The sequence below is a fragment of the Croceivirga sp. JEA036 genome, assembly GCF_011882165.1.
Taxonomy (GTDB): Bacteria; Bacteroidota; Bacteroidia; order Flavobacteriales; family Flavobacteriaceae; genus Croceivirga.
Map to the genome: position 1 here is coordinate 246,148 of NZ_JAATON010000002.1, position 57,671 is coordinate 303,818.

The window sequence follows — 57,671 nt, forward strand, 5'->3', positions numbered from 1 at the left end:
TAGAAGCCGTTTGGAACTTTTTATCGTGAAAATAAATTTCCTTGATTTTAGAACGCGTTTGCGATGGCAAAGCGACCACCTCATCCCCTACACTTAATTCACCACCGTACACTTTACCGGCAAAACCGCGAAAATCATGATAATCGTCTGTTTTAGGACGAATTACATATTGCACTGGAAAACGAGGCGTACCCGTATTGTAGATATCTTTTAAATCTAATTCTTCTAAATGCTGTAGCAATGTTTGCCCTTGGTACCAAGGCATTGCATCAGATTTGTTAACCACGTTATCTCCTTTTAATGCACTTACCGGAATAAAAGTGATGTTCTGGTCTTGGTAATCGCGCTTCGCCATTAATTCCTCAAAATCCGCTTTGATTGCATTAAAGGTATCCTCTGAATAATCTACCAAGTCCATTTTATTGATAGCTACGATGACATCCTTAATACGAAGCATGTTATTGATGAAAAAGTGTCTGTAGGTTTGCTCAATAACCCCTTTACGTGCATCAATTAAAATAATTGCCGCCTGCGAAGTAGAAGCACCGGTAACCATGTTCCGAGTATATTCTACGTGCCCTGGAGTATCTGCTATAATGTAACTCTTGGTTGGTGTAGAAAAATATATGTGAGCAACATCTATAGTGATACCTTGCTCACGCTCTGCCACCAGACCGTCTGTTGCCAAAGAAAAATCTAAATAGTCATAACCACGTTGCTTACTGGTTTTTTCTATGGCTTCTAATTTATCTGTAGTCAAAGATTTTGTATCGTATAGCAAACGTCCTATCAAGGTACTTTTGCCATCGTCTACACTCCCTGCTGTTGCTAATTTTAAAACTTTCAATTTCGTTTCTCGTTGTTAGTTCATAGTTGTTGGTGGTATTCGTAAAAATGTAGCAACGAACAACCAACGGCCATCAACTAGATTAAAAATATCCTTGTTGTTTACGTTTCTCCATGGCTGCCTCAGAACGCTTATCATCTATACGGGCACCACGCTCAGAAATAGAGGATTCTCGAATTTCTGCCACTACTTTTGCTATAGTATCCGCGTTAGATTCTACCGCAGCGGTACAAGACATATCTCCTACCGTTCTAAAGCGTACGGTACGTTCTTCTACCATCTCATCTTCTGCTCTAAACACAACATCATCTTCTGCGGACCAGATGAGCCCATCTCTCAAGAAAATTTTGCGTTGGTGCGCAAAATAGATGGAGGGTATTTCTATTTGCTCTCTTTCTATATAGCTCCACACGTCTAGCTCTGTCCAGTTACTTATAGGAAAAACACGTACGTTTTGACCCAATTCTATTTGGCCATTCAACATATCGAACAATTCTGGACGTTGGTTCTTTTCATCCCATTGCCCAAAATCATCTCGCACAGAAAAAATACGCTCTTTAGCTCGTGCTTTTTCTTCGTCTCTACGAGCACCACCAATACACGCATCAAACTTAAACTCTTCAATAGCATCTAATAAAGTAGTGGTCTGCAGCATGTTTCTACTAGCATATTTACCCGTTTCTTCCTTTACTTTTCCTTGGTCTATGGAATCTTGTACGTTACGCACAATTAATTCCAAGCCCAATTCTTCTACCAACCTATCTCTAAATTCAATCGTTTCGGGAAAGTTATGCCCCGTATCTATGTGCATTAATGGGAACGGAATTTTTGCTGGCCAAAACGCCTTTTGCGCCAAGCGTACTAGCGTTATAGAGTCTTTACCTCCGGAGAATAACAGCACTGGTTTCTCAAACTGTGCTGCCACTTCCCTTATAATATAGATAGCTTCGTTTTCCAATGCATTCGCCACATCTCCTGTTGCGCCCAATACTTGCGAATCCGTTGCCGAAAATTCTTTTGTTACTGTGTCCAAGGTCATATATTTATTTAACCAACCTAGTTGGTGTTCTTTCTGTTCATTTATTAGGTATGCAACCCACACTCACGGTTTTCTAACACCTTTGTAGGATCAAAATACTTATGTTCGTTCGGTAAATTGTGTTGTTTTAAATAAGCATCTAATTGAGCATCGCTATAGTTATAAAAAGGACTCACTTTTAGAACCCCATCTTTGCTCAAACTTAAAATATCTAAAGAATCCCTAAGTGCGGTTTGCCCCTTTCTTAAGTTGGTAAACCACACGTCTGGTTTATGCTCTGCCATTGCCCTTTGAAAAGGTTCTAGTTTTACTTGCTCCGTAAATAATTTATGTTTTGGGTCATCTATTTGCGGAATACCCATAACGGCATCTCTATGTGCCACGGTTTGTTTAGGCACATATAATTTTACGTTCAACTTTAAACGCTCAATTAATTCTTCTGCGTGCTTGTATGTGTTAGGTGTGTTATAACCTGTGTCGCACCAAATTACAGGAATATTAGGAGCCACGTCTGTTACAGCGTGTAATATGGCTACCTCATATGGTCTAAAATTGGTGGTTAATACAGGTTTGTCTCCGTGCTGCAATGCCCACGCTATGATTTCTTGTGGCGGAATACCTTTTAATTGCGCATTCCATTTTGGTAATTGATCTTCTGACATAGCTTACTATTTTTTACCCCAACTTATGCTGTTCCAAATACGTTCGTGAAAAAAGTATAGTACCATTTTGGTTACCAACTCTATTAAACCAATAGAAAAGGCTAAAGTTAACGTACCGGTAACTATCCAAGAAATAATTACCGTATCTATGGTACCTACAATACGCCAGCTTATACTTTTAGCGATACTGCGCTTTGGACTCTCCGCATTTTTGTCCTTAGCATAGGTGCTTTTCTCTTTTTTGGAATCCACAACAAGTTGATCTGCAATCATAATCTTATTATCCTATCTATTTACTAGAGAATACAAACATAGGGTAATTTTTTAAACCAAAATGCAGAATAGAGTTAAATTTCACGTTTACTCTACTATTTTAGTAGATTATTAAAATTTTGGTGCTATTTTTAAGAAAATTTAAGGCGAAATCTACCTTATAGCAAGTCTGCCAAGGTGTTATTTCTGTAAACGTCCAAAGCACTATCCCTAACTTGAAGCATTAATTTATGTACGGAACAAGTAGCTTCATCTGGGCAATCATCACAAGATTCATAAAAATTTAAGCTTACACAGGGCACCATGGCAATAGGTCCTTCCAAGACCCGCATAACGGTAGTCATAGGTATGTCTTTGGGCTCTTTTATGAGATAATAGCCCCCGCCTTTTCCTTTTTTAGAACCCAAAAATCCATTACGCCTTAAAGACAATAGAATACTTTCTAAAAACTTTTGGGAAATATTCTCTTCTTTAGCAATTTCTGCAATTTGCACCGGGGTTTTACCCTCTTGTTGTGCCAGATAGGCCAACGCCTTTAATCCGTATTTGGTTTTCTTGGACAGCATAACACGAATATAGTGAAAATGCTTATCCCAATGCTTGGCTTATATCAGCAATAATATCATCTATATGTTCCAAACCTACAGACACCCTTACCGTACCTTCTGTTATACCTGCTTCTAACCGCTGCTCTGGCGTTAATTTACTATGCGTGGTAGAAGCCGGATGTGTTACAATACTACGGGCATCGCCTAAATTGGCAGATAACGACAATAATTTAATGGAATCAAAGAATTTTCTGCCTGCTTCCAATCCGCCCTTAACTTCAAAAGCTACCACACAACCACCAGCTTTCATTTGCTTAAGTGCCACTTCATACTTTGGGTGCGATTTTAAAAAAGGATATTTAACCCAATTAATCTTGGGGTGTGCTTCTAAATATTCTGCAAGCTTTAGGGCATTCTCGCAATGCCTATCTACACGTACCGCCAAGGTTTCTAAACTTTTGGAAAGCACCCAAGCATTAAAGGGCGAAAGTGCCGGCCCCGTAATCCTAGAAAAACGATACACCTTATCCACTAAATCTGCCTTACCTACGGTAATTCCGCCCAAAACCCTTCCTTGACCATCTATTAATTTAGTAGCCGAATGAATGACCAAATCGGCCCCAAATTTCATGGGCTGCTGTAAATAGGGTGAAGCAAAACAGTTGTCTATAATCAATATTAGATTATGTTTTTTAGCTATTGTTCCAAGCACTTCCAAATCCACAATATCCACCCCAGGGTTGGTAGGTGATTCGGCATACAATATTTTAGTTTTTTCTGTGATAAGGCTTTCAATTTGGTCTACCTCATGAACACCAAAATAACTGGTTTCTATGTTCCATTTGGGTAAGAACGAATTGAATAAATTAAGTGTAGAACCAAAAATACTTTTGGAGGCAACAATGTGGTCGCCGCTTTCTAACAAAGCCGCAAACGTGGAAAAAACCGCAGCCATACCAGAGGCAAATGCAAAACCAGCCTCAGCACCTTCCATCTCACAAATCTTTGCCACAAATTCATTGTTATTAGGATTACTGTAGCGCGAATAAATGTTTCTATCCTTTTCTTCGGCAAAAGAAGCACGCATATCTTCAGCATCACCAAAAACAAAACTAGAGGTAACATACATGGGCACGGAATGCTCTAGGTATTGCGACCGTTCCAGTTGATTTCTTATTGCATTGGTTTCAAACTTATTCTCCATTCTCCTTTTCTTTTAAAAAAAACTAGCCTTTCTCTGCTATGCGCAAAATATCTCCAAATACGCCACGTGCGGTTACCGCAGCACCCGCGCCGGCACCTTGTATGGTAATTGGGTTCTCACCATATGATTCCGTATAAATTTCAATAATGGAATCCGAACCACTTATTTGTCCTAAAGCACTTGACTTTGGCACAGAAATTAATTTTACTTCTAACACTCCTTTATCTTGTTGCAAATCGCCATGCAAATCGCCCACATAACGTAAAACATGGTCTGCATCTTGGTTTTCTTTTACCGCTTTAAATTCGGCATCCAGTTCCGTAACACGTTCCAAAAAGGTATCCTGGTCTACATTCCTCAATTGCTCTGGAATTAAATTCTTGATTTTTATATCAGAAAACTCATTCTCTAACTCTAGTTCGCGAGCCAATATCAACAACTTTCTACCTACATCGTTCCCAGATAAATCTTCTCTAGGGTCTGGCTCCGTGTATCCTTTTTCTTTTGCTTCTAATACTACTTTAGAAAAAGGCACATCTTCTACAGAAAACGTATTAAATATATAACTTAAAGAACCTGAGAACACCCCTTTTATGCGGGTAATATTCTCTCCTGATAAATGCAACAATTTAATGGTGTCTATCAAAGGTAAGCCTGCCCCCACGTTTGTCTCGTACAAATACTGTTTGCGGTTGGCATTCAACTCCTTTCTAACATCCTTATAAAACTGATAATCAAGCGTATTGGCTATTTTATTGGACGATACCAAGTCGAACCCGCCCTTAATAAGTTTAGTGTAGTGTTTCACAAATTCTGCATTCGCTGTGTTATCCACTGCGATTAAGTTTTCTAAATGATTTTCTTGTGCAAACTTTATAAGCGTGTCTAAATTATAGGTTTCTCCTTGCCCTAAGAGGTTCTGCTTCCATTGGGCACCAACACCTTTTCTATTTAACAGCACTTTTTTAGAATTGGCAATAGCAAAAATATTTACCTCTATCCCCTTTCTATCTACAATGCTTTCTTTAGAAGCCAAAATTTGGTCTATAAGTGTGCCACCTACCGTACCTACTCCAAAAATGGCAAGGTTAATTCGCTTTGCGATACCAAAAATTTGCCCATGCATAACGTTGGCGGCTTTGTGTAAATCTTGTTTATGGAACACCAAACTGATGTTTTTACCAGACACAGTATTGTTGAATAAAATAGGCACCACCTTATTCTTTATCAGCGCATTAAACGGTTCGTGAAAAGAGCTCAAATCTTGCCCCACCACAGAAATTACCACTACCTCTTTATTTACCGAAATACTGTTAACGTCTTTAGAACCAAAATCATTTGCAAATTCATCTTCTAGCGCTTTTTTGGCGTCCAAAGCGCGCTTGGCATTTACCACCAAACCAATACCTCTTTCTGATGAACCTTGAGATATAATACCTACACTTATATTTCTGCGGCCCAAGGCATTAAAAATACGCGCATCTACACCCGCTTTACCTAACAAACCACGACCTTCTAGGTTAATCAATGCCATATTTTCCATCACACTCAAAGAGGTAATACCTTGTTTGCCACCATCGGCACTAATCAATGTACCGTTAGATTTTGGATTGAACGTATTTAAAATACGTAAGGGAATATTCTTTTCTAAAAGCGGAATTATGGTCTTTGCATGTAGAATATTAGCCCCAAAATTGGCTAGCTCATTTGCCTCTGCAAATGAAAGTGAATCTATGATTTTGGCATCTGTAACCACATCTGGGTTTGCGGTAAAAATTCCGTCTACATGTGTATAATTCAGTAATTCCTTTGCATCTAAAAAATTGGCGAATAGAGATGCGGTGTAGTTACTACCATTTCTACCTAAAGTAGTAGTTTCCCCTTTTTCATTAGAGGCAATAAAGCCCGTAATAATTGGCACTGCATCTGGTTCTAATTGGGCAAATTTTTCAACCACTTTGATCTTGGACAAACCTTCGTCTACCTTTGCTTCTCCAAAAGCATTATCTGTTTTTATGAGCTGGCGCGAATCTATAAATACCGCGTTAATACCCTTTTCCTTTAACAATCGGCTCACCAATTGCCCTGAAATAAGCTCGCCAAAAGACAATACCTCATCTTTGGTTTTGGCACTATAATCGCCCAAAAGGGCAACACCATTTAATTTGCTTTCCAATACCGAAAGTTCTTGACTCATATCTACTTGGGCCAAACCTGCCTGTTGGTAAAGGGCAAAACTTTGTAGATCTACGCTATAATCCCCTCCGGAAGCGGCTTTTTCTAACATACGCTCCAAGGTGTCCGTAGCTTTTTCTCTAGCAGAAAGTACAACCGCCAAACGTTCGCCAGCCGCAACCCTTTGGGTTAGTATGTCCAGAACCGCATTTAAACCTTTACCGTTGGCCAAAGAACGACCACCAAATTTTAAAACCTTTAATCCAGATTGAACGCGTTGCTGCTCAAATACTGGGCGTATTAAATTTTCTAATTGTTTAAATTCTATTAAAAATGCATCATGCCCGTGCAACGATTGTACCTCTCCATAGGTAACATTGCTACTACTTTGAGCCAATCTTTTGTACGTTTCCTTGTTTTCTTCAGCGGTAAAAAACAAATCAGAATTTACCCCAATGATGTGTATGCGTATGTTGCTTTCTTCAATCTTGGTAAAAACGGCTTCACCATTGCGAGTTATATCAATAGTCTTGAGTAGTTGGTTCATCAACTTATATGCTGATAGTTGAAAGCGTTCTTGCAACTTTTTACCGTGGTGCATTAACCAACTTTCTACATTGAACACATTGAGCTCCTCATTGGTACTTCTTTTAAAGCGTTCTTTAAAAGACTCTGGTGTACGGTAACACAGCATGGCATGCATACGAGCGTCATGCACTGGATTCTTTGAATTGACCAAAAACTGTTCTTGAATCTGGCAATTGGCAATTAACCAATCCGTAGATTTCCAATCGGATGCCACCGGTATTAAATTATCGGCAATATCAGGTTTTAACGCAATCATTTCCCATGCAATGCCACCACCCAAAGAACCACCTACCAGAGCATGTAAGTGGTTTACCTTAAGTAATTCTAATCCTTTTAGAAAAATACGTGCCATGTCGCCAGCCACAAAATCTTTATAGTTTTCTATGACAAAGCCATCAAACCCGTTACCCGGAATGTTAAATGCCAGCACGGTATAAATTTGGGTATCTATACATTTTCCTTCTCCAATAATTTCTGACCACCAGCCGTCTTCTCCTGTAACATTTGAGTTACCCGTCAACGCATGATTCACCATCACAATTGGGGCCGTGTGCAATTCTTTACCAAAAAGCTGATAAGACAATTGAATGTCTTGCGTAGCACCACTCAGGGTCTTGAAATTTTCTATCTTAAATTGATGTAACATGTATGCGATTAAATTACTTAGGGCAAACCCTCTTAAACTGTATTATTTTACGGCCGCGAATGCCTGTTCTAAATCGGACTTTAAATCTGCTATATCTTCTAAACCAACAGACAAGCGAATCAAATCTTGTGTAACCCCGGCACTTTCTTGCTGCTCCACACTCAATTGCTGGTGTGTGGTACTCGCTGGGTGTATAATTAAAGATTTGGTATCACCAATATTGGCCAATAAAGAGAAGACCTTGGTTGCGTCTGTTAATTGTTTTGCTGCTTCAAAACCACCTTTGACCCCAAAAGTAACAATACCACTTTGCCCTTTAGGCAAATATTCTTGTGCAAGGCTATTGTACTTACTACTCTTTAAACCTGGATAATTTACCCAAGCTACTTCTTCTCTACCTTCTAACCATTCTGCCAATGCCAAGGCGTTTTCACTATGCTGTTTTATACGTACCGGCAAGGTTTCTAATCCTTGGATAATCTGGAAAGCGTTAAAAGGACTCAATGCCCCACCAAAATCACGAAGGCCTTCTAAAATTAATTTAAACGTAAATGCTGCCGCGCCCAAGGCCTCATGGTACACCAAACCATGGTAACCTGCAGAAGGCTCTGTAAATTCTGGGAATTTACCATTGCTCCAATCAAACGTTCCTGCATCTATTATAGCACCACCTAGAGAATTACCTTGACCACCAATATATTTGGTCAACGAGTGTATTACCAAATTGGCACCATGTTCAATAGGATTCAGTAAGCCCGGTGTTGCTACCGTATTATCTACAATAAAAGGAACCTGCGCTGCTTTTGCCTGTTTAGAAATCCCTTTTAAATCTAACACATCTAATTTTGGATTTCCTAAGGATTCTACAAAAAACGCACGGGTATTTTCTTGTACTGCTTTGCCAAAATTCTCCGGGTCTGCGGCATCTACAAACGTAGTGGTAATACCTAATCTTGGCAAGGTTACATTTAGCAAATTATAGGTGCCGCCATACAAACTACTAGAAGCCACAATATGGTCTCCTGCTTTTAATAAAGTTAGTAAACCGGTAGAAATGGCAGCGGTACCCGATGCAAAAACCACAGCACCTACGCCACCTTCAATAGCAGCTAAACGCTCTTGTAAAATTTGATTGGTAGGGTTATTTAAGCGGGTATAGATAAATCCAAGTTCTGCCAAAGAAAATAGATTGGCCGCGTGGTCTGTATTATTAAATACATAAGAGGTAGATTGGTAAATGGGAACAGCTCTGGTACCGCCTGTTTGTGTGGTATCATGGCCTGCATGTAATACGTTGGTTGCAAATTGTGAATTACTCATGTTTCTGTTTTTATCGACTATTAAAAATTGAATACTAAAAGCCAACGACATGTTTGTCGTAAACAGGTATAAAAAAGTTATAAGAAGATAGATGAGAAATTCTCTGTGTGTTATCCTTCCCATAAGGGTAGAATGTAGCACCTTCTTGATGCACCAACAGTTGTTGGTAACGCTCAAGGGTTGCTAAGGCTTCAAAGGGTCTATTCCCTCCACCTTTCTTGATAACTATTCAATACGTGTGTGAACTTTACAGGACAAATATAAAGGCAGAAAATTTAGAATTCCTAATGTTTTACCTTTTTTTAAAGGATTACTACTTTTCTATTGAATTTGTAACAGTTGTTTTAATGTACGCTAACCACCCGTCTTTATATGAATTATTGATACAGCACATACCGTGGCGGTGTAATTCCGTTTAATCTTAAATAGACTATCATTTGAGCTCGGTGATGCGTAATATGGTCTGCCAAAAGCAAACAGATTTGCCTTTTGGTCCTATCCAAACCAAAATAATCCTGTCGATTTTCCAATTCATCAACATCTATCTGTTTTAACAATGCAATTGCCTCTTTAAATGTAGCATTTACTATTGCAATCATTTCTTTCTTTGACTTACCCGCTTCTTTATATACTGTATCTTCTTGCCAAGTTGGGGTTTTTATGCCTCCAATCAAAGTTTTGGAATGCCAGTTTAAGGCGAAGCCGATATGCAATAGATTTTGTGCAAAACTCAAGGATTCTTCTGAAGCCCTATACTGGTACTTTTCCGCTGGCATAAGCTCTGCCACTTGCTCCACGTATTTTTGTGAATTCTCTAACCGTTCTATAAAGTCAGATACAAACACAGATTCCTGTGCGTTAATTGGAGTTAAAATTAATAACACAAAAAATACAAACACGCAGTACGGAGTTTTCATATCCTCATATTTCCCTTAAACATAAACAATTATAGCCATAAACAGAATTCTTGGAAGCATGTAAATCTCAATTTGGTTATTTTAATTACATTGATATAAGGTAGTGATTATAACGCCCCCATTTGTAGCATCTTGGATGGCTAGCAACTGCTTTTTTGCTATTGGCTTAAAGTTAAACGGTGCTGCTTCTAGAATTACACCGCTATTTTTTCTAAAGCGAATGTTTCTACCCGAAATGATATCTAAATTAGGCTTAAATTCACCTTCTGGGAGGTGTTCTGTTAGTATTAGATATTTGTACCGATACAACTTCGGCACTATACTTTCAATCTCTGTATTGGATAAATGTTGCAGTACTTGCCTAACAATAGCACAATCTGCATTTGGCAGTTCCTCTTCTGCCAAATTTAAACACTTAAAATACACGCTATCCGTGCTATGCTTTTCTTGGTTGAATTGAATGAGTGCCGGAACAATATCTACACCAATATATTCTGAAACAAAGGGAATCAGCTGCTTGCCTATATTGAAATCTCCACAACCTAAATCGCATACCCTGATAGAGTTTGTAAAACTGCTTAAAAACTGAGATACCGCAGAAATATAGGGTGTAACAAATTCAGTACGATGAGAACCATGACCCGAATAATATGGACTGCTACCTGTACCCCAAAAACCTAATTCATAAATTTGTGCCATAGCGTCCTTGGTAGGCCAAGGCTGCTTTTTTTTCTTCTGATGTTGCAACGAATTCTTTTTGTATTCCAAAATACAAACTAAGAAATTACGTATAAAAAAACCGCTAAATACTTAGCGGTTTTTCAATTAAAAGTTAAATCTATACGATTCTTTTAGATATCAAAAGCGGCTTTTACCGCATCTACCTGATCTAATTTTTCCCAAGTAAACAACTCTACCTCTTTTTCTATTCTACCGTTGTAAGGAGACTCATAAACCTTGGTTACGGTTTGTGGGGTTTTCCCCATATGCCCGTAAGCGGCGGTCTCTAAATAGATAGGGTTACGTAGTTTTAGCCGTTCTTCAATAGCAAACGGACGCATATCAAACAATTCTGCTACCTTCTTAGCTATGGCGCCATCAGATAAATCAACTTTTGCGGTACTATAAGTATCTACAAAAATGGAGGTAGGCTCTACTACACCAATAGCGTAACTCACCTGTACCAAAATCTCATCTGCGACCCCTGCAGCCACTAAATTTTTGGCAGCATGTCTTGCCGCGTATGCGGCACTACGGTCTACCTTACTCGGGTCTTTACCACTAAAGGCACCACCTCCATGCGCTCCTTTGCCACCATAGGTATCTACTATAATCTTACGACCTGTAAGACCAGCGTCTCCGTGCGGACCTCCTATTACAAACTTGCCGGTAGGGTTTATATGATACGTTATACCATTAGTAAACAATGCTTGCACATAGGCTGGTAATTGTTCCTTTACACGCGGAATCAAGATTTCAATAATGTCCTTTTTGATTTTAGCCAACATAGCATCGTCCTCGTCAAAAGCATCGTGCTGGGTAGAAACCACAATTGTATCTATACGCTGCGGTACGTTTTCATCAGAATACTCTATGGTAACCTGTGCCTTTGCATCTGGGCGCAGATAGGATATTTCTTTGCCTTCTCTCCTTAAATCTGCCAATACCTGCAAAATTTTATGAGAAATATCCAAAGCCAAAGGCATGTAATTTTCGGTCTCCTTAGTAGCGTAACCAAACATCATCCCTTGGTCTCCTGCACCCTGTTCTTCTTTAGTAGCACGGTCTACACCTTGGTTAATATCTTGGCTTTGCTCATGTATTAAAGAAATTACGCCACAAGAATCGCCACTAAACTGGTATTCCCCTTTGGTGTAACCTATTTTGTTAATTACCTCTCTAGCTATGGTTTGCACATCTAAATAGGTATCGCTCTTTACTTCACCGGCCAATACCACTTGGCCCGTAGTTACCAAGGTCTCACATGCAACCTTACTTTCTGGGTCAAACGCCAAAAAGTTGTCTAACAAGGCATCGCTAATCTGGTCTGCTATTTTATCTGGATGTCCTTCGCTAACGGACTCCGAAGTAAATAAATAGGGCATTCATTTCAATTTTATGGATAGATTTGACGAAACACCCCAAAGAAGTTAACACCACTTTTTAGCATTTTTTTATTTCCGCTGAAAACCAGTTTCAACTTCTGAGGTTGCAATCAGTCAAATCCTTCCTCATTAATGGAGGACAAAAGTAGGAAGCCAAATGCTTTTGACAAAATTGAAAATTATAAATCGTACTTAATTTTAAATATCAGATACCTTGGCTGCACAAAATAGGCAGAAGTACTAATAAAATTGTCGTTATACGTATCCCTATTCAGCACCTCATTATTGGTTAAATTGGTAGCCTCAATGCTATATTCCCACTTACTTTTAGGTTTTTGATAGGATAAACTGGCATTTAAGAAACCGTATTTATTCTCTACCGTTTCTGCCTTATCCCTATAAAAATAGTAATCGTAATCTGCCAAGAACACAAAGCCGTTTAAGAAAGCGGCATCAAACTTAGCAAATGGCCTATCGGTATAAAACGTAGCGTTGGTGGCACCGGTATTGTAATCGTTTACCGTGTAGCGGTAACCCAGCTCTAAATTAGGAGCCTTTACAAAACTACTACCCACAGAAGCCTTATAATTTTGGGTAAACGATTGCGAATTTTGAGCTTCACCGTTAACAATATTATTAGTATTACCATAAGAAAGTCCGGTTTGGGCACTAACTTTTACCTTTCCAAAAGTTCTTTGGTAATTGCCATTGGCAGAAAGGGTCTCATCTTCCAAATTTGAATTTATAGGTGAGTTTACCTGATTTATGCCCGTAATACTGGTATTGGTCTTAAATGCGTCTATGCGCTTGCTGTAAGAGGCATTCGCAAAAATATTTTGCTGATTAAACATTTTAAAACTGAAAAAGTTTAAGTTGACATTATGATACAATGCACTTTCTAAATCCCGATTACCCTGATAGAGCGAGTTGTAATTGTTAAAGATATAACCCGAAGCAAAGCTGTTAATATCTGAAAAACTCCGCGTAACGTTATAATTAAAGCGTAAGCTCTCCGAATCTTTAAATTGATATTGAATAAACATATCTGGCACTATATTCACTAAATCATCACTTACAGAAGTTCCTAATTGAGTGTTCGTGGCTTTATACGCATGCACATGAAAACCAGGATTTAACGTAAACTTACCTGCAACTAGTTTGTAGTGCATACCCAAATAAGCATCAGAAAAAGAAAAGTCAACATCATTGTTTAACGCACTTTCATTAAAATCTTCCGATGCGCCGTTATCTAAAATTTGAAATATTTTAGAATTAAAACGTTGCTCACTTACCGTAGTGCCCAGGGTAAAGTTTACATGACTTTTAGGAGAGGTTACCCAAAAATAATCTAGTTTAGCATCTAACCGGTGGGTTTGTGTGTATTGATCCTGATTTACATTATATACCGATTGCTCTTCATTAAAAGGAATAGTGCCTAAAAACGGTTGCTGCTCCCTAATAGCATTATAAAACGGGTTTTCATCTGCATACTCATAACTTGCTTCTAAAGCAAAAATGTTGCTTTCATTAGCCGTGTAATATATATTGCTATTTTGTGTAATGGTTGTTGGCCTTTGGCTATTTTGCTCGGTAATGTTATCCGCAGTTGTTGTCAAGGATAAGGTATTTGTTACTTCTTCCTCGTCTGATAGCCTTACCAAAACATCATAATTCCATTGAAAAGTATCGTTAGGCTTGTAATTAGACCCCAACTTTATAAGCCCCAGTTTAGAAACTTGGTCTGTACTAGCCGTGGTTTGTTCCGTTTGGTTACTTGCAATAAAAACCCTGCTTGCTTCTGTTTCCATAAGCGTATTGGTATAGGAATAAATGCCAAAACCATTTAACGTCCAAACATCTGTTGGCTTTAAGGTAAAGTTTATAGCACCAAATTTGGTATCTATTTCTTTTGCTCTATCGTTTTGTGCCGTACTAATCCCTAAGCCACTAGAGCCCGTATTAAAACTAGTTCCTGTATTGCTACGAGTAGCCCCTCTAAAACCTCCCGTAAAATTCCAATAATCTCTTCTAGAAAAAGCTACTTCGCCCACATTGTTAAGGTTCGTTAGCAGGTTTAAGCTAAAATCTGGGCTATAGTAAAACAACTTGGGGTTGGCAGTATACCTGCCATCTGGACCTGCACCACCGGTAATCTCTCCAAACCAAAATTTCTTTTTCCCTTCTTTTAATCTTAAATTAATGGCTACATTATCTTGGTTATTGGTAACCCCTTTTAATTGTGAAACTTCACTATAATTACGTAGCACTTCTATCTTATCCAAAGCATTTGCAGGAATATTTTTCGTCGCCAATTTAGAATCGCCATCAAAAAAATCTTCGCCTTCTACCATTACCTTAGTTACTTTTTTACCCTCTACTTCTATTTCGCCGTCATCATTCACTTCTACCCCAGGTAAGCGGCTTAAAACATCTTCTAGTTTTTTTTCTGTACCCGTTACAAAAGAATCCGTATTGTAAATTATGGTGTCACCTTTTATTGAAACTGGAATCTCATAGACTACCTCTACCTCATCTAAACTTTCTGCCGATTCATATAGAACTACATCTAGATCAACATCTTGTGTTGTTGTGGTCAAGGGAATTTCTTTGGTGGTAAATCCTAAAAAACTAACCCTAATTACGTATGTTGCGTTTGCCTTTACATTAAATTGAAATTTACCTTCAGGGCTAGTAATGCCAAAACCATCTAAGGCCTGCCCATCTTGGTTTACAGCCATAACATTAGCCATATCTAAAGGGTTTTGCAGACTATCTTTGACCATACCCTTTAAGGTAATGTTTTGTGCCAACGCCGCTACGGTAAAAAGCAAACTCCCTACCCATACCGCAATTTTATATGTACCCATCATTACCCTCTTGGTCTAAATCCGCCTTGCCTACCTCTGTTACCCCCTCTAAATCGTTCAGACATTTCTTTCATCTTATCTGCAACAATTTCATCATACTCAGCCTGGGTAACTTCTTTGCCTTTTTTAGGTGCCTCAATTTTAGATTTCTCCGTTGGGTTTAGCACTAATTTAGAACAAAGGATTACGGTTTTATCGTCATGTACTTCTAGGATTAGTCCCGGTAAACCCCAATAGTTCCCTGGTCCTGTACTTACAGGAATTTCTGGAGTATACCACGCTACAATTTCTTTCTCTGTAGGTTGTTCCATTCGGTTAAAAAGAGTGTTTTCCGTTTTTGCACCAGTACTATCCTTTTCTTGCGCCTTTTTCTCCTCATCTCCCGGTGGAGGTGGAGGTCCAAATCGTCTAAACTGATTTGTTTTGCTCGTATCTATTTTTTTAATGGCTGTTGCCTTGTAGGCCGTGTAGTTTCCGATTTTCTTGGTTTCAGAACCCAATTTCCATTGCCATGGCTCCAAACTATCTACTACTAAGAAAACCTTTCCAAAAAGTTCTTGTTGATTTTTAAATGTTTTGGCTTGTATGTCTTTGTAATAAATACCTGTAGAGCCGCCCATCATTATTCTAAAACGGCCACCCCTACTATCCGTATTGGGTGTTTCCAAAGCTTGCTGTTCTGTGTATAAACTTGCAGTTTTATCAAAATTTAAGTCGTACGTACGCTCCATGCCCTTTTTCATACGCTCCATTATCTGGGCCTTTCTGTCTTCCGGTATGCGCCTACCTTCTAAATTAATATCCAAAGTAGTCTTGCTTTGATACGTTGCTATGCCTTGAAATTCTTGAGCGCAAGCAAACCTTAAACATAGTAAGGCGCAAACAATTAAAATGTGGTTCAATCTCATTTTTGGTCTGTTTTTGATTAGAGGTAAGACCCCTAAAATTGAAAAAGGTTTAATCTTTATTTTTAAAAAAATAAATCCAAAAAATATGCCTAATTAGCGAGCAAAAAGATTTTTTAGGACTGTGGAATACTTGTATATTGCACCTCCCGATTAATTTGTACAACACCCGTTAAAACCAAGAAACATGCACGTTGCCATCGCAGGAAATATTGGAGCAGGAAAAACTACCCTAACTACTTTATTGGCTAAACATTACCATTGGGAGGCCCATTTTGAAGATGTTGTAGACAATCCTTATTTAGATGATTTTTACACCCAAATGGAGCGTTGGAGTTTTAACCTACAAATCTATTTTTTAAACAGCAGGTACCGACAGATTCTAAAAATTAGAGAACACGGTAAAAAGGTAATTCAAGACCGTACTATTTATGAGGATGCTCATATTTTTGCACCCAACCTACATGCCATGGGCCTAATGACCAATAGAGATTTTGACAATTACAAAGGGTTGTTTGAGCTAATGGAAAGTTTGGTACAGCCACCAGACCTGCTTATTTACTTACGTAGTACTATTCCTAATTTAGTAAAACAAATACACAAAAGAGGTAGAGATTACGAAAGCAGTATCAGTATAGATTACCTAAGCCGATTGAATGAACGTTATGAGGCTTGGGCTAATACCTATGAAAAGGGAAAATTACTGATAATTGATGTAGACGATATTGATTTTGTGTCCAAACCAGAAGACCTTGGAAATATAATTAACAGAATTGATGCTGAAATACATGGTCTTTTTTAAGCACTGTAGCATTTTACCGAGATAAAACAACGCCTTAATTCACTTACACTTAGTCGTTTTACAGACTATTTTCTTCGATATAGTCCATTTCTTACATACTACACCTATTTTACGTGCACTTTATCGATGGGTTAAAATAAAAATAACTCTTGAACGTAATTTTGTTAGAGAAATAAATGTGAAGGACGTAAATGACAAGTGTAAAAGAATCCCCCTATTACAAAGATGCCATTCAGGAAATAAATTATCCTTTTGGCGATTATTATCTTTTTGAAAATTTTGTGGTCGCAGAAGTTAAAGAAGATATCGTATTTAACTGGAAAGACCACGCAAAACAAGTGGTAGAAGAACTTACCAATTTATATGACCATAATGGCAAAGAGGTGGTTTACATCTCTAACCGGGTTAACAACTATTCTGTGGTACCAAGTGATTGGATTCACTTTTTTAAATTTAGCTATTCTTTAAAAGGCTATGCGGTAGTTACTCAGAAAAAAGGTAAATCTTGGTCTAATTCTTTATTAGAAAAAATGTTTATGCGCAATCAAATGCAAACATTTTTAGATTTAGACGACGCTATAGAATGGGCCAATGAATTAGGAAACAAACCAAAGAAGTACCGATCAGTGATTTAAAAAATTTGTGATTATCCGCACAACACAACCATCAACCTTATTGTTTAAGATGCGTTAGCTCATTCAACCAAGGAGTTTACTCATCCCTAATTTTCAAACAATAATACAACACCTACTTTCATAAGCATAATCCTAAAACCAAATGTTTATGAAAGCTAAAAAACATCCTAATTTACAAGTAGAAAAGCATTCCGGCACCTTCTTTGTTGCCGGTTTAGCTTTTATTTTAGCCCTAAGCTATATCGCCATAGAATGGAAATCATTCGCTAAAGCGACACCAAAGGCACAGAACGGTATAGCATTGATTTCTATAGATGAAGAAGTCCCCATCACCCTACAACAGCTACCAGAGCCACCTAAACCAATAATAAAATCACCTGTAATTATAACTATAAAAGAAGATGATGTTGAGGTTCCTGAAAGCATTATTAATCTTCCTGAATCTACAGATGATTTAACTGAGCTAGACTATACAGCGATAGAAACGCTAGCTGTAGAAGAGGAAGAAGAAGTCTCTTTTATTGCGGTAGAAGACGCCCCTATTTTTCCAGGTTGCGAAGGTGCTACCGATAAAAAAGCTTGTTTTCAAGAAATGATGCTAAAACATATAAAGAAAACCTTTAAATACCCTGAAACTGCTATAGACATGCAATTACAAGGTAAAGTACACGTACTTTTTACCATTGATAAAGGCGGTTACATTACAAATATAAAAATGCGTGGACCTCATGAGCTATTAGAAAAAGAGGCCGCCCGGATTATGAGTAAACTGCCCACCATGCAACCTGGAAAGCAAAGAGGTAGACCCGTAAAGGTTCCTTTTTCTATCCCTATCAATTTTAAATTACAATAAAAAACTAAGGAGCTACTTTGTAAATTGTAGCTCCTTAACAATAACTCGGGGAAGTTATGCCTTATTCTTTTTTTGTGTATAAGCATCTATTGCTTTTTGCACCTCCTCTTTAGTTGCTCCAGAAAACTCTTTTGTTTCTTCTGTCACTTTACCATCGACCGTAGTAGTTTCGGTTAATATTGCCTTAAATGCACCCTTCTCCGTATTACTCATTTCTACACGGATTTGCTTCTCTACTTGTTGCGTCTCTATCCCCTTGTCCGTAGTAATCGTAATAGTTGTGCCATCTTCTTTTAACATGCTTATGTCATCAGTTGCAGACATGCTGGTTAAACTGGGTGCAATGACCAATGCTACAACGCTCATCAACTTTAATAAAATATTTAAAGAAGGACCAGAAGTATCCTTAAAAGGATCCCCAACGGTATCCCCTACTACTGCTGCCTTATGGGCATCCGAGCCTTTTCTACCATCACTCTCTATTGTTTTTTTAGCATTATCCCATGCACCACCAGCATTAGACTGAAATATCGCCATAAGGACTCCCGCTGTAGTCACTCCTGCTAAAAGTCCACCTAACATTTCTGCTCCACCTATAAAACCGATGGCAACCGGCACAGCAATAGCTAGTAATCCAGGAAGTACCATTTCTCTAATAGAAGCTTGTGTAGAAATAGCTACGCACTTATCATACTCTGCTACCCCATCCGCAGCATCAAAAGTCGCACGTTGCTCGGGCGTAGCTTTAGACATATCAGAATCTACCGCTCTCATTACTTCTAAAGCTGCTTTAAGTTGTGGTATATCTCTAAACTGCCTTCTCACCTCTTCTATCATAGCCATCGCTGCTCTACCTACTGCATTCATGGATAAGGCTGAAAATACGAATGGTAGCATACCACCAATTAATAAACCTGCCATTACTGTAGGCTTAGAAACATCTATACCCGTTACGCCTGCCGTTTGCATAAAAGCTGCAAATAAGGCCAAAGCTGTTAAGGCCGCAGAAGCAATTGCAAATCCTTTACCAATAGCCGCTGTTGTATTACCAACTGCATCTAATTTATCGGTTCGCTCGCGGACTTCACTGGGTAATTCTGCCATTTCTGCAATACCTCCAGCATTATCAGAAATAGGTCCGTACGCATCTACCGCTAACTGTATTCCAGTATTTGCTAACATCCCCACCGCGGCAATAGCAATACCATACAATCCCGCAAAATGGTGAGATACCAAAATAGCTGCAGCAATTAACAAGATAGGAAACATGGTAGACATCATCCCTACGCCCAAACCAGAAATAATATTGGTAGCCGCACCAGTTTCTGATTGACGTACGATACTATTTACAGGTTTAGTACCGGTACCGGTATAATACTCGGTTACCTTACCAACGGCCAAACCAGCAATTAAACCAGCCAAAACAGCTATAAATACTCCTAAAGAACCGTATTCTACACCGTTGAAAGACCAACTTTCTGGCAGCATCATTTGTATAATAAAATAACAAGCCACCAGCATCAATCCAGCAGAACCAAATTCACCTATATTTAGTGCTGTTTGGGGATTACCTCCGTCTTTTACTTTAACAAAAAAGGTACCTATAATAGACATAATAATACCTACTGCCGCAAGTACTAGCGGAAGATAGACTGCGCCCAACCCATCAAAAGATGATTGAAAGGCTGGAATTTGCGTAAATGCAGCACCTAATACCATAGTACCAATAATAGAACCTACGTAAGATTCAAAAAGGTCCGCTCCCATACCTGCAACATCCCCTACATTATCCCCTACATTGTCCGCTATTGTAGCAGGGTTTAGTGGATGGTCTTCTGGAATACCCGCTTCTACTTTACCTACCAAATCTGCACCAACATCGGCAGCTTTTGTGTAAATACCCCCGCCTACGCGCGCAAATAACGCTATGGAAGAAGCTCCCAAAGAAAATCCAGAAAGCACATTAAGGACTTCCCCCAAAGCCCAACCCTGACCACTATAAATCATGAATAAACCACTTAAGCCAAGTACGCCCAAACCTACTACGCCAAGCCCCATTACAGCTCCACCAGCAAAGGCCACTTCTAAGGCTTTTCCTAGCGAAGTTCTTGCTGCCTGGGTAGTACGGACATTAGCTTTGGTAGCTACCTTCATCCCTATAAAACCGGCTAACGCAGAACATATGGCCCCAACAATAAAAGATACCGCCACTAGGCCATTAGAGCCTTCTTCATTACTCCCCTTAAAGAAGAGTAAAACGGCCACAGCTAAAACAAATACGGCTAGTATTTTATATTCTGCCTTTAAAAAAGACATGGCACCGTCTGCAATGTTTTTTGCTATACGTGCCATTTTTTCTTCTCCCACGTCTTGTTTGGAAACCCAACCACTTTTAATAAAGACATACAATAAGGCCAATACCCCAAATGCAGGCAGAAAATTCACAAGTTGCTCCATAATTTCAATTCAGTTTAGTTAGTTAATTATGATTATGTTAAATTTTTCAACATCTCATAAATGTAAGAAAATGTACCTGAATAAAAAAAGCCATCTTTTTTAAGAAAAGATGGCTTTATATTGTGGCGATGACTAACCTTATATCATAAAAGTTCTGTTTGCTTTGTGTTCGCTATTCTCATAACGTTCTACACATTCATGGTAGATTTTAATCGCTTCTTGAGCATCTCCCCAACCGCCAGTATCTACCTTTTTCTCTTCTAAATCCTTGTATACTGCAAAGAAATGTTCTATCTCTTTCATTCTGTGTGGATTTATTTCACTGATATCCTTTTTTCTGTTCCAAACGGGATCGTTTACAGGAACACAGATAATCTTTTCATCTGGACCTTTTTCATCTGTCATATGAAAAACACCAATTGGTCTCACCTCCATTACTACCATAGGAAAGGTAGGCTCCGTACCTAATACGAGCACGTCTAACGGATCTTTATCTAATGCCAAGGTTTCTGGCACAAAACCATAGTCTCCTGGATACATCATAGATGAGAATAATGTTCTATCAAAACGGATTTTATTCAGGGCAAAATCGTACTCATATTTGTTTCTACTTCCTTTAGGAATTTCAATAAGAACGTCAAATGTGATTGTATTTTTTCCTTTATTTTCTCCTGCTTGCTTAGCCATATTTAAAAATTTAGGTTGCAAAAGTAACTTAAACGAAGGATTTCTATGTTAATTGTAGTTCAATTCTTATCTAAAAGTTAAATCCGAAAGAACCTGTTATACCAAAAGACCTGGCATTTGGAGCATCTAAATAGTTACCCCTAAAATTGAAATCCAATCTAAAAATCTTAAAAATATTACCAACTCCAAAAGAATATTCCCAGTATGGTGTATTATTAGGAGCAATTAGCGGAATATTTGTAGGACTACTCAATGCTATATTTTCATCAGAGATGCTTCCCCAGGCTGCGCGTACCCCTACTATCTCTCTTAAATTCCAGTTTCTAATTACTGGTATTCTAGAAAAAATTCTTCCATTAAAGTTATGTTCTAAATGAACTGTAGCATAGGTATCCGTTACAAACTCATAAAAATCTAAATTTGGAAAGGTATTGTAAATGGTAAAAAGGGTTTGGTTACCCGGTATAACACTCAATAATCCTAATGGTACCTCGCCAAACGTTTTACCCAATTCTACAGAAGTTAGCAACCTACCAAAACCACCTAATTGCCATGGTTGCGTATAGCTAAATTGCAAACGCTCGTAATCAAAATCGCTTTCTAAAAAACCTTTTGATCCTTTGGTATAATTTAAGACAATAGTGCTGATGTCATCATCTATATCTGAACGCTCCACACCGTAACCAATAGTCCTTCTACCTGGTGTAAAAATGATAGACGTATTAATGTCGAATTGTTTGATTTCTGAAGAAATACCAGTCTCTGAACTCGGGTCTACATAAGCCAAACTAAACGCTTCTGGCAAGGCAGAACTTAATGTTCTAAAAGAAGTACCTACATTAAACCGAAGGTTTTTTACAGGTTCTATTTCTAAATTCAATACAGAGAGATTAATATTCGTAAGCCTGTTGTTACTCCCCACAGAAACTAAGGAAGAGGAGGCGATGCTTCTGCCCAGAACGTCTGTAGTACTGGTAAGACTTAACCCTAATTGTTCAATATCTCTACGATTACCACCAGATAGGATAATCCTATTCTTGCGGTCTAATAACACTTTACCAGAAATACCGTATTTAAATTTTTTATCTTCAAAACCATAAGCGGTATAGGCTTCTACACGCCAAGAATCATTCTGGCCAAAATAAGTTCTTGCGCCACCACGTACTCGTATACCTTCTGCATCATTAAAACCGAAAGTACTGTATACGTCCCCTATATCTACATTCCATTTATCTATTTCTATATAGCCAGAACCCAGAATACTTACCACATCGTAATAAGTTCTGAATTTTGGTACTGTTTTAAGCGTATCTAATAACTGAAAAATGCCTTCTTCATCATCATTCAATTGTTCTAAACGAGCATTTTTCCAAAAGACGCTATCCCGATCAAACACCCTTGGGTCATAAGGGTCGTTTTCTGACTTATAAAAGGCTTCTGGACGGTCTAGATTAAAATTGTAATGATCATATACGGTAGTACGTTTACCATAAACGCCTCGGGAATCTTCTTTTTTACTGAACGCAAAATCAGTAAGCATATAATCTCGTTTCAATAAAAAAACCGAATCACTGACGACATCAAAATCTTGCTCAATGTAAATATCCTTTACCCAATTGATGTTGGCACTTTTAGTGACCTCCATATTAATTTTTTTGACAGCAAAGGAGGTGTCTGCAATCCAGAAATCGCCCTTAAAAGTAAGTTCGTTCTTTCTTCTGGGATAGTAAATAATATTGTAGCACCATTTGTTATCTATAAAGGTACTATCTGCTAGCACATAATTATAAGTATCTACACCTGTTTTAGAAATTGGACTTGTAAAGCTTTTATCGTAAAACTTAAGATAATTGTTGTAGATGTCGTAATCTGAATATAAGTCTTCTACAAATGCCGTTATTGCCTGATTTCCTGCAAAACCAGAACTTTTATTCCCTAAAACATCTTCTTTCTTCAGGTTTTGTTTGTTATCACCATAAACTTTAGAAAAGACTTCATTAAGGAACATTGGCAGGTAGGTTTTCCCTGTGATTCGGGAAGTATCTAAATCATCAAACATAAACTCTAACCCACGAAACATTTTACTCTTTATAAGTGAGCTGTCTATGGTATTTAAATCAAACTCAACCTTTTCATACTTATCGTATTCATAGCTATTGTATTTGTATACCCCGTTTTCTCTCTTCTTGGCCCAAACTTTTTTAAGAATTTCTATAGCTGGATTATTCTTTTTTGATTGTTTCCCAGTATATACCACAACTTCATTTAATTGTTGTGCTGCTTCTACCAACACAATCTCCATGTTGTAGTTTACTTTTTTAGGCAATACAATTTCTTTGGTATCATAGCCAACATAAGAAACCACTAGGATTTCAAAAGTATTATCAGACTCTAGATAAAACCTACCATTATCATTGGTAATAGTACCTTCTGAAGAATCCTTGAATAAAATATTAGCAAAGGGAATCCCTTCCCCAAACTCATCTACCACCATACCACCAACTTTGGTTTGGGCATAAGCAGTGATAAAACATATAAAGAATAAGTAACTTAAGATTTTTTGCATGTAGTCTGTTTCTACCTTGGGACTGCCATCCCATCCACAATCTGTTAGTATAAGACACCTGTTTGCAGAATTAGACACTTATACATTAAAAGAAAAACCCCGTCAAAAGATTTTTTGACGGGGCTAATATACCTTAGATATATCGCATTAGTCTTTATATAACACTTTCTTAACAGCCTTTACCACATCGTCACTGTTTGGCAACCACTCTTCTAATAAAACAGGAGAGTATGGCGCAGGTGTGTCTGCGGTGTTAATTTTTATAATAGGAGCATCTAAATAATCAAACACTTTCTCTTGTACCTGATACGTTATCTCAGTAGCAACGTTGCCAAATGGCCAAGCTTCTTCTAAAATTACCAATCTATTGGTTTTCTTAACTGAGTTTAAGATGGTCTCATGATCCATTGGGCGCACCGTTCTTAAATCGATAACCTCACAAGAAATACCTTCTTTTTCTAACTCGTCTGCAGCTTTGTATGCTTCTTTAATTATTTTACCGAAAGAAACTATGGTAACATCCTTACCTTCTCTTTTGATTTCTGCAACGCCTAATGGAATAGTGAATTCCCCTTCTGGCACCTCCCCTTTATCTCCATACATTTGCTCTGACTCCATAAAGATAACCGGGTCGTTATCTCTAATAGATGCTTTTAATAAGCCTTTTGCGTCTGCTGGGTTAGATGGAACTACCACTTTAAGACCTGGACAGTTAGCAAACCAACTTTCAAAAGCTTGTGAATGCGTTGCTGCTAATTGCCCCGCAGAAGCCGTTGGTCCACGAAATACTATAGGGCAATCAAACTGACCGCCAGACATCTGTCTAATTTTTGCTGCGTTGTTAATTATTTGGTCAATACCTACTAAAGAGAAATTAAAGGTCATAAACTCAATAATAGGACGGTTACCGTTCATGGCAGACCCCACTCCAATACCGGCAAAGCCAAGCTCAGAGATAGGAGTATCCAAAACACGGTCTGGACCAAACTCATCTAACATTCCTTTAGAAGCCTTATAAGCGCCATTATACTCTGCAACCTCTTCTCCCATAAGGTAAATGGACTCATCCCTTCTCATTTCCTCGGACATGGCCTCTGCTATAGCCTGTCTAAATTGTAATGTCTTCATATATAACTGGAGTGGTTTATTTTAAATGCTAGCAAAAATAGGAAATAATACAGGAACGGATTACCCACAAAAAACAAAAAAATGACAAAATTTATTATGCATGCATAATAAATTTAGGAAAAATCGTTATCTTTACAGTCGTAATAAATTAACCTAATACTATGAAAATATTAGTTTGCATTAGTAACGTACCTGATACCACCTCTAAGATAAATTTTACAGACGGTGACACCAAGTTCGATACAAATGGAGTACAATTTGTGATAAATCCAAATGATGAGTTTGGGCTTACTAGAGCAATGTGGTTTAAAGAAAAGCAAGGAGCTACTGTACACATTGCAACGGTTGGTGATGCTAGCGTGGAACCAACTATGAGAAAAGCCTTAGCTATTGGTGCTGATGAGGGAATTAGAATAGATGCTACGCCTACAGATGGTTTTTTTGTTGCTAGCCAGTTAGCAGAACTAGTTAAGAATGGAGGTTATGATTTAATTATAGCTGGTCGTGAATCTATTGATTACAATGGAGGTATGGTCCCTGGTATCCTATCTTCTATATTAGAAATGAATTTTGTAAATACATGTATAGGCTTAGAAGTAGACGGTACCAACGCAACCGCTGTTAGAGAAATAGATGGCGGTAAAGAAAAAGTGAGTACTAGTTTACCTCTAGTTATCGGTGGTCAAAAAGGATTAGTAGAAGAAAGCGATTTACGTATCCCAAACATGAGAGGGATCATGATGGCTCGTAAAAAAACATTAAATGTTGTGCCTCCTGCGGATGCTGCAAGTTTTACAACAGATCAAAGCTTTGAAAAGCCTGCAGCTAAAGGACCTGTTAAGTTGGTAGATGCTGGTAATGTTGGTGAGTTAGTTGCATTGTTACACAATGAGGCCAAAGTAATCTAATTTAAAGCAAGAAGAAAATGTCAGTTTTAGTATATACAGAATCAGAAAAAGGAAAATTAAAAAAGAACGCTTTTGAAGTAGCTTCTTATGCATATGATGTAGCTCAAAAAATGGGCACTAGTGTAACTGCTATTACCTTTAATGTAGAAGACGCTTCAGAATTGGGAACTTACGGTGTCGCCAAAGCACTTAATATAAGTAACGACCAATTAAGCGTTTTTAATGCGAAGGCCTATTGCAGTGCAATAGCACAAGCAGTAGAAGCCGAAGGCGCTAAAGTAGTAATCATTAGTTCTAGTGCAGACAGTAAGTTTTTAGGTGGCATCCTTGCAGGAACTTTAAAAGCGGGGTATGCTCCTAATGTTGTGGCTGCACCAGAAAGCTCAGCACCTTTTGTTGTTAAGCGTACTGCTTTTAGTAACAAAGGTTTTGCACATACAGAGATTACATCAGAAATTAAGATTGTAGGCGTTTCTAACAATGCTTACGGCACTGTAGAAAATAGTACTACAGCCAGTGTTGAAGCTTTTGCTCCAACAATTGCTGACACCGATTTAGGTGTAAAATCTGTAGAGGTGGATAAGGTTGTAGGCAAAGCTACAATTGCAGATGCTGATGTCGTTGTTTCTGGCGGTAGAGGCCTTAAAGGACCAGAAAACTGGGGATTGATAGAAGAATTAGCAGACGTCCTCGGTGCCGCAACGGCTTGCTCTAAGCCGGTTTCTGACTTAGGTTGGAGACCACATAGTGAGCACGTTGGGCAGACCGGTAAACCAGTAGCTAGCAATCTTTACATTGCTATTGGTATTTCTGGAGCCATACAGCATCTTGCAGGAGTAAGTGCCTCTAAAACCAAGGTAGTAATCAATAATGACCCAGAAGCACCATTCTTTAAGGCAGCGGACTACGGTATTGTCGGTGATGCCTTTGAAGTGGTACCTCAACTCATAGAAAAATTAAAAGAATTTAAAGCCCAAAACGCTTAAATTTTGTTAATTTGCCTTTTGGAAGCGGCTGTTCAGATTCGGTTTAGGCCATATTTTTGAACAGCCACTTTTATTTTAGGCAAAAGTTAATATGAGTTTAGTACGATTAAAGATTAAGGGAATATCTTACAGCCAAACACAAAACGGCGCGTACGCCCTTATTTTAAATGAAGTTGAAGGAGACCGTAAACTCCCAATTGTTATTGGTGCTTTTGAAGCCCAGTCTATTGCCATTGCCCTAGAGAAGGAAATTAAGCCTCCAAGACCACTAACCCACGATTTATTTAAGAATTTTTGCGATCGGTTTGGCATCCTTGTAAAGCAAGTAATCATTCATAAATTGGTTGATGGCGTATTCTATTCTAGCATTATTAGCGAAAGAGACGGCCACGAAGAAATTGTAGACGCACGCACCAGTGATGCCATTGCTTTAGCCTTGCGTTTCAACGCCCCTATTTTTACCTATAAAACCATTTTAGATAAGGCAGGCATCTTTTTAAAGTTCTCTAATCAAGATAAGGAAGAGAACGAAAGTGATGACAGTATTATGGTAGACGAAATTCTGCAAGAAGGAGAAACTGTAGAGATAGATTCTAATCCTAGCGGTGCCTACAGAGAAATGACCTTGGAAGAACTACACCAAGAATTGGACAAAGCGGTTGCCAAAGAGGACTATGAAAAAGCAGCCCAATTAAGAGACGAAATTTCTAAAAGAAAATAACCTCCATTTTAAATGAAACCAGCCAAGTTTTGGTGCTTCATCATACTAGGACTTCTAAGTTCACAGTTGGTGGCACAAGAGCCCGTTGTGGCAGATAGCCTTGCCAACACCGCCACTACCATTGGCTTAAACAGCACAGAAAACCAATTGGTGCCTAACCAAGGTTTTTCTTTATCCACTTTGTTAAGAGGAATGTTGGGCATGGCCGCGCTAGTTATAATTGCCTTTTTATTCAGTGCCAATAAAAGAGCCATAAATTGGAAAACAGTAGGTATTGGCTTAGCCATACAACTAATCATTGCCATAGGAGTTCTAAAAGTATCTTTTGTGCAGTTGGTTTTTGAAACCATCGGCGAAGTTTTTGTTTCCATTCTAGATTTTACCCGAGCTGGGAGTCAATTTTTATTTGAAGGCCTTGTGGTAGATATGGATACCTTCGGGTTCATTTTTGCCTTTCAAGTTCTACCGACCATCATTTTCTTTTCTGCTTTAACCTCTGTGTTGTTTTATTTAGGAGTAATACAAAAAGTGGTCAAAGCATTGGCTTGGTTATTAACCAAATCCTTAGGTATCTCTGGCGCAGAAAGCTTATCTATTGCAGGAAACATCTTTTTAGGTCAGACGGAAGCTCCATTACTTATCAAGGCTTATTTAGAAAAAATGAATAAGTCAGAAATTCTTTTAGTAATGGTTGGCGGCATGGCCACGGTAGCTGGTGCCGTTTTAGCTGCTTATATTGGATTCTTAGGAGGTGACGACCCCGCTTTACGTTTGGTTTTTGCCAAACACCTATTAGCTGCCTCTGTTATGGCTGCACCTGGAGCTATCGTTATATCTAAAATATTATATCCCCAAACAGAAAGCATTAATACAGACGTACAGGTATCTCAAGAACGCATTGGGGCTAACTTTTTAGATGCCATTGCCAATGGTACTACAGAAGGTTTAAAACTAGCTGTGAACGTGGGCGCAATGCTTTTAGTATTCGTTGCTTTTATTGCCATGATTAACGGCATACTAGGTAGCGTTGGCGAGTACACTACACTAAATACGTGGATAGCAGCTAACACTCCCTACGATTCTTTTTCTTTAGAGGCTATCCTAGGTACCATATTTGCCCCCTTAATGTGGCTTATTGGTGTTAGTAATGAGGACGTAATGCTAATGGGGCAATTACTAGGAATCAAACTCGCAGCAAGTGAGTTTATTGGATATATACAACTAGCAGAATTGAAAAATGTAGCGAGCAGTGCTCATTTCACCTATAACAAATCGGTAATCATGGCCACTTATATGCTTTGTGGTTTTGCTAATTTTGCTTCCATAGGCATTCAAATTGGAGGTATTGGTTCTTTAGCACCGGGACAACGAAAAACCTTATCCGAATTTGGTATGAAAGCGGTTCTAGGTGGCTCCTTAGCGTCCCTACTTTCTGCCACCATAGCCGGCATGATTTTAGGTTAATTGTAAGTACTTGGTTTATTTACGTACCAAAGCTCAATTAGAAAAACTATTAAATCCGATTTTTTTGGGGTCTTTTCACTCGGAATAATGCGGCTATTCTAGATTGTAATCGATATTTTGAGAGAAACCGCTACGCTATGCCTTTAAAATCTGTTTTTTTACAAGAAGTTTGAATAAAAATCAATGGTCAATCCATAGGAAAAAAAGGACATCAGGATTTTTAAAAACCTCCCTTTTACCTATCCTACAAAATCGTTTCCATTCCATCCTCCTTGCCTAAGCTTTGGCAGTACCATTTTTCGTTAATAAAAAGTGTATAATCCTTTAGAACAAAAATGAATTTAGGTTGAATTATCCGCTACTTTTGAATTGATTTTGTAGTCTCATAATACAGGAGACAGTAGAGCGCTTTTTATGAAACAATACCACGACTTATTAAAACATGTCCTTGCAGAGGGCAATCAAAAAGCAGATAGAACGGGCACCGGAACTTTAAGCGTTTTTGGTTACCAAATGCGATTTGATTTACAAGAGGGTTTCCCTATGGTGACCACAAAAAAATTGCACTTAAAATCAATTATACACGAGCTACTTTGGTTTTTAAAAGGTGATACAAACATTGCCTATTTACAAGAAAACGGCGTACGTATTTGGAATGAGTGGGCTGATGAAAATGGTAACCTTGGTCCTGTTTATGGGCACCAATGGCGTAACTGGAATAGTGAAGAAATTGACCAAATCAAAGAGGTAATAGATACTTTAAGGAACAACCCCAATAGCCGTAGAATGTTGGTTTCTGCCTGGAATCCAAGTGTTATGCCAGATACTTCTGTATCTTTCTCAGAAAATGTAGCCAATGGTAAAGCAGCTTTACCGCCTTGCCATGCCTTTTTTCAATTTTACGTAGCCAATGGAAAGTTAAGTTGCCAGTTATATCAACGTAGTGCAGACATCTTTCTTGGAGTACCTTTCAATATTGCATCTTATGCCTTGTTCACAATGATGATGGCTCAAGTTTGTGGTTACGAAGCTGGGGAATTTATCCACACCTTTGGAGACGCACATATTTATAACAACCACATGGAACAGGTAGAACTACAATTAAGTAGAGAACCTAGACCTTTACCCACAATGGAATTAAATCCTGAGATTAAAGACATATTTGACTTTACGTTTGAAGATTTTACCCTAAAAAATTACGACCCACACCCACATATTAAAGGTGCCGTGGCCGTATAAATACATAAGCCCAAACCGAATGGTTTGGGCTTTTTAAATAAACAAAACACTTAGAAAAGACCATTCTTTTCCATAGCAATTAGTTTCGTGTTACGGTTATACTATTAGAAAGTCCGTACAAACCTTCCAAATCGTCTACATTACTACCCATTTCCAAGCCTGTTAAACCGTCTTCATAACGCATATACCAGATTAGACAAACGCCTGTACCAGCACCATCAAAGTCTACACCTTCTACCGCTGCCAATGTTGGTGGCAAGCCTAAGATATTACCTTGGTCGTCTGTAATTACCCAAGTACTGTTACTTCCTGTGGCAGCACTACTATCCAAGCTAATACCGCTTACCATATCTGGGTTACCATCTACTTGAAAGGTAAAAGGACCACCAGAAATAACTCCAGCATTTGGATTTCTATATACACTTACGCTATTAGATAACGCAAAAAAACCATCCAAATCGGCTGCATTTGCTCCAGCTTCCAATCCCACAATACCATCTTCATAGGTTATGTGCCATATTAAACAAAGTCCTATGCCTGCGCCATCAAAATCCACCCCTTCTACGTCTTCTAATGTTGGCGGTAAACCTAGAATATTTAGGTCTGCATCTGTAATTACATAACCTTGATTGCTACCTGTTAGCTGAGTTTCGTCCAAAGTAATACCGCTAACCCTATCGGCAGTTCCATCTACAGAAAACATAAACGGTCCGCCAGAAAGGATACCTGCGTTTAATGCGTTTCTGTTTACTGTTACAAAGTTAGACACCGCAAAAGAACCAGATAAGGTTTCTAGGTTACCGCCTTGCTCCAAACCTTCTATACCAGAAGTATATGTAACATGGTAAATGTAACAAGAACCTACGCCAGCTCCATCAAAATCTACACCCATTACTGCTTCTAAAGTCGGTGGTAATCCTAGAATATTTTTAGCATCGTCTGTGATTACATAGGTTTGATTTTCACCATTTAGGTCCGTCTCGTCCAAAGCAATAGCAGACACCATGTCTGGCATACCATCTACCACAAAATTATAAGGACCTCCACTTAATGCGCCTGCATTCAGCCCAACTCTATCTACTACAACAAAGTTAGACACGGCAAATTGCCCAGTAAGATTATCTAGGTTACCACCTTGCTCCAATCCGCCTAATTCTGCGGAATACGTTAGGTGATAAATGTAACAAGAACCAACACCAGCCCCATCAAAATCTACCCCCATCACTGCTTCTAAGGTTGGTGGCAAACCCAAGATATTTTTAGCATCATCTGTAATTACATACGTTTGGTTATCGCCGGTTACATTTGCTGCATCCAATGCAATTTCTGAAACCATATCTGGTAAACCATCTACAACAAATTCGTACGGTCCGCCAGATAACATTCCGGCGTTAAGACCGCCACGATTTACAACAATAAAGTTGGATAAATCAAACGTGCCATCTAAATCGTCTAAATTTTGTTCGGTTTCCAAACCTGTTAAACCCGTTTGGTAGGTAATATGGTAAATATAGCATACACCTTCTCCTGCCCCATCAAAATCCACACCTTCTAAGGCTTCAAAAGTTGGTGGTAAGCCCAAAATGTTCTTAGCGTCGTCGGTAATCACAAAAGACTGTACATCTCCTTGTCCAGTAAAATTGTCTAAGGTTATTCCGCTCACCATATCTGGCACACCATCCACCGTAAAGTTAAAAGGACCGCCAGCTAGTGTGCCAGCTTCTAAATTTTCTGGTGTCGTAGTACTATCATCGTCATCTGAACACGAGACTACGACTAAGGCCAATATTGCTATTAGCCAAAATGATTTAAAGTGGTTCATTGTTATAATTTTTAAGTTTTGACAAAGGAACCCACCACAGATTGCAAACTCTTCACAGAAATTTAAAGATTTATTACATGTTGATTTTCAATACTTTAATGCCTATCTTAATATCAAATTGTTAGCCTTTTAAGAAAAGTGCGACTATTTTATCACAAACCATCACAATGCCTTGTGGACTTGTGAACTTTTTGTGAAACATTATGTCTTATTTAGCCAAAATGAAGCAGGTATTGATTATAGAGGACGACCCGGAAATTATCCATTTATTAGAACTCCATTTAAAAGACTTGGACTGCCAAGTGGAAACCGCCACAAAAGGGATAGAGGGCCTGGAAAAAGCTTTATCTCTTAAGCCCGACCTTATTGTTCTAGATGTAATGTTACCAGAACTAGACGGAATAGAAATTTGCAGAAGACTACGTGCCGCACAACTAAATAGCCCTATTTTAATGCTAACGGCAAAATCTGAAGAAATAGACAAGGTACTAGGTTTAGAAATGGGCGCAGACGACTACCTAACTAAACCCTTTAGCATACGAGAATTCTTGGCACGTGTAAAAGCTATTTTTAGACGCGGTAATATGAGTGCTCCCGTAGCACCTATAACTAAGGAAACCAAAAAAATGACCTTTGGAGAACTAGCAGTAGACTTAGAATACAGGAAAGTTACCCTAAAAGACAAAAAAATAGACTTAAGCCCTAAAGAGTTTGACTTACTAGTGTTACTGTCTAGCAATCCCGGTAAAAGTTATGACCGTACCAAGCTACTTAACCTTATTTGGGGTTATGATTTTCAGGGTTATGAGCATACGGTAAACTCACACATTAACAGATTGCGCTCTAAAATAGAGCCAGACATGGGCAATCCAAGATATATTTTAACCTCTTGGGGTGTTGGCTATAAATTCAATGAAGAAGTATGAAAGAAAATCTCTACTCTAACCGGCTTATTACAAAACTAATAATTTCTTTCTTAGCGGTACTTCTTTTGGCCGGTATTGGTTTTACGGTGGCCACATTTTATTTTTCTAATCACTATTTATCCGAGACCACCCAACGATTACACGCTAATTTAGCCCAAGATTTAATTGACGAAAAATTTGTTTCTCAAAGCCCCATAGATAGTTTGGGCAATGTAAACAAAGCCTTGTTTGGAGACATTATGCACGATATGATGGGAATAAATCGTGCTATAGAAGTTTATCTGTTAGATATAGAAGGAAAAGTACAGTATTCTGTTGTTCTAGACCATAATGACCCCAAAAAACAACAAGAACAAGTTGCCTTAGCTCCAATTGAAACTTTTATTGCTCAAAATGGAAATGGTTATATCTTAGGAGACAATCCTAGAAGTCCTGGAGAAGAACAAATATTTTCTGCAGCCAAATTTTCTAAGGGTGGAAAAGAGGGCTATATCTACATTATTTTAGCTGGGCAAGATTACAGTAATACCAAAGCGTTATTGTTTGGCGGATATGCACAAAAAATGGGTTTGGGCATCTCTGTCCTTACCTTGTTTTTTGCCGGACTTTTAGGCATTCTCTCTATCTGGTATTTAACCAAAAACTTACGCGAAATTAGTTATGCCGCCAAGCGTTTTCAACAAGGAGATTTGGAGTACCGAATTGCTGCCAAGCACAAAACCGATTTAACCGGACTTGCCAATACCTATAATGAGATGGCAGATACCATATTAAAAGATATGGAACACATTAAATCTTTAGAAAACATGCGTAGGGAACTTATTGCCAATATTAGCCACGACCTGCGTACGCCCTTATCTGTAATACAAGGTTATATCGAAACTTTGAAAATGAAAGAGGGACAATTATCTGAAAGCGATAAAGAACGCTACATGGATATTATAAGTTCTAGTGGCGAGCGATTATCTAAGATGATAGCCCAATTGTTTGAGTATTCCAAGTTAGAAGCCAAGCAAATAAGCCCAAAAAAAGAACCATTTTTATTAAGCGAATTGGCGCATGACATTTGCAACAACTATGAAGTATTGGCGCAGAAAAAGAACATTCAATTTTCACTGGACATTCCAGAAAACGTGCCGCTGGTATTTGCAGATATATCTTTGGTAGAACGTGCCATCCAAAACTTAATTGACAATGCCCTAAAATTTACGCCAGAAAACGGCACGGTTACGCTTCAATTAGTCAACAACAATAAAGAAGTTGCTATTTTAATAAAGGATGACGGCCCTGGTATCACAGAAGAAAATCAGGCTTTAATTTTTGAACGCTACAGACAAACCAAACAAAGTCATGAAAAAGAAGGGGCCGGCCTAGGTTTAGCCATTGTAAGAAAAATTGTAGAACTGCATAATGCCAGCATCAAGGTATTAAGCAAACCCAATGAGGGAACCATTTTTAGCTTTTCTTTACCAATTTATAACATATCTAATGCGTAGTAGCCCCCTATTTAATGCGTATATTTAGAAAAAACGCTATACATGCCCACAATGCACCCTATGCTGGAATTTTTCTTAGCAACAAGAAAACAATCCGAAAAACTATGTGCACCACTAGCTACAGAAGATTATGTGGTACAACCCATAGCAGATGTGAGTCCACCAAAATGGCATTTGGGCCATACTACTTGGTTTTTTGAAGAGTTTATCCTTAAACCCCACGTAAAGAATTACAAAACCTATCATGAGGATTTTTCTTTTGTCTTTAATAGCTACTATGAAACCGTTGGCAAACGAGTGGTACGTGCAGACCGTGGCAATTTAAGTAGACCCACCGTTGCTCAAATTTATAGCTATAGAGAACAAGTTACCCAAGCCATTGCTACTTTATTTGATGCCCCCATTACTGAAGATGTAATAGCACTTTTAGAAATTGGCATTCATCATGAAAAACAACACCAAGAATTATTGCTAACAGATATTAAGTACATTCTTGGTAACAATCCACTATTGCCAAGTTATGACGATAAGATTGTTGAATATCCTCCTGATGTAACACAAACAGAATGGATATCAATTGATGAAGGAGTTTATGAAATAGGTCATAAGGGCGATGCTTTTTGTTATGATAACGAATTGGGCAGACATAAAGTCTACCTACATGATTTTAGTATTAGAAACACATTAGTAACCAATGGTGAATTTTTAGAATTTATAACCGATGGTGGTTATGAACGTTTTGACTTATGGCATGCAGAAGGATGGGATTGGGTAACCAGCAACAATATTAAAGCTCCCAATTATTGGCACTTGGTAGCAGACAACTGGCAGTATTATACCTTACAAGGTCTACAACCAATTCAATTAAGTGCACCTTTAGCTCATATTTCCTTTTATGAAGCCTTCGCTTTTGCACAATGGAAGGGTTTACGACTGCCAACAGAATTTGAATGGGAAGTTGCGAATGACAAACTACAATGGGGTAGCCGGTGGGAATGGACAGAAAGTGCTTATCTACCCTATCCAAACTATAAAAAAGCAGACGGGGCTTTGGGCGAATACAACGGCAAATTCATGGTAAGTCAAAAAGTACTCAGAGGTGGTTCTATAGCCACCCCAATAAAACACACACGCCACACCTATAGAAATTTTTTTCACCCACAATTAAGGTGGCAATACACTGGCCTAAGACTGGTAAAATAAAACATGTAATGGAAAAAACAACAACACCTAAAACAAACACGGTTTTTGCCAGAGAGGTAAAAGAAGGACTCAGCTCCTATCCTAAACATTTATCTTCCAAATACTTTTATGATGAAATTGGAGATAAGCTTTTTCAGCAAATTATGGCTTTGCCAGAATATTACTTAACACGAGCGGAGTACGCAATTTTTGAGCAACATAAAACAGAAATAACTGCTAGTTTTTCTGCCCCACATGTTCCGTTTAATTTATATGAACTTGGTGCTGGTGATGGCACTAAGACCAAACTACTTTTAAAAGAGCTATTAGCGCAAAACTACCAATTTGAATACCGCCCAATAGATATTAGTGCCAATGCTTTAGCACAACTAAGTACCTCCTTGACCAATGAATTGCCTAACGTATCTGTACAACCTATACAAGGTACTTATTTTGATAGTTTAAAAGAAATGGGGCAAACTCAAGAAAAGAAAAAGGTAATCTTGTTTTTAGGTTCTAATATAGGCAACCTTAACCATAAACTTGCGTTAGAATTTTTGATGAACATTGCCCATATTCTTAATAAAGACGATTTATTCTTTATGGGGATGGACCAAAAGAAACACCCTAGGACAATCTTAAATGCCTATAGCGACCCGTCTGGTATTACGGCAGCATTTAACAAGAATGTCTTAACCCGAATTAACAATGAATTAGGAGGCAATTTTAATTTGGACAACTTTATTCATTGGGAGAGTTATAACCCAGAAACAGGTACTGCCAAAAGCTATTTGGTGAGCAAAATTGCACAAGAAGTAACCATAGAAGCTTTAGAACAAAGTTTTGAGTTTGATGCTTGGGAGACTATACATACCGAAATTTCACAAAAATATGATGATGCTATGGTTCACCAAATGGCAGAAGATGCCGGTTTACGTGTGGTGAATCAATTTACAGATGCAAATAGTACTTTTAAAAACTACTTATTCACTATTGCATAAAAAAAAAGGAAAGCCCCGTTGAAAAACGGGGCATTTATATTTAAAGTTCTATCACAGCGTTTTCTGCACCAGCAAAATCGTTCCATTGGTAACGATCCGCAGATTCGTCATTTACGTAATTTTCATCTACCAAATAACGGAACTCGTAACTATTCTCTTTAGGTAACTCAAAAGTTCCCTTAAAAGTTCCATTCTTTAATTTTTTAAGTGTACTCCCTTTAGGATTCCAATTATTAAAATCGCCTACAACGGCTACATTTTCTGCATCTTTTGCAGGCACCGTAAAGGTAACCTTACAAATTGGCTTGCTTTTTAAATACTGTTTTTTGATTGCCATGACAACTAATTTTCAATTAAACTAAGACACAAAACAACTCATAAAAGTCTTAATTGTCAACAGGTTAGAACCGATTTATCATTTTGATAAAATAAGCTTGACCAATTCTTGACTTTACCTAAAAAAGTAGGAAAATTTTGTCACTAATAAAAATTTTTAACTTTTGCTAATTACCCCTGCAATAGCATCTACATCCGTTTTGGTGTTATAAAAGTGAAAACTAACTCTTACATAACCTTCCCGTAAGGCAACAGCTATATCATGGCCCGCTAAGGCATTAAATAATGTTTCCCCTCCTTTTAGTCTAAAAATTGTGCTATGCGTTCTTCTTTCTGCCACTAATTCATCTAATGCTCCCAAGGCCGTAAACGTTTCTTTGGCGTAAGCGGAGAGTTTGCTATTTTGCTCATAAATTGCGCTTACTCCCAATTCTTCCATTAGTTGTATCCCTTGCCCTAGACTACCAAAGCTCAATGCATCTAGATGCCCCGGCTCAAAATGCTTGTAAAAAGGTATTTTGTTTTTCTTGGAACTATCTCCACTAACTGACCCAAAACCAACGATGGTAGGGTTTAGCTGTAGTTTAACCGCATCACTAAAAAGCATAAACCCATTACCATAGCCACCAAGCATCCATTTGTAACCACTTGCAATAACTACGTCTATTTTAGAGGCCTTAAAATCTAAAGGAAACATACCACAATACTGTGTAGCATCTACCACAATAATTAGTTCTGGATAAATCGCTTTTAAACCAGCAAAGAAACTGGGTTGTAATAACAATCCACTTAACCATTGGGTTATACTTACTGCCAAAAGTGTAATTTCTTTTTGCTTAACCGTGTTGATAATATCTTCTTCTATAGTAGCGGTAATTGGCATAGCAGTTAACCGATGCTCTGAACCTTGTAACGGCCATATTAAAGACGGATAATCGTCTTCTAAACAAAGTATATGTTGTTTGGTATTTAAAGCGCTTAGTAAACTATTTATACCCCAGCTAAAATTGGGTATTAACGCTACATCCCTGTCTTCACAATTAAAAAATCGTTTTAAGGACATTCTTGTTTCTTCTACAATTTTTACAGAACTATTGTAATAGCTGCTTGCCTTTAAAAATAAATCTAAATCTTTGTCTTGGCGCCAATCATACAAATCCTCAAACATTGGTCCTGTAGCGGCTGTGTTTGCATAAATACCTCGTTTAAAAACCGGAAATTGCTTTCTTATTTGGGAGAGTTCCATAACCAATTGCGTTACATTTAAAGTATATTTGTTTATAAAGATAACGAAACATGTTTTCTAGAAAGAAGCCAAAAAGTGATATTGAACTAGAGCAACATGAGCTCTTGGAACATGCGCAAAAAAGAATAAGACAAAAGAAAAATTTATTTACTCATTTTGTCATTTTTTTGATTGGTAGTGTTTTTCTTGTTCTAATCAATAAAATTTTAAAATATGGTGATACATACAACTGGTTTGTATGGGCTATTACAGCTTGGGCATTTTTGTTTGTAATACATATTTTTAACGTATTTGTAACCCAAAAATTTATGGGTACAGATTGGGAAAGAAAACAACGCGAAAAACTTGTAGCAAAGCAAAAAAAACGAATAGCAGAAATACAAAAGGAAATAGAAACCGATTTTCCACTATCCCAAATCAATAAAAAAAAAGAATGAATCAGTTAATTCTTATAGCTGCGGCTGCAGAAAACAATGCTTTAGGCAAAGACAACGATTTACCTTGGCATTTACCAGATGATTTTAAGCGTTTTAAAGCCTTAACCACAGGACACAAGATAATAATGGGTAGAAAAACACTAGAAAGTTTTCCTAGTCCTTTACCCAATAGAGAGCACATTGTTATTACAAGAGATAAAAATTATAAACCTAAGTTTCCGTGCACTATTGTCCATTCCATAGAAGAAGCGCTTAGTTTAATTGCGCCTACAGAAGACGCTTTTATTATTGGTGGGGGCGAAATTTACGCATTAGCCTTACCCTATGCTACAAAAATTGAATTGACTCGTGTACACGCAGAAGTAGAAGCAGATGCTTTTTTCCCTGAATTTGACAAGGACTCTTGGCAGTTAGAGCAAGAGAAGTTTCATGATAAGGATGATAGGCATCAATACGCGTTTACCTACCGAACCTATACTAGAAGCTAATTAAAAGTTTAAAAAGGAAACCTCAGCATCGCTATGCTGCACAAATTCTTTTAAAAGCTTATCATCTCCATTGCTATATAGATAATGACTTATTGTAGCAGATTCTGGAGCTAAAAGATTGTTATTTGCTAAAACCGTTCTAGTTTGTTTAGCAACAGCTAAACCAGAATCTAGAATTGTAACATCTGGTGGCATAAGTTCTTTAAGCACAGGAATTAGATACGGATAGTGCGTACAGCCCAATACCAAGCAATCCATTCCTTGTACTAACATAGGGTTTATGTAAGATGCCAATACTGTTTTCATTTTTGAGGAATGTAGTTTACCATCCTCTATCAAATCTACCAAACCCGTACCAACCTGCTCTATCACCTTAATTCCTGAAGCATGTATTTTGGTAGTACTATGAAACAAACTACTAGATAGCGTACCTTTTGTGGCCAAAACACCAACCACACCGGTTTTGGTTTTAAGCGCAGCTGGCTTAATAGCAGGTTCTATGCCTATAAAAGGAACATCAAACGTGCTACGCAACTCCGCAATAGCGTTTGTTGTTGCCGTGTTACAAGCTACTACAATAAGCTTTGCTCCATTTTTCAGCAACAATTCTGTATTCTTTATACTGAGCTCTAGAATCTGTTCTTTAGATTTTTCACCGTAGGGAGCGTTAGCACTATCTGCTAAAAAAACAGTAGATTCTAGCGGCATTAAGTCTACCAATTCTTTCCAAATAGAAGTACCTCCTATGCCTGAATCAAAAACGCCAATAGGTTTATTATCCATAGACCAAAAATAAAAAACCATCGCAATTTAGGTAGACCTAAACCCGATGGTTCTTTTAACTTTTAAAAACTGTATTAGAAACCTAATTCTTGTTTTACCGCTGGCAATAAATCTTTACCTTTTGCTACGATTAATCCACTCCCTTGGGAAGCATCTATAACGTAATCAAAACCTTGAGCTGCTGCAACTTTTTCTATAGCCACCTTAGCTTTTTCTGAGATTGGAGCAAATAACTCTGCTTGCTTTTTTTGCATTTCTTGCATAGCTGCAGCCTCTGCTTCTTGAATATTCTTTTCGTACCCTTGTAATTCTACCGCTCTTTTGTCGTTCTCTTCTTTAGTTTTAGAAGCTGCCTCATTAGAATATTGGGTGTACTTGTTTCTTAATTCTGTCATTGAGCTTTCTAAATCTGCTCTATAGGTTTCTTGCACTTGTTTAAGTTCAGCTTGCGCTTTTTTCATTTCTGGCATTTCAGAAAGCAACTTATTAACATCAATATGTGCAACCTTACTTTGAGCATTTACAAAACCTGTTGTCGCCACCATCAACACCAACGCAACAACAATCTTTTTTACATTTTTCATAATTTTAAATAGCTTTAATTTGAGTATAAATTCTAGTGTTCAGTTTAATTACTAGTTGAATCCTTTTCTGTTTTCTTTTCTTCTTCTAACTTTTTTCTTTCTTCTTCTTTAGCCTTTCTTTTGGCCTCTCTCTCCTCCAACAATTTTTTTCTACGTTCTTCGTAAGCTTTTTTACGCTCCTCTCTAAGCTTTAATTGCTCAGCTCTACGTGCCTCTGCAGCCTTAGCATTATCTTCTTTTAATTGTGCCGCTTTGTCTTGCCTATCTTTTAAAGCTTCACTTATCTCTTCATCCGCCTCAGCTTCTTCTGCTTGGAACTCTTTTAATCGGTTCTTAAGCTTCTGATCCTTTTTACTGGCACTAACTTTTCTTGTTCTTGCAATCTCTCGCAATACCAAGTCACTGATATCGTGCCTTTTTTCGGAATACAACATTACAACATCTGCAGATTTATCAAAAATAAAATCATATCTTTTATTCTGACCTATTTTTTGCACCTCTACAAACACTTGGTCCTGTATGGGCTGTATTAGCAATTGCTTTTGCAAAATTAAATCGCCTTGAGGTCCAAATCTATTTTGTTGGTAGTCTAGCGCTTCTGCTTCTAACACCTGTATTTCTTCCTCTCTTTCTGCAATGAGCTCATCCGTTAGCAATACCTTCTCGGCTGCTAAATCTTTCTTCATTTGATCAACAGTACTTAGTTTAAGCTCAATTTCTTTCTTCCATTTGTCTGCTTTGGCATTCAACTGTTCTGTTGCTTCTCGGTATTCCTCTACATTTTCCAAGATATATTCCATATCTACATAACCGATTCTAACCCCTACAGCACGTTGTGCCATAGCCACAGTTACCATGGAAAGGAATGCAATTACTAAGAGCGTTTTTGTCTTCATTGTTTGAATCCGAATTTTACATAGAAAATATCGTGCCAAAAATACCAAATAACTTATTATGAGTTAATTAGAAAAATAAAATGTTTAGATATTTCTATACTGATTAAAATTGCTGACCAATAATGAAGTGGGTTTGCCAACCACTTTTAACGCCTGGGTTGATGTTGTCATCGTCAAAACCATGTGCAAAATCAATCCCCAATAGTCCAAATGCCGGCATAAATATACGTAGCCCCACCCCAGCTGATCTCTTTAACTGAAACGGATTAAAGTCTTGAAAATTGTTGAAGGCATTACCAGCTTCTAAAAAAGATTGCACATAAATAGATGCTGATGGTTTAAGGGTTAACGGATAACGTAATTCTAAAGAATACTTATTATAGATAGTACCACCTTCTCTGTCTGATGTTCTTCGAATTGGATTGAAAGAAGTGAATGCTAAAGAACTATTCTCATAACCTCTTAATTGCACCACATCTCTACCATCTAAAGTAAAGTTACCTAAACCATCACCCCCAACAAAGAAACGCTCAAAAGGTACATCTCCTATATCACTATTATAATTACCCAAGAATCCAAACTCTGCATTGGTGCGTAATACTAATTTACCAACTAGGTTAGTGTACCAATCTCCTTTAAATTTAATTTTATAAAATTCTAACCACTTAAAGCGTTCTTCTTCTATATTTTCTAATTCACTTATCTCTTGCGTTGTTAACTCTCGCTCTAGTGCTGTATCCGTAAGCTCGTCTGCTCTATCTCTTAACGCTTTAAAATCCTTACCACCTATCAATGAATACGGTGGGGTAAATTTAGCGGTAAGTTCAAAATTAGAACCCGTCATCGGGAAAATTCTACTAGGGCCTTGAGAACTTCTAGATAGACCGAAGGTGTAACTTACAGAGTTTGAAGTACCGTTACCAAAGTTAAATAAACCCGTATTGTAATTTTTAAAATCGTAATGCTGATATCCTAACGAATGGCTTACAGTAAAGAAATCATCTGGCCATTGTACACGTTTTGCCAAACCAGCAGAAACCCCGGTAATAGAGAATGTTCTATCCTTGTCTACCTCTATACGGCCTGTATTGCTAAAGTTTGCCAAGAATTGCTGTGTTCTAGAAAAGCTAAGATTAAAACGTACTGGCTTTCTACCATTTAACCATGGTTCTGCAAAGCTCAAACTATATACTCTAAATGTTCTACTACCTTGTAAACGTAAGGCAAAAGACTGTCCGTCTCCCATAGGCACTGGCTTGTACGCTTCTTTATTAAATAAGTTTTGAATAGAGAAGTTATTAAAGGACAAACCTAATGTTCCGATGAAACCACCGCCACCAAAACCACCTTGTAATTCTATTTGGCTAGACCCTGCCTCTACTAAATTATAGTTTATATCTACCGTACCAGCATTAGGATCTGGATTTTGAATGTCTGGCGCAATCTGTTCCGCATCAAAAAAACCAAGTTGCCCTAGTTCTCTTACCGTTCTAACAATATTGTCCTTACTGTATTTTTGACCTGGTCGTGTACGTAGCTCTCTAAAGATGACATGGTCATTGGTTTTATCATTACCATTAACTGTTACCCTGTTTAAAAAAGTCTCTTTACCTTCTATAATTCTAATTTCGAAATCTATGGTATCGTTGACAGCAGAAATTTCTACAGGATTAATAGAAGAAAACAAATAGCCATTATTTTGATATAGATTAGTTAAATCTTCGCCATCTGGCTTACTATCATCAGCGATACGTTTTTTAAGTAAAACGCCATTATAGGTATCCCCCTTTTTAATTCCTAAAACCTGACCTAATATACGATCAGAATAAACGGTATTCCCTACAAAATCAATATTTCCAAAGTAATATTTGTTCCCCTCTTCTACATTAATTTTTAACGCAATATTGTTCTCGTCTAATTTTACAAAGGTATCTGACAATACACGGGCATCACGGTAGCCACGCTCTGCATAAGTATCTATTAAATTAGACAAATCTTCTTTATAATCGTCCTCTATATATTTAGATTTTTTCCAGAAACGGTAAAACTTCTTCTGTTTTGTTTTCTTCAAGGCCTTTTTTAATCGCTTATCAGACAACTGCTCATTACCTTCAAAAACAATTTCATCAATCTTTACCTTTTCACCCTTTTTAATATTTACCACCATGTTTTCTGTGTTAGTCCCCACAGTATCTTTAGCAGTAGCAATAGTAACTTTAGTGTTTAAGTAGCCTTGTTTTTTGTATTTATTCTCTAAATACCCTTTGGTATTTGCAATTAAACTTTCTGTAATTTTTTTACCTTTTTTAAGGTCTGTATCATTTACAATACCTTCTACCTTACGCTTTTTGATACCGTAAAAGGTTACGTTAGATAAGGTTGGCCTTTCTTTAATACGCAATTGCAAGAATACTTTATCATCCTCTACATAGTGATAAAAAGCAATATCACTAAACAATTCTAAGCTCCACAACTTTTTAATTACAGAACTCAATTCTTCTCCAGGCACCTTAATTGGTTGCCCTACCCTTAAGCCTGTATAGGTTTTAACGGTTTGCTCATTGTAGCTTTGCAGACCTGTAACCTCTATACCTCCAAGAATATACTCCTTACTGGTTTCTAAGGTTGGTGCTTGCGCCAAAACGGCTTGTGCAAATAATAAAATAGGAATTAATACTGTGCTTAGTGATGGTACCTTAAGCAATTTAATTAAGTTGTTCGCTAGTTTTTCCAAATCTTCGTTCTCTATTTTGGTAATTTATTATCGCATTTACCAAATGCTCTTCATTAAAATCGGGCCAAAATACGTCAATAAAATATAATTCGGCATATGCAATCTGCCAAAGTAGAAAATTACTGATCCGATGCTCTCCGCTGGTACGGATCATGAGGTCCACATCTGGCAGGTCATGCGTGTAAAGATGTGTATTTATGAGTTGTTCGTCAATATCATCCTCTGAAATTATATTATTTTTAACTTTGGATGCGATACATTTGACGGCATTATTTAGTTCTTCCCGAGCTCCATAGCTTAATGCCAAAGTCAGGGTAAGCCCAGTGTTTTTAGCGGTTAACTCAATAACATCTTGCAGCTCTTTCCTTGCTTTTTGAGGTAAAGCTTCTAAATTACCTATAGCATTGAGCTTTATATTGTTATCCTTAAAAGTTTTTAACTCTTTTCTAAGAGAACCAATTAAAATTTTCATGAGAGTTTGCACCTCTAGCTTTGGTCTTTTCCAGTTTTCTGTGGAAAAAGCATAAAGGGTAAGGCACTGTATATCTAGCTTGGCGCAGTGCTCCACTGTTTTGCGGACAGCATTCACTCCGTTCTCATGACCAAAAACACGTAATTTGCCCCGCTGTTTAGCCCAACGGCCATTGCCATCCATAATAATGGCAATATGCTTGGGTAATTTATTTTTATCTATTTGGTCTAGGTTGTTCATTTAACTACTCAAAACAATCTTGGCATGGCTTTCTACCAAAGGTATAAGTTAATGTTAACCCTGAAAACACATACCAATCATCACTTAAAAAATTACCAAACTTAAATTCATCAAAATTTGAATTGTAAGGATTACTGGCATCCAAGTTGTCTGTGAAGGTGTATCGCGCCCCTATTTCTGCTCCAAGGATTAGAAATTGATTTAATCGCAATTTGGCTCCAACAGTCATTGGAACTGCGAAACTACCATCTTTTTGATTAATATCCTGAACTTGTTGCGCATCTATGTAGTTAAAATCGTATCTAAAGTAAGTTACACCTGTATATAAATAAGGTGTAAAGGCAGGCCCTAGCTTGTGTAAGTTATATTCTACAAAGTTAAATTCTATACCTGCAGAATATTCTGTAATGGCATTTTCAACCCTATACCCGCGTTGCTCTCTGGAAGCCATATTGCTATTGGCATCATCCATTACCACTTTACCATGTATAATACTACCACGATAGGCCCATCTTTTTCTTTTGTTCCATTTAAAGATGCCACCAAAGGCTACACCAGAAGGCAATACGTAGTTAGTTCTACCTATATCTGTAATGGCATTAGCACCCCCCGCAAACAAACCAACCTCGTATGTTTGTGCATGGATACTCATAGCCATAACCATACCTATTAAGATGAAAATTCTTTTCATTTTCTTACCCTTATTACTTTTTAAATCGGGTTGCCGTTATTACCAAATTAATTTTTAATAAAACGGCTTGCAAATATAGCATTCTGTTTATGCTACATATTTCTAAACCTAATACTGTTCTTTTGTAAAACAGATTTAGCTATTTTTTATTGCCTCTAATTGCGCTTGTCTTCTCCCCAAAGCAATTTGTTGCGCAGTGTTTTAAGAAAACTTTCTGCCTTATACTCAATCATTTTAACAGTAAAATTTGCTTTACGAATAATGATTTCTGTACCGTTAGGAATAGTTGCGATTCTAGAGTCTAAAGATAGTAAGTGATTTTCTTCTCTACCACTTACCCGCAACCTGATAGAGGTATGATCTGCAATTACAAATGGCCGAGCGTTTAAATTATGGGGCGCAATAGGTGTTAGTACCAAGGATTTGGCAGAAGGTGCTATTACAGGACCGCCACAACTAAGACTATAGCCTGTAGAACCTGTTGGTGTAGACACTATTAATCCATCTGCCCAATAAGATGTAAGATACTCCCCATCTAAAAACGTTTCTACAGTAATCATAGAAGTTGTATCCTTTCTACTTACTGTTATTTCATTTAAAGCAAAGTCTAAATCCCCAAAAGCATTGATATTAGAAGCGGAATCCAAGGCCACCAAACTACGCTCTTCTATGGTGTAGTTGCCTTCTAGAAACTCAGTTACTACCTTGGTCACCTCTTCTTTTTTAAAGGTAGACAAAAATCCTAACCTGCCCGTATTAACACCAACCACAGGTATACCTAAATCTTGTACATAAGTTACAGCTCGCAGCATGGTACCATCACCCCCAAAACTTACAAACATATCAAAAGTCTTATCTAAACCAGATTTCTGGTCAAATAATCCATGCTCATACACTACCAAAGCAGTTTGTAGTTTTTTGGCAAACTTTTTTTCTATAGAAAACTGTGCACCTATTTGCTTTAACGCTTCTAATAAAGAAACCACATGAGGAATATCCTCTTCTAACAGCACTTGACCATAAATGGCTACCTTCATGCTAAACGTTTAAGTATTTGTCTAAATAATCTGACCTTTGTTTTAAATCTTCTAAAAACTGGTCATCATTATTACCAAATAAGATATTATAACTGTACCTTCTAAAGGTTTGGATTACTTCGTTAAGATTAGCATTTGCAATTTTCAATGTCACTTGTACCAAATCATTCTCACTTTCTGTTATAAAAGCTCCTAACAATTTACCGTTGTTAGTTTCCACTATTTGAGCTATTTCACTCATAGAGTAATCACGTATTCCTTTAGAAACCACCAGTATTCCTCCTGGCTCTGTAAAGAATGGTGTTCCTATAAACAAGTCAACAACATCATTTAAATCATAATACCCCACAAAGCGATGCGCATCATCCAAAACCGGCACCAAATTAGCTTCATTTCTAGAAAATACTTCTAGTACATCTAACCACAAGGTTTCTTTAGTTACTTGGAAAGTCTCTAATTGAAATCTAAAATCTTCAATGGTTTTACCCTCCTCAAAACAATCTTGGTCATTTTCCGAGAGCATTCCCAAATACACTCCATTATCCATAACTGCAATATGGGAGTACATGGTATCCTCAAAAAAAGTAATTACCTCATCCAAAGTATCTGTAATACCAAAAGTGGGTAAGGTGCTATTTAATTTATCTTGAATATGCATAACCTTGATTCTACAACAAAACTACAAATTTAAAGAGCGCAAAAGGCGTGCCCATTTTGTATTTTTGACACTAAAATTGATATGCTAATGACAAAACTAAGCGTGAACATAAACAAGTTGGCTACCCTACGTAATGCGAGAGGTGGCAATATGCCCAATTTAATAACAGCTGCACAAGACATAGAAGGCTTTGGAGCGCAAGGTATTACCATACATCCCAGACCAGATGAACGCCACATTAAATACCAAGACGCCAGAGAATTAAAAGGTATTGTAAGCACAGAATACAATATAGAAGGTAATCCTGTGCAAAAATTTATAGACCTTGTACTACAAGTACAACCCACACAGGTTACGCTGGTACCAGACGCTGAGGACGCCATCACCTCTAATGCTGGTTGGGACACTATTAAACACAAAGATTTTTTAAGTGAGGTAATACAAACTTTTAAAGCAAAAGACATAAGAACCTCCATTTTTGTAGACCCAGACCCAAAAATGGTAGAGGGCGCTGTAGCAACAGGAACCGACCGTATTGAATTGTATACTGAAAGTTATGCTGTAGCCTACGCACAAGGCAATAAGAACGGAGTTAAGCCATTTAAAGAAGCTGCCTTAAAAGCACAAGAAGTTGGTTTGGGGTTAAACGCTGGGCACGACTTATCTTTAGACAACATAAAATTCTTTAAACAAGAAGTTCCAGGCTTGCTTGAGGTATCCATAGGCCATGCTCTTATATGCGAGTCCTTGTATTTGGGATTAGAAAATGTTATAAATATGTATTTAGAACGATTGAAATAATGGAGATACTACATTCTAATATCTTAGGCGAAGGAAAACCTCTACTTATTTTACACGGTTTCTTAGGCATGTCTGACAACTGGAAAACCTTAGGTAGCCAGTTTGCAGAAGAGGGTTTTCAAGTACATTTAATAGACCAACGCAATCACGGAAAAAGTTTTCATTCAGATGAGTTTCACTACCAAGCCCTAGCAGAAGATATTGAACGCTACATGAATCACCATAACATTAGCAGTGCTAGTCTAATTGGGCATTCCATGGGCGGCAAAACAGCCATGCAATTTGCCGTAACCCATCCAGATAAAGTTGCGGAGTTAATTGTTGCAGATATTGCACCTAAATTTTACCCACCACACCACCAGTACATCATCAACGGATTAAAAACTTTAAATTTTGATGAGCTTAAAAGCAGAAAAGAAGCAGACACTGCCTTGGCAGAAAGTTTAAAAGACTGGGGCATTAGACAGTTTTTACTTAAGAATTTATACTGGGTAGAAAAAGGCAAGTTAGGTTTTAGATTCAATTTTAAAGTGTTACAAGACCGTATGGAAGAAATTGGAGAAAACATTAATTCCACGGATAGTTTTGATGGTGCCTCCCTATTTTTAAGAGGAAGTAAGTCTGAATACATTTTACCTAACGACTATGCCGTTATCAAAACACACTTCCCTAAGGCTACTATTAAAACAGTAGATAATGCAGGGCATTGGTTACATGCAGAAAACCCAAAAGACTTCTTTAATTACGCAATTGAATTTCTAAATCGTTAAATATTCATAGTTTTTATTATGCATGCATAATTTTTTTACCTAAAAAATTGCGGGTGCAATAAATTTCATATAGATTTGAGTTATTGCTTTTTTAACATAAAATTCAACTTAAACTAACTCAAATTTTGAACATATGAAGAAGTTTTTCGCCCTTTTACCAGTAATGGGGCTACTTTTTATTTCGTGTGAGGAGGACGATGTTACGACAGAAACAACAACCCCCGAACCAGAACCCGTTAATTACACTAGTGGTTCTGCAGATTTTTCTACTTACGTTGCCGTAGGCAACTCATTAACCGCAGGTTTTTCTGACGGGGCTTTATTTAGAATGGGACAAGAGGCTTCCATGCCTAACATGTTAGCTACACAATTTTCTTTAGCAGGCGGTGGCGAGTTTTCTATTCCTTTTATGAATGATGATTTAGGAGGAATGACTTTAGCTGGAAATCCTATTGCCAGCAATAGACTTATTCTATCCTTTGCCAGTTTGAGCCCAGATGACCCCAAATCAAGACCTTCACCAGTACCTGTATCTGGACAAGGAACTACCGAAATCACAAATACACTTCCTGGACCATTCAATAATATGGGCGTTCCAGGCGCTAAAAGTTTTCATTTATTAGCAGAAGGTTATGGTAACCCTCAAGGTGTTGCTCTAGGGTTGGCCAACCCTTATTTTGCACGTTTCGCATCTGAACCAAATGCTACCATTTTAGGTGATGCAGCAGCACAACAACCTACCTTTTTCTCTTTATGGATTGGCAACAATGACGTACTTAGCTACGTAGCAGCTGGTGGGGATGGACAAAACCAATTGGGTAATTTAGACCCATCTACCTATGGCTCCAACGACATTACAGACCCAAGAGTTCTAGGCAGTGTGCTACAAGGCATATTAGGTACCATGACTGCAAATGGCGCCAAGGGTGTAATTGCCAACATCCCGGATGTAACCACAATCCCTTATTTAACAACAGTACCACACAACCCGGTTCCTTTAGATGAAGCAACTGCCGCTTTGCTAAATGGTGCTTACGCACAATACAATGGCGGATTAGCCCAATTACAACAAGCTGGGTTAATTTCTGCAGAAGAATTGGCTCAAAGAACTATCTCTTTTGCTGCAGGCGAAGGTAACGCCGTTGTGATTCTTGATGAAAATTTGACTGATTTAACAAGTTTTAATCCAGCTTTGGTAAATATGAGACAAGCCACTGAAGAAGATTTGGTAGTATTACCTGCAAGCTCCTTTATTGGTTCTCTTGCAGACCCCAACAACCCTACTTCTATTAATGGCGTGGCTATTCCATTAGCAGACAAGTGGGTGCTTACCCCAGAAGAGCAAGAAGAGGCTAATACCGCAATGATGGCTTTTAATGATGTTATTAAGACAATTGCAGAGCAATTTGATATTGCCTTTGTAGATGCCAACGCTTTATTAACCACCTTAAGAACTACAGGAATTACTTTAAAAGACGGTAGTAAAGTAACTGCAGATTTTGGTACAGGTGGTGGATTTTCTTTAGACGGCGTGCACCCTTCTCCAAGAGGTTATGCCATACTAGCTAACGAATTTATTCGTGTAATAAATGAAAAATACGGATCTAATTTACCTGCTGTTAATCCTTTAGATTACACAGGTCTTTATATCAACTAATCCAACTTAATTTAGTACATTAAAGCATCGCAATAGCGATGCTTTTTTTATATAAATACTTTTATCATGAAAACAATTCTTCGTATTCTTCTTACTGCAGTAGCGGTATTCATACTAGCACACGTACTACCAGGGGTAGAAGTAGTAAGTTATTTAACTGCCGTTATAGTAGCCATAGTACTTGGCCTGCTTAACTTTTTAGTGAAGCCCATTTTGGTAATTTTAACCTTACCCATAACTATAGTAACCCTTGGGTTGTTTTTACTAATCATTAATGCACTTATTATCTTAATAGCAGATTATTTTATAGATGGCTTTAGTGTAAGTAGCATATGGATGGCACTACTTTTTAGCTTGCTTTTATCCTTGTTGCAATCCTTCCTATTTTCCATATTAAAAGAAGACCAGAAAAAATAATCTTGTTAGCTGATTTGCAATTCCTTAAAAACTTGTTGAACCAAACAAAATGTACTACTTTTGCCAGCCATCTATAAAATAGAATAGCTAAATGAATATTTCAAAAGAGCAGATAGACAATTTAAATGCTGTAGTAAAGGTTGCGATCACCAAAGAAGACTATGAAGATAAGGTGAACGAAATTTTAAAGAATTATAGAAAACAAGCTAATATACCGGGTTTTAGAAAAGGTCAAGTTCCTATGGGTTTGATCAAAAAACAATACGGAAAAGCGGTGTTGGTAGATGAAGTAAACAAGTTGTTACAAGACAATTTGAATAAATTTTTAACTGAAGAAAAATTAGATGTTTTAGGTAATCCATTACCAAAACAACAAGAGGATTTTAACTGGGATAATGAGAGTTTTGATTTTGAGTTTGAATTAGGTCTTGCGCCTGATTTTGATGTCAACTTAAAAACAAAAAAGGCCATAACGCAATACAAAATAGTTGCTGATCAAAAAATGATAGATGAGCAAGTAGAGCGTATCCAAAAACAATACGGTAAAATTGTATCTAAAGAGGAGGCATCTAAAACAGATGAAGTAACAGGTACATTTACCAACGAAGAAAAAGAAATTAGCAAGACTACCACGGTAGAAATAGATAAATTAAAGAGCAAAAAAGCCAAAGATGCCTTTGTAGGTAAAAAAGTTGGCGATGTTGTTACTTTAAACACTAAAGGTCTATTTGAGGAGGATTACATGTTAGCTTCTGCCACAGGTCTTTCTAATGAAGAGGTTAAAGATTTGAAAATTGATTTAACCTTTACCATAGAAGAAATTAACGAAAGAGAACCAGCAGAATTAAATCAAGAATTGTTCGATAAACTTTTTGGAGAAAACAATGTCACTTCAGAAGAAGAAATGAAGAACAAAATCAAAGAAGATTCTGAAAAACAATTTGCACAGCAGGCAGACCAAAAATTACTAAATGATGTAACTGAGAAGCTGATAGAAGAAACTAAGTTTGAACTACCTACAGAATTCTTAAAAAAATGGATTCAGCTAAGTGGTGAAAAAGAGATTTCTGCGGAAGAAGCTGCCGAAGAATATGAAAAATCTGAGCAAGGTTTGCGTTATCAATTGATAGAAGGTAAACTTATCAAAGATAATGACCTGCAAGTACAGTTTGATGAGCTTAAAGAATTTGCTAAAGGCTTTATCAAATCTCAAATGGCACAATACGGTCACTTAGACCCACAAGAAGAAGAATTAGAGAATATTGCAACTAGAGTGTTGGGCAACCAAGACGAAGTTAAAAGGCTTTCCGAGCAGTTAATGAGCCAAAAACTGTTAGATCTTTACAAAGAAAAAGCTAATCTTAAAGAGAAAGAGATAAGCTACGAGAAGTTTGTAAAAGAGGTTTACGGATAGCGATTTAAATAATTGTATCTTTACGGTTCTGGAATTTTATATTTCAGAACCTTTTTTTGTTTAAAAAAATAAGCGATTTACTTCCTATGGATTACGGAAAAGAATTTGAAAAATACGCTACTAAGCACCACGGGGTCAACAGCATGTATTATGATAAAATCATGAGCAGCATGTACCCAGTAAACCTTACCCCAAATATTATTGAGGAAAGACAATTAAACATTGCTGTTTTTGATGTGTTTTCTAGATTGATGATGGACCGCATCATCTTTTTAGGAACTGGTATCAACGACCAAGTTGCAAACATAGTACAGGCGCAATTGTTATTCTTAGAAAGCACGGATGCTTCTAAGGATATTTCTATCTACATTAACTCTCCAGGTGGTGGCGTTTACGCTGGTCTTGGCATCTATGATACCATGCAATTTATTAAACCAAACGTAGCTACAATATGTACGGGTATAGCCGCCTCCATGGGCGCTGTACTGCTTTGCGCAGGAGAAAATGGAAAAAGAAGTGCACTTCCACACTCAAGAATTATGATTCACCAACCGCTTTCTGGAGCACAAGGACAAGCAAGTGACATTGAAATTGCAGCAAAAGAAGTGTTAAAAATTAAAGACGAATTATATCAAATCATTGCTAACCATTCTGGCCAAACCTTTGATAAGGTGTTTGAAGATAGTGATAGAGATTACTGGATGAAAGCAGACCAAGCCAAGGAATACGGAATGATTGACGAAATCTTAGTAAGGGAAAAGGCCTAACACCGACAACCATTAATAGGGATTTCATCGAAAAGTAAAAATTTTACTACGATTTTCCCGTTAAACTATATTCAAGCATTTAATAAAAATGGCGAAGGAGAATTTAGAATGTTCATTTTGTGGTAGAAAAAAGCCAGAAACCAATCTTTTAATTGCCGGTTTAGACGCACACATCTGTGACCGTTGTATAGAGCAAGCTCATAGTATAGTAGCAGAAGAATCTAAGCAAGCAAAAAGCAATGATTTATCTGCAGAGTTAGTGCTTAAAAAACCGCTAGAAATAAAAGAGTTTTTAGATACTTTTATTATAGGCCAAGAACGCACCAAAAAGGTAATGTCGGTAGCGGTTTACAATCACTATAAAAGATTATTGCAACCTAAAAGTACAGACGACGGAGTAGAGATACAAAAGAGTAACATTGTTATGGTTGGCCAAACGGGTACAGGTAAAACTTTAATGGCTAAAACTATTGCTAAAATGCTGAATGTACCTCTAGCTATTGTAGACGCTACTGTTTTAACAGAAGCTGGTTATGTTGGGGAAGATGTAGAAAGTATTTTAACACGTTTACTACAAGCTGCTGATTATAATTTAGAAAAAGCAGAACGTGGTATAGTTTTTATTGATGAGATTGACAAAATCGCTCGTAAAAGCGACAATCCTTCTATTACTAGAGACGTATCTGGAGAAGGCGTACAACAAGGGCTATTAAAATTGCTGGAAGGCACAGTTGTAAACGTACCACCAAAAGGAGGACGTAAACATCCTGATCAGAAATTTATAGAAGTAAACACGGAGAACATCTTGTTTATAGCTGGGGGTGCTTTTGATGGTATAGAACGGATAATTACCAAGCGCTTAAACATGCAAGCAGTTGGCTATAGTGCTTCTAAAGCAGAAGATAACTTAGATAGCGAAAACATATTACAGTACATTATCCCCAAAGATTTAAAGGATTTTGGTTTAATTCCCGAAATTATTGGGCGTTTACCGGTATTAACACATATGAATCCGCTAGATAAAAAAACCCTAAGAGCTATACTTACAGAGCCTAAAAATGCTATCATTAAACAATATGAAAAATTGTTTGCCATGGATGACATAGAGTTCGAAATAACAGAACAAGCTTTAAGCTATATTGTAGATAAAGCTATAGAATATAAATTAGGTGCTAGAGGACTTCGTTCTTTGTGCGAAGCAATATTTACAGATGCCATGTTTAACTTACCAAGTAGCGAGGATAAAACCTTAAAGGTATCTAAAGCATATGCAGAAGAAAAGCTTTCTTATGAAACCATAAAAAAACTCAAAGCAGTATCCTAAGCATCTATGACAAAACTAAAAAAGCGGCTTAATAGCCGCTTTTTTTATTTCCATGTACATAAAGCCCTATACTGCTTTTTGGGTTACTTTATTTAATAAATCCATACAGATATCACCGATAAACTTTTCATCAGAATACAACTCGTGACCAAAATTCTCTATAATTTGTAATTCCATACCAATTTCTTTAGCCCATTGTGCATTTGGTTTATACGTATCATTTTCGCCATAAATTAATTGCACATCCTTACACTTTGGCTTTTCGGTTTCAAAACGTAAACGAGTTGCAGAAATTGCTGTAAGCGATTTCATAGGCATACCCTGCAAAGCCGCCTTCCATGCTATAGTACCACCTGCACTAAAAGCTAAAATATGGCAAGGCTCCGTCACTTTACTTACCAAATGCGCTGTTGCCGTATCTAATCCGCCATTTACAAAAGCTTTGTGAATATTTTCACCAGTTAATACCGGAATTTCTATGTTCCCTAATTGCTGAATATCATAAAATTCAATGTCATAATACTGTTGTAAGTAGCCAAAATAAGAGGTTATCCACAACCCTTTTTTGACTCCCCACATGTCTGATAATACAATAAGTTTTTCTGCCATAGTAACGGGTAGTTTTTTGTTTAGTCTGTTTAAAGTTGGTATCTAAACGGGAATGCCACCAATATATTGGCTATAGTTTAGATTTTATTCGATAAACCGAGCACAAACAACGAAAACGTTGTAGTAATTGTTATTCTTTTACCTCCGCAGTAATAACGTTTAATTGTAAAAGTTCTTCCAGATACTCCCTACTATTAGATAAACGCGGAATTTTATGTTGCCCACCTAATTTATTTTTGCTTTTTAGCCAATCGTAAAACAAATTAGCTCTAGCCATATGTACCTTGGGCGGATTTAAGGTCATGTTATTGTAACGTTTTGCTTCGTAATCAGAATTCAAAGCTTTTAACGCATTATCTAACAGTTCTACAAAGTAATCTAGTTGTTCTGGAGGTTTTCTGAATTCTATAACCCACTCATGAGCACCTTTTTCTTTATCCTTCATAAACACAGGAGCGGCAGTATAGTCTTTAATTTGCGCCCCTGTTTTTTCGCATACACTTTTTAGCGCTTCTTCTGTATTCTCAATAATGAGTTCTTCCCCAAAGACATTAATATGATGCTTAGTACGCCCTGTAATTTTAATACGATACGGCGCAGTACTGGTAAACCTAACCGTGTCTCCTATTTTATAACGCCAAAGGCCAGCATTGGTAGTGATTACAACAGCATAATTGACTCCTATTTTCACTTCCCACAACGGTATGGCTAATGGTTCTAATTGGCCATTTTGATGTATAGGAATAAACTCATAGAAAATACCATAATCTAACATTAATAACAGCTCATGAGAGTTGTTCCTATCTTGTATTCCAAAAAAACCTTCTGATGCGTTATAGGTTTCGTAATAATTAAAACGGGATCTGGGCAGCAGCTTTTTATACTGTTCCCGGTAAGGTGCAAAACTAACCCCTCCATGAAAATACACCTCTAGATTCTCCCAAATTTCGAATAAGTGCGTTTTACCAGTTCGTTCCAATACATTATTCAATAACACCAACATCCAAGAGGGGACACCAGCCAAACTGGTTACATTCTCTTTTATACTCTCCTCAATAATAGCGGTCATCTTATGCTCCCACTCACTCATTAAAGAAACTTTATTACTTGGCGTGCTACTATATTCTGCCCATAAAGGCATATTATCTATTAAAATTGCAGATAAATCTCCAAAAAAGCTTCCGTTATCCTCATACAACTCTTTACTACCACCTAACCGTAAGCTTTTACCTGTAAATAATTGAGAATTTTCATTGTTATTTAAGTACAAGCACAGCAAATCTTTACTAGACTTGTAGTGGCAATTCTCTAAGGCCTCTGTACTTACAGGAATAAATTTACTTTTTGCATTCGTAGTTCCACTGCTTTTTGCAAACCATTTTATGCTGGTAGGCCAAAATACATTCTGCTCTCCTCGCCTTGTACGTTCTATCATACCAGCTACTTCCTCATAATCCACAATTGGTACTCGTGCTACAAAGTCTTCATAGGTTTTAATACTATCAAATCCATGCATTTTGCCAAATTCTGTACCTTTAGCAAAGGTGATTAAATACCTCAACACTTCTTGTTGAACATCAATAGGATATTTTAAAAACAATTCTATCTGATGGTATCTTTTTTTGAGCAGCCAAGAGGCTATGGAATTGAATAATGGTATTGGCATTTTCGGTATCTTTAACCCTTCTTTTATGGGTTATCAGCTAAAATAACCTTTATTTCAAATTTGTTCAAATAAATACCGATACATGATTTACGAAGGCGTATTACGCAAGATGAAGACCGAATATAAATCGCCCATCCAATATTTTTTAGTGATGGAAAACGATTTTATCCACATGAATCAAGTACTCGATAAACATTTAAAGATAAGCTTTATAAAATACCAGTGTCTTAATTGCGGTTTAGACAAACCTATTTACCGCCAAGGATTTTGCCGCAGTTGTTTTTTTGAAGTACCCCAAGCGGCAGATTGGATTATGAAACCCGAATTAAGTAAAGCCCATTTAAACCAAGAGGAGCGCGATTTGGACTATGAAAAACGAATGCAATTACAACCACATATTGTGTATTTAGCAAACAGCAGTAATGTAAAGGTTGGTGTTACACGTAAAAGTCAGGTTCCCACCCGTTGGATTGATCAAGGTGCTCATGAGGCTATTGCAATTGTAGAAACTCCCAATCGTTATTTGGCGGGGATTACAGAAGTAGCACTTAAAGCATATGTGAGCGATAAGACCAGCTGGCAAAAGATGCTTAAAAACGACATTGAGGATGTAGATTTAGTGGCTTGGCGCGAAAAACTAAAAAATTACATACCAGAAGAAGCACAAGCCTATTA

The 57,671-nt window shown here is 37.5% G+C and carries 52 protein-coding genes and 1 riboswitch (2 of these 53 only partly in view); of the genes, 22 read left to right on the top strand and 30 right to left on the bottom strand.

Translation table 11 applies throughout. The features are described from left to right. The 13 genes from HCO57_RS05955 to HCO57_RS06015 form a co-directional block, all read right to left on the bottom strand. Positions 1 to 847, bottom strand: the 5' portion of a protein-coding gene (locus HCO57_RS05955; protein WP_167988276.1) for a sulfate adenylyltransferase subunit 1. 401 nt of this gene lie to the left of the window's left edge; only the first 847 of its 1,248 coding nucleotides appear in the window; the start codon lies at positions 845 to 847; its stop codon lies beyond the left edge, outside the window. Positions 848 to 929: 82 nt separating this feature from the next. Further along, positions 930 to 1,886, bottom strand: coding sequence for a sulfate adenylyltransferase subunit CysD (cysD, locus tag HCO57_RS05960; RefSeq protein WP_245167546.1), 957 nt, complete (start codon positions 1,884 to 1,886; stop codon positions 930 to 932). Between the two features lie 44 nt (positions 1,887 to 1,930). Further along, complete coding sequence (locus HCO57_RS05965) at positions 1,931 to 2,548, bottom strand: phosphoadenosine phosphosulfate reductase family protein (protein WP_136949570.1); 618 nt, start codon at positions 2,546 to 2,548, stop codon at positions 1,931 to 1,933. A 6-nt stretch (positions 2,549 to 2,554) separates the two neighbouring features. After that, a complete protein-coding gene (locus HCO57_RS05970) occupies positions 2,555 to 2,821 on the bottom strand; it encodes a DUF2061 domain-containing protein (RefSeq protein WP_010519084.1) in 267 nt (88 codons plus the stop codon). Positions 2,822 to 2,979: 158 nt separating this feature from the next. Beyond that, the gene (locus HCO57_RS05975) at positions 2,980 to 3,387 is read right to left on the bottom strand and encodes an RrF2 family transcriptional regulator (protein WP_010519083.1); all 408 of its coding nucleotides are present in this window, start codon (positions 3,385 to 3,387) and stop codon (positions 2,980 to 2,982) included. A 22-nt stretch (positions 3,388 to 3,409) separates the two neighbouring features. Continuing rightward, positions 3,410 to 4,573, bottom strand: a complete 1,164-nt coding sequence (locus HCO57_RS05980) for a trans-sulfuration enzyme family protein (protein ID WP_167988277.1) — start codon at positions 4,571 to 4,573, stop codon at positions 3,410 to 3,412. A gap of 22 nt (positions 4,574 to 4,595) precedes the next feature. Further along, positions 4,596 to 7,982, bottom strand: a complete 3,387-nt coding sequence (gene thrA / locus HCO57_RS05985; protein ID WP_167988278.1) for a bifunctional aspartate kinase/homoserine dehydrogenase I — start codon at positions 7,980 to 7,982, stop codon at positions 4,596 to 4,598. Positions 7,983 to 8,024: 42 nt separating this feature from the next. Continuing rightward, positions 8,025 to 9,302: an O-acetylhomoserine aminocarboxypropyltransferase/cysteine synthase family protein gene (locus HCO57_RS05990; protein WP_010519080.1), complete on the bottom strand. Its 1,278-nt coding sequence runs from the start codon at positions 9,300 to 9,302 to the stop codon at positions 8,025 to 8,027. A 107-nt stretch (positions 9,303 to 9,409) separates the two neighbouring features. Then, a riboswitch (SAM riboswitch) is annotated at positions 9,410 to 9,530 on the bottom strand. A gap of 149 nt (positions 9,531 to 9,679) precedes the next feature. Then, the gene (locus HCO57_RS05995; RefSeq protein ID WP_209066049.1) at positions 9,680 to 10,219 is read right to left on the bottom strand and encodes a DinB family protein; all 540 of its coding nucleotides are present in this window, start codon (positions 10,217 to 10,219) and stop codon (positions 9,680 to 9,682) included. A gap of 81 nt (positions 10,220 to 10,300) precedes the next feature. After that, on the bottom strand, positions 10,301 to 10,918 hold the full coding sequence (locus tag HCO57_RS06000) for a class I SAM-dependent methyltransferase (protein WP_167988670.1): 618 nt from the start codon (positions 10,916 to 10,918) through the stop codon (positions 10,301 to 10,303). A 152-nt stretch (positions 10,919 to 11,070) separates the two neighbouring features. Next, on the bottom strand, positions 11,071 to 12,324 hold the full coding sequence (metK, locus tag HCO57_RS06005; RefSeq protein ID WP_167988279.1) for a methionine adenosyltransferase: 1,254 nt from the start codon (positions 12,322 to 12,324) through the stop codon (positions 11,071 to 11,073). 179 nt (positions 12,325 to 12,503) lie between these two features. After that, a complete protein-coding gene (locus HCO57_RS06010) occupies positions 12,504 to 15,191 on the bottom strand; it encodes an outer membrane beta-barrel protein (protein ID WP_317171118.1) in 2,688 nt (895 codons plus the stop codon). Positions 15,192 to 15,193: 2 nt separating this feature from the next. Further along, positions 15,194 to 16,099 carry a GLPGLI family protein gene (locus HCO57_RS06015; RefSeq protein ID WP_167988281.1) on the bottom strand — a complete coding sequence of 302 codons (906 nt, stop codon included), beginning with the start codon at positions 16,097 to 16,099 and terminating at the stop codon, positions 15,194 to 15,196. A 184-nt stretch (positions 16,100 to 16,283) separates the two neighbouring features. Between HCO57_RS06015 and HCO57_RS06020 the strand changes: the two genes are divergently transcribed. The 3 genes from HCO57_RS06020 to HCO57_RS06030 all read left to right on the top strand — a co-directional run bounded on the left by HCO57_RS06020 (position 16,284) and on the right by HCO57_RS06030 (position 18,386). Then, positions 16,284 to 16,898 carry a deoxynucleoside kinase gene (locus HCO57_RS06020; RefSeq protein WP_167988282.1) on the top strand — a complete coding sequence of 205 codons (615 nt, stop codon included), beginning with the start codon at positions 16,284 to 16,286 and terminating at the stop codon, positions 16,896 to 16,898. A gap of 191 nt (positions 16,899 to 17,089) precedes the next feature. Continuing rightward, positions 17,090 to 17,533, top strand: coding sequence for a hypothetical protein (locus tag HCO57_RS06025; protein ID WP_167988283.1), 444 nt, complete (start codon positions 17,090 to 17,092; stop codon positions 17,531 to 17,533). Between the two features lie 148 nt (positions 17,534 to 17,681). Further along, positions 17,682 to 18,386 (top strand): energy transducer TonB, encoded by a 705-nt coding sequence (locus HCO57_RS06030; protein ID WP_167988284.1) that lies wholly within the window; start codon positions 17,682 to 17,684, stop codon positions 18,384 to 18,386. Positions 18,387 to 18,440: 54 nt separating this feature from the next. Here HCO57_RS06030 and HCO57_RS06035 read toward each other — a convergent pair whose 3' ends face one another. From HCO57_RS06035 to HCO57_RS06050, 4 genes are all read right to left on the bottom strand, one after another. Next, positions 18,441 to 20,843, bottom strand: coding sequence for a sodium-translocating pyrophosphatase (locus HCO57_RS06035; RefSeq protein WP_167988285.1), 2,403 nt, complete (start codon positions 20,841 to 20,843; stop codon positions 18,441 to 18,443). 138 nt (positions 20,844 to 20,981) lie between these two features. Further along, complete coding sequence (locus HCO57_RS06040; protein WP_136949559.1) at positions 20,982 to 21,530, bottom strand: inorganic diphosphatase; 549 nt, start codon at positions 21,528 to 21,530, stop codon at positions 20,982 to 20,984. A gap of 70 nt (positions 21,531 to 21,600) precedes the next feature. Further along, a complete protein-coding gene (locus HCO57_RS06045) occupies positions 21,601 to 24,096 on the bottom strand; it encodes a DUF5686 family protein (protein WP_167988286.1) in 2,496 nt (831 codons plus the stop codon). A gap of 147 nt (positions 24,097 to 24,243) precedes the next feature. Beyond that, positions 24,244 to 25,224 (bottom strand): pyruvate dehydrogenase complex E1 component subunit beta, encoded by a 981-nt coding sequence (locus tag HCO57_RS06050; protein WP_167988287.1) that lies wholly within the window; start codon positions 25,222 to 25,224, stop codon positions 24,244 to 24,246. Positions 25,225 to 25,385: 161 nt separating this feature from the next. Here HCO57_RS06050 and HCO57_RS06055 point away from each other — a divergent pair, with 161 nt between their 5' ends. The 5 genes from HCO57_RS06055 to HCO57_RS06075 all read left to right on the top strand — a co-directional run bounded on the left by HCO57_RS06055 (position 25,386) and on the right by HCO57_RS06075 (position 30,542). Continuing rightward, complete coding sequence (locus HCO57_RS06055; protein ID WP_167988288.1) at positions 25,386 to 26,132, top strand: electron transfer flavoprotein subunit beta/FixA family protein; 747 nt, start codon at positions 25,386 to 25,388, stop codon at positions 26,130 to 26,132. A gap of 17 nt (positions 26,133 to 26,149) precedes the next feature. After that, the gene (locus HCO57_RS06060) at positions 26,150 to 27,118 is read left to right on the top strand and encodes an electron transfer flavoprotein subunit alpha/FixB family protein (protein WP_167988289.1); all 969 of its coding nucleotides are present in this window, start codon (positions 26,150 to 26,152) and stop codon (positions 27,116 to 27,118) included. Between the two features lie 91 nt (positions 27,119 to 27,209). Further along, positions 27,210 to 27,839, top strand: coding sequence for a bifunctional nuclease family protein (locus HCO57_RS06065; protein ID WP_136949554.1), 630 nt, complete (start codon positions 27,210 to 27,212; stop codon positions 27,837 to 27,839). Between the two features lie 12 nt (positions 27,840 to 27,851). Continuing rightward, the gene (locus HCO57_RS06070) at positions 27,852 to 29,303 is read left to right on the top strand and encodes a NupC/NupG family nucleoside CNT transporter (RefSeq protein WP_136949553.1); all 1,452 of its coding nucleotides are present in this window, start codon (positions 27,852 to 27,854) and stop codon (positions 29,301 to 29,303) included. A gap of 414 nt (positions 29,304 to 29,717) precedes the next feature. Then, positions 29,718 to 30,542, top strand: coding sequence for a thymidylate synthase (locus HCO57_RS06075; protein WP_167988290.1), 825 nt, complete (start codon positions 29,718 to 29,720; stop codon positions 30,540 to 30,542). Positions 30,543 to 30,621: 79 nt separating this feature from the next. Here the strand turns inward: HCO57_RS06075 and HCO57_RS06080 are convergent, their stop codons facing one another. Next, entirely contained in the window at positions 30,622 to 32,364 is a 1,743-nt protein-coding gene (locus tag HCO57_RS06080) for a hypothetical protein (RefSeq protein WP_245167547.1), read from the bottom strand. 221 nt (positions 32,365 to 32,585) lie between these two features. Between HCO57_RS06080 and HCO57_RS06085 the strand changes: the two genes are divergently transcribed. The 4 genes from HCO57_RS06085 to egtD are packed head-to-tail and all read left to right on the top strand — an operon-like array spanning position 32,586 to position 36,969. Then, a complete protein-coding gene (locus HCO57_RS06085; protein ID WP_167988291.1) occupies positions 32,586 to 33,290 on the top strand; it encodes a response regulator transcription factor in 705 nt (234 codons plus the stop codon). Further along, positions 33,287 to 34,786, top strand: a complete 1,500-nt coding sequence (locus HCO57_RS06090; RefSeq protein WP_167988292.1) for a sensor histidine kinase — start codon at positions 33,287 to 33,289, stop codon at positions 34,784 to 34,786. Before HCO57_RS06085 ends, HCO57_RS06090 begins: the two co-directional genes overlap by 4 nt. 42 nt (positions 34,787 to 34,828) lie before the next feature. After that, positions 34,829 to 35,989 (top strand): ergothioneine biosynthesis protein EgtB, encoded by a 1,161-nt coding sequence (gene egtB, locus HCO57_RS06095; RefSeq protein WP_167988293.1) that lies wholly within the window; start codon positions 34,829 to 34,831, stop codon positions 35,987 to 35,989. Positions 35,990 to 35,997: 8 nt separating this feature from the next. Further along, complete coding sequence (gene egtD, locus HCO57_RS06100; RefSeq protein WP_167988294.1) at positions 35,998 to 36,969, top strand: L-histidine N(alpha)-methyltransferase; 972 nt, start codon at positions 35,998 to 36,000, stop codon at positions 36,967 to 36,969. Between the two features lie 40 nt (positions 36,970 to 37,009). Here the strand turns inward: egtD and HCO57_RS06105 are convergent, their stop codons facing one another. After that, positions 37,010 to 37,306, bottom strand: coding sequence for an isoamylase early set domain-containing protein (locus tag HCO57_RS06105; protein ID WP_136949547.1), 297 nt, complete (start codon positions 37,304 to 37,306; stop codon positions 37,010 to 37,012). 156 nt (positions 37,307 to 37,462) lie between these two features. After that, the gene (locus HCO57_RS06110; RefSeq protein WP_167988295.1) at positions 37,463 to 38,551 is read right to left on the bottom strand and encodes an aminotransferase class V-fold PLP-dependent enzyme; all 1,089 of its coding nucleotides are present in this window, start codon (positions 38,549 to 38,551) and stop codon (positions 37,463 to 37,465) included. Positions 38,552 to 38,601: 50 nt separating this feature from the next. Here HCO57_RS06110 and HCO57_RS06115 point away from each other — a divergent pair, with 50 nt between their 5' ends. Continuing rightward, positions 38,602 to 38,988 carry a 2TM domain-containing protein gene (locus HCO57_RS06115; protein WP_136949545.1) on the top strand — a complete coding sequence of 129 codons (387 nt, stop codon included), beginning with the start codon at positions 38,602 to 38,604 and terminating at the stop codon, positions 38,986 to 38,988. Next, the gene (locus tag HCO57_RS06120; protein ID WP_136949544.1) at positions 38,985 to 39,476 is read left to right on the top strand and encodes a dihydrofolate reductase; all 492 of its coding nucleotides are present in this window, start codon (positions 38,985 to 38,987) and stop codon (positions 39,474 to 39,476) included. The genes HCO57_RS06115 and HCO57_RS06120 overlap by 4 nt, the downstream gene beginning before the upstream one ends. Here the strand turns inward: HCO57_RS06120 and murI are convergent, their stop codons facing one another. The 8 genes from murI to HCO57_RS06160 form a co-directional block, all read right to left on the bottom strand. Continuing rightward, positions 39,477 to 40,259 (bottom strand): glutamate racemase, encoded by a 783-nt coding sequence (murI, locus tag HCO57_RS06125; RefSeq protein ID WP_167988296.1) that lies wholly within the window; start codon positions 40,257 to 40,259, stop codon positions 39,477 to 39,479. 74 nt (positions 40,260 to 40,333) lie between these two features. Then, positions 40,334 to 40,843: an OmpH family outer membrane protein gene (locus HCO57_RS06130; protein WP_136949542.1), complete on the bottom strand. Its 510-nt coding sequence runs from the start codon at positions 40,841 to 40,843 to the stop codon at positions 40,334 to 40,336. Positions 40,844 to 40,887: 44 nt separating this feature from the next. Then, positions 40,888 to 41,739, bottom strand: a complete 852-nt coding sequence (locus HCO57_RS06135) for an OmpH family outer membrane protein (RefSeq protein ID WP_167988297.1) — start codon at positions 41,737 to 41,739, stop codon at positions 40,888 to 40,890. A gap of 103 nt (positions 41,740 to 41,842) precedes the next feature. Further along, positions 41,843 to 44,473, bottom strand: coding sequence for an outer membrane protein assembly factor BamA (gene bamA / locus HCO57_RS06140; RefSeq protein ID WP_167988298.1), 2,631 nt, complete (start codon positions 44,471 to 44,473; stop codon positions 41,843 to 41,845). Further along, complete coding sequence (locus HCO57_RS06145; RefSeq protein ID WP_167988299.1) at positions 44,445 to 45,185, bottom strand: isoprenyl transferase; 741 nt, start codon at positions 45,183 to 45,185, stop codon at positions 44,445 to 44,447. Before HCO57_RS06145 ends, bamA begins: the two co-directional genes overlap by 29 nt. A 4-nt stretch (positions 45,186 to 45,189) precedes the next feature. After that, the gene (locus HCO57_RS06150; RefSeq protein ID WP_167988300.1) at positions 45,190 to 45,876 is read right to left on the bottom strand and encodes a DUF6089 family protein; all 687 of its coding nucleotides are present in this window, start codon (positions 45,874 to 45,876) and stop codon (positions 45,190 to 45,192) included. A 155-nt stretch (positions 45,877 to 46,031) separates the two neighbouring features. Then, on the bottom strand, positions 46,032 to 46,913 hold the full coding sequence (locus HCO57_RS06155) for an NAD kinase (protein ID WP_136949537.1): 882 nt from the start codon (positions 46,911 to 46,913) through the stop codon (positions 46,032 to 46,034). Between the two features lies 1 nt (position 46,914). Beyond that, entirely contained in the window at positions 46,915 to 47,571 is a 657-nt protein-coding gene (locus HCO57_RS06160) for a CBS domain-containing protein (protein ID WP_167988301.1), read from the bottom strand. An 87-nt stretch (positions 47,572 to 47,658) separates the two neighbouring features. Here HCO57_RS06160 and HCO57_RS06165 point away from each other — a divergent pair, with 87 nt between their 5' ends. The 7 genes from HCO57_RS06165 (at position 47,659) to clpX (ending at position 54,721) form a co-directional block, all read left to right on the top strand. Then, complete coding sequence (locus HCO57_RS06165) at positions 47,659 to 48,372, top strand: pyridoxine 5'-phosphate synthase (protein ID WP_167988302.1); 714 nt, start codon at positions 47,659 to 47,661, stop codon at positions 48,370 to 48,372. Next, a complete protein-coding gene (locus HCO57_RS06170; protein ID WP_167988303.1) occupies positions 48,372 to 49,142 on the top strand; it encodes an alpha/beta fold hydrolase in 771 nt (256 codons plus the stop codon). Before HCO57_RS06165 ends, HCO57_RS06170 begins: the two co-directional genes overlap by 1 nt. A gap of 133 nt (positions 49,143 to 49,275) precedes the next feature. Further along, positions 49,276 to 50,799, top strand: a complete 1,524-nt coding sequence (locus tag HCO57_RS06175; protein WP_136949533.1) for an SGNH/GDSL hydrolase family protein — start codon at positions 49,276 to 49,278, stop codon at positions 50,797 to 50,799. Positions 50,800 to 50,865: 66 nt separating this feature from the next. Beyond that, on the top strand, positions 50,866 to 51,216 hold the full coding sequence (locus HCO57_RS06180) for a phage holin family protein (RefSeq protein ID WP_167988304.1): 351 nt from the start codon (positions 50,866 to 50,868) through the stop codon (positions 51,214 to 51,216). Between the two features lie 91 nt (positions 51,217 to 51,307). Next, positions 51,308 to 52,630, top strand: coding sequence for a trigger factor (gene tig / locus HCO57_RS06185; protein ID WP_167988305.1), 1,323 nt, complete (start codon positions 51,308 to 51,310; stop codon positions 52,628 to 52,630). Positions 52,631 to 52,716: 86 nt separating this feature from the next. Next, positions 52,717 to 53,397 carry an ATP-dependent Clp endopeptidase proteolytic subunit ClpP gene (clpP, locus tag HCO57_RS06190; protein WP_136949641.1) on the top strand — a complete coding sequence of 227 codons (681 nt, stop codon included), beginning with the start codon at positions 52,717 to 52,719 and terminating at the stop codon, positions 53,395 to 53,397. A gap of 88 nt (positions 53,398 to 53,485) precedes the next feature. Next, a complete protein-coding gene (gene clpX, locus HCO57_RS06195; RefSeq protein ID WP_136949530.1) occupies positions 53,486 to 54,721 on the top strand; it encodes an ATP-dependent Clp protease ATP-binding subunit ClpX in 1,236 nt (411 codons plus the stop codon). A gap of 66 nt (positions 54,722 to 54,787) precedes the next feature. Here the strand turns inward: clpX and HCO57_RS06200 are convergent, their stop codons facing one another. Continuing rightward, positions 54,788 to 55,330, bottom strand: a complete 543-nt coding sequence (locus HCO57_RS06200) for a hypothetical protein (protein WP_167988306.1) — start codon at positions 55,328 to 55,330, stop codon at positions 54,788 to 54,790. A 130-nt stretch (positions 55,331 to 55,460) separates the two neighbouring features. Beyond that, complete coding sequence (locus HCO57_RS06205; RefSeq protein ID WP_167988307.1) at positions 55,461 to 56,996, bottom strand: GH3 auxin-responsive promoter family protein; 1,536 nt, start codon at positions 56,994 to 56,996, stop codon at positions 55,461 to 55,463. Positions 56,997 to 57,078: 82 nt separating this feature from the next. Here HCO57_RS06205 and HCO57_RS06210 point away from each other — a divergent pair, with 82 nt between their 5' ends. Further along, positions 57,079 to 57,671 carry the 5' portion of a DUF2797 domain-containing protein gene (locus tag HCO57_RS06210; protein WP_136949527.1) on the top strand. 202 nt of this gene lie beyond the right edge of the window, so 593 of the gene's 795 nt are visible here — the first part of the coding sequence; the start codon lies at positions 57,079 to 57,081; its stop codon lies beyond the right edge, outside the window.

What these genes read in the sequence shown, in the direction of transcription:
- cysD (WP_245167546.1), bottom strand. Translation starts at nt 1,886, where the DNA reads ATGACCTTGGACACAGTAACAAAAGAATTTTCGGCAACGGATTCGCAA.
- HCO57_RS05965 (WP_136949570.1), bottom strand. Translation starts at nt 2,548, where the DNA reads ATGTCAGAAGATCAATTACCAAAATGGAATGCGCAATTAAAAGGTATT.
- HCO57_RS05970 (WP_010519084.1), bottom strand. Translation starts at nt 2,821, where the DNA reads ATGATTGCAGATCAACTTGTTGTGGATTCCAAAAAAGAGAAAAGCACC.
- HCO57_RS05975 (WP_010519083.1), bottom strand. Translation starts at nt 3,387, where the DNA reads ATGCTGTCCAAGAAAACCAAATACGGATTAAAGGCGTTGGCCTATCTG.
- HCO57_RS05980 (WP_167988277.1), bottom strand. Translation starts at nt 4,573, where the DNA reads ATGGAGAATAAGTTTGAAACCAATGCAATAAGAAATCAACTGGAACGG.
- thrA (WP_167988278.1), bottom strand. Translation starts at nt 7,982, where the DNA reads ATGTTACATCAATTTAAGATAGAAAATTTCAAGACCCTGAGTGGTGCT.
- HCO57_RS05990 (WP_010519080.1), bottom strand. Translation starts at nt 9,302, where the DNA reads ATGAGTAATTCACAATTTGCAACCAACGTATTACATGCAGGCCATGAT.
- HCO57_RS05995 (WP_209066049.1), bottom strand. Translation starts at nt 10,219, where the DNA reads ATGAAAACTCCGTACTGCGTGTTTGTATTTTTTGTGTTATTAATTTTA.
- HCO57_RS06000 (WP_167988670.1), bottom strand. Translation starts at nt 10,918, where the DNA reads ATGGCACAAATTTATGAATTAGGTTTTTGGGGTACAGGTAGCAGTCCA.
- metK (WP_167988279.1), bottom strand. Translation starts at nt 12,324, where the DNA reads ATGCCCTATTTATTTACTTCGGAGTCCGTTAGCGAAGGACATCCAGAT.
- HCO57_RS06010 (WP_317171118.1), bottom strand. Translation starts at nt 15,191, where the DNA reads ATGGGTACATATAAAATTGCGGTATGGGTAGGGAGTTTGCTTTTTACC.
- HCO57_RS06015 (WP_167988281.1), bottom strand. Translation starts at nt 16,099, where the DNA reads ATGAGATTGAACCACATTTTAATTGTTTGCGCCTTACTATGTTTAAGG.
- HCO57_RS06020 (WP_167988282.1), top strand. Translation starts at nt 16,284, where the DNA reads ATGCACGTTGCCATCGCAGGAAATATTGGAGCAGGAAAAACTACCCTA.
- HCO57_RS06025 (WP_167988283.1), top strand. Translation starts at nt 17,090, where the DNA reads ATGACAAGTGTAAAAGAATCCCCCTATTACAAAGATGCCATTCAGGAA.
- HCO57_RS06030 (WP_167988284.1), top strand. Translation starts at nt 17,682, where the DNA reads ATGAAAGCTAAAAAACATCCTAATTTACAAGTAGAAAAGCATTCCGGC.
- HCO57_RS06035 (WP_167988285.1), bottom strand. Translation starts at nt 20,843, where the DNA reads ATGGAGCAACTTGTGAATTTTCTGCCTGCATTTGGGGTATTGGCCTTA.
- HCO57_RS06040 (WP_136949559.1), bottom strand. Translation starts at nt 21,530, where the DNA reads ATGGCTAAGCAAGCAGGAGAAAATAAAGGAAAAAATACAATCACATTT.
- HCO57_RS06045 (WP_167988286.1), bottom strand. Translation starts at nt 24,096, where the DNA reads ATGCAAAAAATCTTAAGTTACTTATTCTTTATATGTTTTATCACTGCT.
- HCO57_RS06050 (WP_167988287.1), bottom strand. Translation starts at nt 25,224, where the DNA reads ATGAAGACATTACAATTTAGACAGGCTATAGCAGAGGCCATGTCCGAG.
- HCO57_RS06055 (WP_167988288.1), top strand. Translation starts at nt 25,386, where the DNA reads ATGAAAATATTAGTTTGCATTAGTAACGTACCTGATACCACCTCTAAG.
- HCO57_RS06060 (WP_167988289.1), top strand. Translation starts at nt 26,150, where the DNA reads ATGTCAGTTTTAGTATATACAGAATCAGAAAAAGGAAAATTAAAAAAG.
- HCO57_RS06065 (WP_136949554.1), top strand. Translation starts at nt 27,210, where the DNA reads ATGAGTTTAGTACGATTAAAGATTAAGGGAATATCTTACAGCCAAACA.
- HCO57_RS06070 (WP_136949553.1), top strand. Translation starts at nt 27,852, where the DNA reads ATGAAACCAGCCAAGTTTTGGTGCTTCATCATACTAGGACTTCTAAGT.
- HCO57_RS06075 (WP_167988290.1), top strand. Translation starts at nt 29,718, where the DNA reads ATGAAACAATACCACGACTTATTAAAACATGTCCTTGCAGAGGGCAAT.
- HCO57_RS06080 (WP_245167547.1), bottom strand. Translation starts at nt 32,364, where the DNA reads ATGAACCACTTTAAATCATTTTGGCTAATAGCAATATTGGCCTTAGTC.
- HCO57_RS06085 (WP_167988291.1), top strand. Translation starts at nt 32,586, where the DNA reads ATGAAGCAGGTATTGATTATAGAGGACGACCCGGAAATTATCCATTTA.
- HCO57_RS06090 (WP_167988292.1), top strand. Translation starts at nt 33,287, where the DNA reads ATGAAAGAAAATCTCTACTCTAACCGGCTTATTACAAAACTAATAATT.
- egtB (WP_167988293.1), top strand. Translation starts at nt 34,829, where the DNA reads ATGCCCACAATGCACCCTATGCTGGAATTTTTCTTAGCAACAAGAAAA.
- egtD (WP_167988294.1), top strand. Translation starts at nt 35,998, where the DNA reads ATGGAAAAAACAACAACACCTAAAACAAACACGGTTTTTGCCAGAGAG.
- HCO57_RS06105 (WP_136949547.1), bottom strand. Translation starts at nt 37,306, where the DNA reads ATGGCAATCAAAAAACAGTATTTAAAAAGCAAGCCAATTTGTAAGGTT.
- HCO57_RS06110 (WP_167988295.1), bottom strand. Translation starts at nt 38,551, where the DNA reads ATGGAACTCTCCCAAATAAGAAAGCAATTTCCGGTTTTTAAACGAGGT.
- HCO57_RS06115 (WP_136949545.1), top strand. Translation starts at nt 38,602, where the DNA reads ATGTTTTCTAGAAAGAAGCCAAAAAGTGATATTGAACTAGAGCAACAT.
- HCO57_RS06120 (WP_136949544.1), top strand. Translation starts at nt 38,985, where the DNA reads ATGAATCAGTTAATTCTTATAGCTGCGGCTGCAGAAAACAATGCTTTA.
- murI (WP_167988296.1), bottom strand. Translation starts at nt 40,259, where the DNA reads ATGGATAATAAACCTATTGGCGTTTTTGATTCAGGCATAGGAGGTACT.
- HCO57_RS06130 (WP_136949542.1), bottom strand. Translation starts at nt 40,843, where the DNA reads ATGAAAAATGTAAAAAAGATTGTTGTTGCGTTGGTGTTGATGGTGGCG.
- HCO57_RS06135 (WP_167988297.1), bottom strand. Translation starts at nt 41,739, where the DNA reads ATGAAGACAAAAACGCTCTTAGTAATTGCATTCCTTTCCATGGTAACT.
- HCO57_RS06145 (WP_167988299.1), bottom strand. Translation starts at nt 45,185, where the DNA reads ATGAACAACCTAGACCAAATAGATAAAAATAAATTACCCAAGCATATT.
- HCO57_RS06150 (WP_167988300.1), bottom strand. Translation starts at nt 45,876, where the DNA reads ATGAAAAGAATTTTCATCTTAATAGGTATGGTTATGGCTATGAGTATC.
- HCO57_RS06155 (WP_136949537.1), bottom strand. Translation starts at nt 46,913, where the DNA reads ATGAAGGTAGCCATTTATGGTCAAGTGCTGTTAGAAGAGGATATTCCT.
- HCO57_RS06160 (WP_167988301.1), bottom strand. Translation starts at nt 47,571, where the DNA reads ATGCATATTCAAGATAAATTAAATAGCACCTTACCCACTTTTGGTATT.
- HCO57_RS06165 (WP_167988302.1), top strand. Translation starts at nt 47,659, where the DNA reads ATGACAAAACTAAGCGTGAACATAAACAAGTTGGCTACCCTACGTAAT.
- HCO57_RS06170 (WP_167988303.1), top strand. Translation starts at nt 48,372, where the DNA reads ATGGAGATACTACATTCTAATATCTTAGGCGAAGGAAAACCTCTACTT.
- HCO57_RS06175 (WP_136949533.1), top strand. Translation starts at nt 49,276, where the DNA reads ATGAAGAAGTTTTTCGCCCTTTTACCAGTAATGGGGCTACTTTTTATT.
- HCO57_RS06180 (WP_167988304.1), top strand. Translation starts at nt 50,866, where the DNA reads ATGAAAACAATTCTTCGTATTCTTCTTACTGCAGTAGCGGTATTCATA.
- tig (WP_167988305.1), top strand. Translation starts at nt 51,308, where the DNA reads ATGAATATTTCAAAAGAGCAGATAGACAATTTAAATGCTGTAGTAAAG.
- clpP (WP_136949641.1), top strand. Translation starts at nt 52,717, where the DNA reads ATGGATTACGGAAAAGAATTTGAAAAATACGCTACTAAGCACCACGGG.
- clpX (WP_136949530.1), top strand. Translation starts at nt 53,486, where the DNA reads ATGGCGAAGGAGAATTTAGAATGTTCATTTTGTGGTAGAAAAAAGCCA.
- HCO57_RS06200 (WP_167988306.1), bottom strand. Translation starts at nt 55,330, where the DNA reads ATGGCAGAAAAACTTATTGTATTATCAGACATGTGGGGAGTCAAAAAA.
- HCO57_RS06205 (WP_167988307.1), bottom strand. Translation starts at nt 56,996, where the DNA reads ATGCCAATACCATTATTCAATTCCATAGCCTCTTGGCTGCTCAAAAAA.